Origin of the sequence: Pseudokineococcus basanitobsidens (genome assembly GCF_037482545.1) — a bacterium.
In the GTDB taxonomy this organism is placed as follows: domain Bacteria; phylum Actinomycetota; class Actinomycetes; order Actinomycetales; family Quadrisphaeraceae; genus Pseudokineococcus; species Pseudokineococcus basanitobsidens.
Genome location: NZ_JBBIAA010000001.1, coordinates 57672 through 115342, shown reverse-complemented (window position 1 = coordinate 115342; position 57671 = coordinate 57672). Strand labels below are relative to the sequence as shown.

At 74.9% G+C, this 57671-nt stretch carries 49 protein-coding genes (2 of these 49 cut by a window edge); 22 read left to right on the top strand and 27 right to left on the bottom strand.

The window, feature by feature from the left end; translation table 11 throughout:
- The 7 genes from WDZ17_RS00425 to WDZ17_RS00395 all read right to left on the bottom strand — a co-directional run.
- Positions 1 to 335 carry the 5' portion of an Lrp/AsnC family transcriptional regulator gene (locus WDZ17_RS00425; RefSeq protein ID WP_339573149.1) on the bottom strand. 718 nt of this gene lie to the left of the window's left edge, so the window shows 335 of its 1053 coding nt (coding positions 1–335); it begins with the start codon at positions 333 to 335; its stop codon lies beyond the left edge, outside the window.
- 1 nt (position 336) lies between these two features.
- Positions 337 to 1197 (bottom strand): alpha/beta fold hydrolase, encoded by an 861-nt coding sequence (locus tag WDZ17_RS00420; protein WP_422631761.1) that lies wholly within the window; start codon positions 1195 to 1197, stop codon positions 337 to 339.
- A 115-nt stretch (positions 1198 to 1312) separates the two neighbouring features.
- Positions 1313 to 2551 carry a M24 family metallopeptidase gene (locus tag WDZ17_RS00415; protein ID WP_339573147.1) on the bottom strand — a complete coding sequence of 413 codons (1239 nt, stop codon included), beginning with the start codon at positions 2549 to 2551 and terminating at the stop codon, positions 1313 to 1315.
- Complete coding sequence (locus tag WDZ17_RS00410; RefSeq protein ID WP_339573146.1) at positions 2548 to 3510, bottom strand: ABC transporter permease; 963 nt, start codon at positions 3508 to 3510, stop codon at positions 2548 to 2550. The genes WDZ17_RS00415 and WDZ17_RS00410 overlap by 4 nt, the downstream gene beginning before the upstream one ends.
- The gene (locus tag WDZ17_RS00405; RefSeq protein WP_339573145.1) at positions 3510 to 4472 is read right to left on the bottom strand and encodes an ABC transporter permease; all 963 of its coding nucleotides are present in this window, start codon (positions 4470 to 4472) and stop codon (positions 3510 to 3512) included. The genes WDZ17_RS00410 and WDZ17_RS00405 overlap by 1 nt, the downstream gene beginning before the upstream one ends.
- Positions 4473 to 4482: 10 nt before the next feature.
- Positions 4483 to 6096, bottom strand: coding sequence for an ABC transporter substrate-binding protein (locus WDZ17_RS00400; protein ID WP_339573144.1), 1614 nt, complete (start codon positions 6094 to 6096; stop codon positions 4483 to 4485).
- Positions 6096 to 7304, bottom strand: coding sequence for a dipeptidase (locus WDZ17_RS00395; RefSeq protein ID WP_339573143.1), 1209 nt, complete (start codon positions 7302 to 7304; stop codon positions 6096 to 6098). The genes WDZ17_RS00400 and WDZ17_RS00395 overlap by 1 nt, the downstream gene beginning before the upstream one ends.
- A gap of 241 nt (positions 7305 to 7545) precedes the next feature.
- Here WDZ17_RS00395 and WDZ17_RS00390 point away from each other — a divergent pair, with 241 nt between their 5' ends.
- The 3 genes from WDZ17_RS00390 to WDZ17_RS00380 are packed head-to-tail and all read left to right on the top strand — an operon-like array spanning position 7546 to position 11518.
- Positions 7546 to 8580, top strand: a complete 1035-nt coding sequence (locus WDZ17_RS00390) for an ABC transporter ATP-binding protein (RefSeq protein ID WP_339573142.1) — start codon at positions 7546 to 7548, stop codon at positions 8578 to 8580.
- Complete coding sequence (locus tag WDZ17_RS00385) at positions 8567 to 9637, top strand: ABC transporter ATP-binding protein (RefSeq protein WP_339573141.1); 1071 nt, start codon at positions 8567 to 8569, stop codon at positions 9635 to 9637. The genes WDZ17_RS00390 and WDZ17_RS00385 overlap by 14 nt, the downstream gene beginning before the upstream one ends.
- Before the next feature lie 57 nt (positions 9638 to 9694).
- Positions 9695 to 11518, top strand: a complete 1824-nt coding sequence (locus tag WDZ17_RS00380) for a glycoside hydrolase family 15 protein (protein ID WP_422631760.1) — start codon at positions 9695 to 9697, stop codon at positions 11516 to 11518.
- 37 nt (positions 11519 to 11555) lie between these two features.
- Here the strand turns inward: WDZ17_RS00380 and WDZ17_RS00375 are convergent, their stop codons facing one another.
- Positions 11556 to 12905, bottom strand: coding sequence for a class I SAM-dependent methyltransferase (locus WDZ17_RS00375; RefSeq protein WP_339573139.1), 1350 nt, complete (start codon positions 12903 to 12905; stop codon positions 11556 to 11558).
- 169 nt (positions 12906 to 13074) lie between these two features.
- Between WDZ17_RS00375 and WDZ17_RS00370 the strand changes: the two genes are divergently transcribed.
- The 3 genes from WDZ17_RS00370 (at position 13075) to WDZ17_RS00360 (ending at position 16922) form a co-directional block, all read left to right on the top strand.
- Positions 13075 to 14844 (top strand): dihydroxyacetone kinase family protein, encoded by a 1770-nt coding sequence (locus WDZ17_RS00370; protein WP_339573138.1) that lies wholly within the window; start codon positions 13075 to 13077, stop codon positions 14842 to 14844.
- Positions 14841 to 15695, top strand: coding sequence for a triose-phosphate isomerase (locus tag WDZ17_RS00365; protein ID WP_339573137.1), 855 nt, complete (start codon positions 14841 to 14843; stop codon positions 15693 to 15695). The genes WDZ17_RS00370 and WDZ17_RS00365 overlap by 4 nt, the downstream gene beginning before the upstream one ends.
- A gap of 306 nt (positions 15696 to 16001) precedes the next feature.
- Positions 16002 to 16922, top strand: a complete 921-nt coding sequence (locus WDZ17_RS00360; protein WP_422631766.1) for a sugar phosphate isomerase/epimerase family protein — start codon at positions 16002 to 16004, stop codon at positions 16920 to 16922.
- A gap of 22 nt (positions 16923 to 16944) precedes the next feature.
- Here WDZ17_RS00360 and WDZ17_RS00355 read toward each other — a convergent pair whose 3' ends face one another.
- On the bottom strand, positions 16945 to 18624 hold the full coding sequence (locus WDZ17_RS00355) for an APC family permease (RefSeq protein WP_339573135.1): 1680 nt from the start codon (positions 18622 to 18624) through the stop codon (positions 16945 to 16947).
- A 120-nt stretch (positions 18625 to 18744) separates the two neighbouring features.
- Here WDZ17_RS00355 and WDZ17_RS00350 point away from each other — a divergent pair, with 120 nt between their 5' ends.
- The 3 genes from WDZ17_RS00350 to WDZ17_RS00340 all read left to right on the top strand — a co-directional run bounded on the left by WDZ17_RS00350 (position 18745) and on the right by WDZ17_RS00340 (position 26132).
- Positions 18745 to 20748: a discoidin domain-containing protein gene (locus WDZ17_RS00350; RefSeq protein WP_339573134.1), complete on the top strand. Its 2004-nt coding sequence runs from the start codon at positions 18745 to 18747 to the stop codon at positions 20746 to 20748.
- Positions 20749 to 20869: 121 nt separating this feature from the next.
- Complete coding sequence (locus WDZ17_RS00345) at positions 20870 to 24787, top strand: glycoside hydrolase family 2 TIM barrel-domain containing protein (protein WP_339573133.1); 3918 nt, start codon at positions 20870 to 20872, stop codon at positions 24785 to 24787.
- A gap of 121 nt (positions 24788 to 24908) precedes the next feature.
- Entirely contained in the window at positions 24909 to 26132 is a 1224-nt protein-coding gene (locus WDZ17_RS00340; RefSeq protein WP_339573132.1) for a hypothetical protein, read from the top strand.
- 39 nt (positions 26133 to 26171) lie between these two features.
- Here WDZ17_RS00340 and WDZ17_RS00335 read toward each other — a convergent pair whose 3' ends face one another.
- The 9 genes from WDZ17_RS00335 to WDZ17_RS00295 all read right to left on the bottom strand — a co-directional run bounded on the left by WDZ17_RS00335 (position 26172) and on the right by WDZ17_RS00295 (position 35139).
- Positions 26172 to 26924 (bottom strand): GntR family transcriptional regulator, encoded by a 753-nt coding sequence (locus WDZ17_RS00335; protein WP_339573131.1) that lies wholly within the window; start codon positions 26922 to 26924, stop codon positions 26172 to 26174.
- A 53-nt stretch (positions 26925 to 26977) separates the two neighbouring features.
- The gene (locus WDZ17_RS00330; RefSeq protein ID WP_339573130.1) at positions 26978 to 27766 is read right to left on the bottom strand and encodes a DeoR/GlpR family DNA-binding transcription regulator; all 789 of its coding nucleotides are present in this window, start codon (positions 27764 to 27766) and stop codon (positions 26978 to 26980) included.
- Entirely contained in the window at positions 27763 to 28839 is a 1077-nt protein-coding gene (locus WDZ17_RS00325) for an N-acetylglucosamine kinase (RefSeq protein ID WP_339573129.1), read from the bottom strand. The genes WDZ17_RS00330 and WDZ17_RS00325 overlap by 4 nt, the downstream gene beginning before the upstream one ends.
- Complete coding sequence (nagA, locus tag WDZ17_RS00320; RefSeq protein WP_339573128.1) at positions 28836 to 30056, bottom strand: N-acetylglucosamine-6-phosphate deacetylase; 1221 nt, start codon at positions 30054 to 30056, stop codon at positions 28836 to 28838. The genes WDZ17_RS00325 and nagA overlap by 4 nt, the downstream gene beginning before the upstream one ends.
- Positions 30053 to 30808 (bottom strand): glucosamine-6-phosphate deaminase, encoded by a 756-nt coding sequence (locus WDZ17_RS00315; protein WP_339573127.1) that lies wholly within the window; start codon positions 30806 to 30808, stop codon positions 30053 to 30055. Before WDZ17_RS00315 ends, nagA begins: the two co-directional genes overlap by 4 nt.
- Before the next feature lie 41 nt (positions 30809 to 30849).
- Entirely contained in the window at positions 30850 to 31764 is a 915-nt protein-coding gene (locus WDZ17_RS00310) for a carbohydrate ABC transporter permease (RefSeq protein ID WP_339573126.1), read from the bottom strand.
- Positions 31761 to 32774, bottom strand: coding sequence for a carbohydrate ABC transporter permease (locus WDZ17_RS00305; RefSeq protein ID WP_339573125.1), 1014 nt, complete (start codon positions 32772 to 32774; stop codon positions 31761 to 31763). The genes WDZ17_RS00310 and WDZ17_RS00305 overlap by 4 nt, the downstream gene beginning before the upstream one ends.
- Complete coding sequence (gene ngcE, locus WDZ17_RS00300; RefSeq protein WP_339573124.1) at positions 32774 to 34216, bottom strand: N-acetylglucosamine/diacetylchitobiose ABC transporter substrate-binding protein; 1443 nt, start codon at positions 34214 to 34216, stop codon at positions 32774 to 32776. Before ngcE ends, WDZ17_RS00305 begins: the two co-directional genes overlap by 1 nt.
- 161 nt (positions 34217 to 34377) lie before the next feature.
- The gene (locus WDZ17_RS00295; RefSeq protein WP_422631765.1) at positions 34378 to 35139 is read right to left on the bottom strand and encodes a sugar isomerase domain-containing protein; all 762 of its coding nucleotides are present in this window, start codon (positions 35137 to 35139) and stop codon (positions 34378 to 34380) included.
- Positions 35140 to 35354: 215 nt separating this feature from the next.
- Between WDZ17_RS00295 and WDZ17_RS00290 the strand changes: the two genes are divergently transcribed.
- Entirely contained in the window at positions 35355 to 35825 is a 471-nt protein-coding gene (locus WDZ17_RS00290) for a hypothetical protein (protein WP_339573122.1), read from the top strand.
- Positions 35826 to 35857: 32 nt separating this feature from the next.
- On the top strand, positions 35858 to 36979 hold the full coding sequence (locus WDZ17_RS00285) for a Gfo/Idh/MocA family protein (protein ID WP_339573121.1): 1122 nt from the start codon (positions 35858 to 35860) through the stop codon (positions 36977 to 36979).
- Positions 36980 to 37009: 30 nt separating this feature from the next.
- Here WDZ17_RS00285 and WDZ17_RS00280 read toward each other — a convergent pair whose 3' ends face one another.
- On the bottom strand, positions 37010 to 37930 hold the full coding sequence (locus WDZ17_RS00280; RefSeq protein ID WP_339573120.1) for a hypothetical protein: 921 nt from the start codon (positions 37928 to 37930) through the stop codon (positions 37010 to 37012).
- A 508-nt stretch (positions 37931 to 38438) separates the two neighbouring features.
- Positions 38439 to 39236 (bottom strand): helix-turn-helix transcriptional regulator, encoded by a 798-nt coding sequence (locus WDZ17_RS00275; protein WP_339573119.1) that lies wholly within the window; start codon positions 39234 to 39236, stop codon positions 38439 to 38441.
- 193 nt (positions 39237 to 39429) lie between these two features.
- Between WDZ17_RS00275 and WDZ17_RS00270 the strand changes: the two genes are divergently transcribed.
- From WDZ17_RS00270 to WDZ17_RS00255, 4 genes are all read left to right on the top strand, one after another.
- Entirely contained in the window at positions 39430 to 39651 is a 222-nt protein-coding gene (locus WDZ17_RS00270; protein WP_339573118.1) for a hypothetical protein, read from the top strand.
- A gap of 271 nt (positions 39652 to 39922) precedes the next feature.
- Entirely contained in the window at positions 39923 to 40915 is a 993-nt protein-coding gene (locus tag WDZ17_RS00265; protein ID WP_339573117.1) for a hypothetical protein, read from the top strand.
- A gap of 74 nt (positions 40916 to 40989) precedes the next feature.
- On the top strand, positions 40990 to 41247 hold the full coding sequence (locus WDZ17_RS00260; protein ID WP_339573116.1) for a type II toxin-antitoxin system Phd/YefM family antitoxin: 258 nt from the start codon (positions 40990 to 40992) through the stop codon (positions 41245 to 41247).
- Positions 41244 to 41672 (top strand): type II toxin-antitoxin system VapC family toxin, encoded by a 429-nt coding sequence (locus tag WDZ17_RS00255; RefSeq protein ID WP_339573115.1) that lies wholly within the window; start codon positions 41244 to 41246, stop codon positions 41670 to 41672. Before WDZ17_RS00260 ends, WDZ17_RS00255 begins: the two co-directional genes overlap by 4 nt.
- Before the next feature lie 13 nt (positions 41673 to 41685).
- Here the strand turns inward: WDZ17_RS00255 and WDZ17_RS00250 are convergent, their stop codons facing one another.
- Positions 41686 to 43107, bottom strand: coding sequence for a sodium:solute symporter family protein (locus WDZ17_RS00250; RefSeq protein WP_339573114.1), 1422 nt, complete (start codon positions 43105 to 43107; stop codon positions 41686 to 41688).
- Between the two features lie 139 nt (positions 43108 to 43246).
- Between WDZ17_RS00250 and WDZ17_RS00245 the strand changes: the two genes are divergently transcribed.
- The gene (locus WDZ17_RS00245; RefSeq protein WP_339573113.1) at positions 43247 to 44494 is read left to right on the top strand and encodes a metal-dependent hydrolase family protein; all 1248 of its coding nucleotides are present in this window, start codon (positions 43247 to 43249) and stop codon (positions 44492 to 44494) included.
- Positions 44495 to 44558: 64 nt separating this feature from the next.
- Here WDZ17_RS00245 and WDZ17_RS00240 read toward each other — a convergent pair whose 3' ends face one another.
- From WDZ17_RS00240 to WDZ17_RS00215, 6 genes are all read right to left on the bottom strand, one after another.
- Positions 44559 to 46181 carry an alpha-L-arabinofuranosidase family protein gene (locus tag WDZ17_RS00240; RefSeq protein ID WP_339573112.1) on the bottom strand — a complete coding sequence of 541 codons (1623 nt, stop codon included), beginning with the start codon at positions 46179 to 46181 and terminating at the stop codon, positions 44559 to 44561.
- 51 nt (positions 46182 to 46232) lie between these two features.
- The gene (locus WDZ17_RS00235) at positions 46233 to 47132 is read right to left on the bottom strand and encodes a carbohydrate ABC transporter permease (protein WP_339573111.1); all 900 of its coding nucleotides are present in this window, start codon (positions 47130 to 47132) and stop codon (positions 46233 to 46235) included.
- Positions 47129 to 48097: a carbohydrate ABC transporter permease gene (locus WDZ17_RS00230; protein WP_339573110.1), complete on the bottom strand. Its 969-nt coding sequence runs from the start codon at positions 48095 to 48097 to the stop codon at positions 47129 to 47131. The genes WDZ17_RS00235 and WDZ17_RS00230 overlap by 4 nt, the downstream gene beginning before the upstream one ends.
- Positions 48098 to 48179: 82 nt before the next feature.
- Positions 48180 to 49529, bottom strand: coding sequence for an extracellular solute-binding protein (locus WDZ17_RS00225; protein WP_339573109.1), 1350 nt, complete (start codon positions 49527 to 49529; stop codon positions 48180 to 48182).
- Complete coding sequence (locus WDZ17_RS00220; RefSeq protein WP_339573108.1) at positions 49526 to 51091, bottom strand: sulfatase family protein; 1566 nt, start codon at positions 51089 to 51091, stop codon at positions 49526 to 49528. Before WDZ17_RS00220 ends, WDZ17_RS00225 begins: the two co-directional genes overlap by 4 nt.
- 4 nt (positions 51092 to 51095) lie before the next feature.
- Positions 51096 to 52361, bottom strand: a complete 1266-nt coding sequence (locus tag WDZ17_RS00215) for an ROK family transcriptional regulator (RefSeq protein WP_339573107.1) — start codon at positions 52359 to 52361, stop codon at positions 51096 to 51098.
- 169 nt (positions 52362 to 52530) lie between these two features.
- Between WDZ17_RS00215 and WDZ17_RS00210 the strand changes: the two genes are divergently transcribed.
- From WDZ17_RS00210 to WDZ17_RS00185, 6 genes are all read left to right on the top strand, one after another.
- Positions 52531 to 54042, top strand: a complete 1512-nt coding sequence (locus WDZ17_RS00210) for an ABC transporter substrate-binding protein (protein ID WP_339573106.1) — start codon at positions 52531 to 52533, stop codon at positions 54040 to 54042.
- Positions 54043 to 54146: 104 nt separating this feature from the next.
- Positions 54147 to 54314 (top strand): hypothetical protein, encoded by a 168-nt coding sequence (locus tag WDZ17_RS00205; RefSeq protein ID WP_339573105.1) that lies wholly within the window; start codon positions 54147 to 54149, stop codon positions 54312 to 54314.
- Positions 54315 to 54325: 11 nt separating this feature from the next.
- Positions 54326 to 55000, top strand: a complete 675-nt coding sequence (locus WDZ17_RS00200) for a carbohydrate ABC transporter permease (RefSeq protein ID WP_339573104.1) — start codon at positions 54326 to 54328, stop codon at positions 54998 to 55000.
- Between the two features lie 152 nt (positions 55001 to 55152).
- Complete coding sequence (locus tag WDZ17_RS00195) at positions 55153 to 55917, top strand: carbohydrate ABC transporter permease (protein ID WP_339573103.1); 765 nt, start codon at positions 55153 to 55155, stop codon at positions 55915 to 55917.
- On the top strand, positions 55914 to 57386 hold the full coding sequence (locus tag WDZ17_RS00190; protein WP_339573102.1) for a sulfatase-like hydrolase/transferase: 1473 nt from the start codon (positions 55914 to 55916) through the stop codon (positions 57384 to 57386). Before WDZ17_RS00195 ends, WDZ17_RS00190 begins: the two co-directional genes overlap by 4 nt.
- Positions 57387 to 57587: 201 nt before the next feature.
- Positions 57588 to 57671, top strand: the beginning of a protein-coding gene (locus tag WDZ17_RS00185; RefSeq protein WP_339573101.1) for a hypothetical protein. 258 nt of this gene lie beyond the right edge of the window; 84 of the gene's 342 nt are visible here — the first part of the coding sequence; it begins with the start codon at positions 57588 to 57590; its stop codon lies beyond the right edge, outside the window.

Below are 57671 nucleotides of genomic sequence, written 5' to 3'. Positions count from 1 at the left end.
CCCGTCACGAGCGCGAGGAAGCGGACCTCGGGCATCGCGGCGAGCTCCTCCATGGCGCGCCGCTGCATGCCCGGGCGGCAGGTGATCCGCAGGAGGAAGGACTCGCTGGGTCCGTCCGCGCCCACCTCGGGCATGACCGCGACCCGGATGACGTCGTCGGCGAACAGCCGCTCCGCCCGCCGGGCCACCGTCGGCACCGAGGTGCCGCACCGCTCGGCGACGGCGGTCCAGCTCGCGCGCCCGTCGAGCTGGAGGGCGCTGACGATGCGCCGGTCGAGGTCGTCGAGGGCACGGACCTCCGCCCCCGCCGCCGCACCGGCCCCCCCGACCGCCATGTCAGGCGCGACCTGAGGGCGCGACGGCGCCGACGACCTCGTCGAGGAAGCCGCGGACGGTCGCCGTCCACTCCTCCGCCTGCTCCACCTGGGGGCTGTGCCCGGACTCCTCGAAGACCACGAGCCGAGCATGCGGGACGAGACGGGCGATCGTCTCGCTGCAGGCCACCGGGGTGATCCAGTCGTCCCGGCCGACGGTGACGAGCACGGGGCACGTGATCGACGGCAACCGGTCCTTGAGGTCGTACCGCGGCATGTTCTCCGTGAAGGCCCAGTTGTGCGTCTCGTAGCGGTAGTACGTGCTCTCGACCTTCTCCTCGACCTTCGCCGGGTCGTAGACGTGGTCGTACAGCGGCAGGATCTCCCGCCAGCAGTCCTTGAGGTCGGCGTCGTCCCGCGTCCGGCCGTCCATGATCCGGCCGAACTTCTCCAGGTCGAGCTGCACCCGGTCGGTCGCCAGGGCGTTCGCCCGCGCGAGGTCCTCGTTCGCGTGGTCGGGCGAGGTGTCGCGCAGCACCAGCGCGAGCACGCGCTCGGGGTACCGGGTCGCGTACTCCATCGCCATGAAGCCGCCGTAGGAGCCGCCGGCGAGGACGACCTGCTCGGCGCCGACCCACGCGCGCAGGCCCTCGACGTCCGCGGCCCACTGCTCGTGGGTGAACGGCCCCTTGCCCTCGCTGACCCCGGACCCGCGCGCGTCGTAGACGAGCACGCGGTAGGTGTCGGCGAGGCGGCCGAAGCTGGCGCGCGGCTCGGCTCGCGAGCCCAGGCCGGGAGCACCGTGGCAGGCGATGACGACGGGCGCCCCCTCGGGCCCCAGGACCTCGACCTCGAGCTCGTTGTCGTTGATGCTCACGCGCACAGCGGTTCTCCTCGTCTCGGCGGCGGTCTCTCGTCGGTGGTGCGGCGGTCGTGTCGTCCGTCGTGCCGCCGCTCGGGCGGGCCGCCCACGCCGTCCCGGGTGGTGGCGGTGGGGCTCAGCGGCCGACGACGACGTCGCCGAGCGCCCGGGGGTAGGTGGTCAGCGGGACCGCGCCGTCGGCCGTCACGAGCATCGTGTCGCTGATGCGGTAGCCCGCGTGGCCGGGCACGTACACGCCCGGCTCGTTGGAGACGACGAAGCCCTCCTCCAGGACGGTGGGGTCCCCGTCCTCCAGCCACGGCGGCTCGTGCATGCCGACGCCGATCCCGTGGCCCTGGCGGTGCAGCAGGTGCCGGCCCAGCCCCGCGTCACGGATGACGGCCAGGCACGCGGCGTTGACGTCGCAGCACCGGGCGCCGGGGCGCAGCGCGGCCGCGCCGGCGCCCTGGGCGCGCCGCACCGCCTCGTAGAGCCGGCGCTGCCGGTCGTCGGGCTCCCCGAGGACGAAGGTGCGCTCGCCCTCGACGTACCGCCCGCCGACGCAGGCGCCGAGCGAGAGCAGGAAGGTCTCGCCCCGCCGCAGCCGCCGCCCGGAGGGCCGCGCGTGCGGGTGCGCGCTGCCGGGCCCGGAGTACACGAGACCGCCGGCGAGGAAGCCGGCCTCCACGACGTCGTCGTGCTCCGCGCGCATGGTGGCGCTGCCGACCGCGGTCACGTGCTCCGCCAGCTCGGCCTCGCTGGGGAGCTCGCCGCCCGCCTCGACGGCCTCCTCCACGAGCCGGCGGCCCGCCGCGAGCATGAGGTCGGTGATGCGCGCCGCCTCGGCGTGCAGCGCCACCTCCTCCGGCACCTTCCGGTACCGGGACCGCCGCACCTCCTGGGTGCTCGACAGCGTGACGCCGGGCAGGGCCGCCCGCAGCGCCTGCGAGAGCGCCACCAGCCGCTCCGACGACGTCGACGGGGCGTGCCCGACGGGGGCGCCGCGCCCCGTGGCGCGCCGGGCGCCGACGTCCGCGGACAGCACCTCGGCCAGCGCGGAGAACGGGGGCACGACGCCGGGGAACTCGGGGTAGGTGACGACCTCGGCGAGCGCCGCCTGGCTCAGCGCGTGGTCGCGCTCGAGCAGCGGGACGAGGAGCACGCAGCGCCCGTCGGCGCCCAGCCACACCGCGACCGGGCGCTCGCCCGGGTGGTGGAAGAAGCCCGTGAGGTAGGCCACGTCGTCCGGGTCGTCGGTGACCACCCCGGCGAGCCCGGCGTCCGCCACCCGCTGCGCGGCGCGGGCCTGCAGGCGCCGCAGCACCTGCGGACCCAGGCGCTGGCCGAAGCGGGCCCCTGCGGCCACGGCGCTCACCGGCGGGCTCCTGACCGCGGGTCGCGGGCGTCGTTGAAGGCGATGGACGCGAGCGTCGCGGCCAGCACCAGCGCGAGGATCGCCAGCGACGGGAAGAGCGTCAGCCACCACGCGCTCGACATGGCGCCCGCCTGCTGCGCCTCGAAGAGGATCCGGCCCCACGACCACGTCGAGGGGTCGCCGAGCCCGAGGAAGGCCAGCCCGGCCGCGGACAGCACCGCCCGCGAGGCGGTGAGCACGACCGAGACGACGACGACGGGGGTCACGGCCGGCAGCAGGTGCCGCGTGATGATCCACGTCGCCGACGGCGTGAGGAGCCGCGCGGCGTCCATGTAGGGCAGCTGGACGACGGTCAGCGCCAGCGAGCGCACGACCCGCGTGACCTCCGGCCACGAGAAGGCGGCGATGACGAGGACGATCGTCGTCGTGCTCGGCCCGACGAGGGCCGCGACGAGGATCATCAGCGGCAGCACCGGCAGCGACAGGACGAGGTCGACGACGAGGCCGACGACGGCGTCCGCGCGCCGCCACCACGCGCCGACGACGGCGACGAGGGTCCCGAGGACGATCGCGAGCACCGACGCGCCCGCCGCGACGAGCAGGCTGGAGCGCGTGCCCCAGACGACCTCGCCGAAGACGTCCCGCCCGAGGCTGTCCGTGCCGAACCAGGCCTGCCCCGAGGGCGCGGCGAGGACGGAGGGACCCGTCCCGGCCGGGTAGGGCGCCAGCGCGGGCGCCAGCACGGCGACGACGACGAGCAGGGCGAGGACGCCGAGCGAGAGCACCCCGAGCGGCTGCCGCCGGAAGGCCCGCCAGGTGTCCCGGGCCGAGCTCGCGCGGTCCTCGACCTGCTCGACGGCCTCGACGTCCCCGGCTCCCCCGGAGTCGGAGGGGTCGGGCCCCGCCGGCGGACGACCCGGGGCGACGCCCGGCGCCGGCCGGCTCGTGGGCGCGGCCATCAGGTCCGCACCCGCGGGTCGAGCAGCCCGTACACGAGGTCCGTGAGCAGGTTCGCGACGACGACGGTGACGGCCAGGAGCACGAAGGCGCCCTGCAGCACCGGGAAGTCGAGCTGCGTCACCGCCTCGTAGATCCCGCGGCCGACGCCCGGGTAGGCGTAGACGGTCTCGGTGAGCACGGCGCCTCCGACGAGGAAGCCCAGCTGGAGCCCGACGAGCGTCGTCGTCGGGAGCAGGGCGTTGCGGAGCGCGTGCTTCCACAGCACGCGCCGGTACGGGATGCCGCCCGCGCGGGCGAGGGCGCAGTAGTCCTCGCCGAGCGCCTCGATGAGCGTCGAGCGCAGCGTGATGATGTAGGCGCCCAGCTGCACCAGGGCCAGCGACAGCGCCGGGAGCACGAGGTGGCGTACCACGCTGAGGTACCACCGGCCCCCGTAGACGTCGCGGTCGTACGCACCGCCGATGGGGAACCAGCCGAGCTGCAGCCCGAGGACGTAGAGCAGCAGCACCCCCACGCTCGGGACGAACAGCGACTGCCCCGTGACGCCGAGCCCCTGGACGAGGCGGTCGAGCCCGCTGCCGGCCCGCGCCGCCGCCAGGACCCCGAGGGGGATGCCCACCCCGACGGTGACGACGAGCGCGGTGCCGGTGAGCAGGAGGGTCCAGGGCAGCCGCTCCAGGAGCACCGAGGAGACGGGCTGCCCCTGGGTGAAGGACGTGCCCAGGTCGCCCTGGACGAGGGCCAGGAGGTACCGGCCGTACTGGACGAGCAGCGGGTCGGACAGGCCGTACCGCTCCAGGACGGCCGCCCGCGTCTCGTCCGTCATGGTCGGGCTGGCCACGGCGAGCGCCGGGTCGCCCGGGAGCAGGCGCAGCAGGAGGAAGGTCGCCGTGACGGCGAACCACACGGTCACGACGCCCCGGCCGAGCCGGCGGAGGGCGAAGGCGGCGAGAGCGGGCACCGGGGCCTCCTCAGCCGCCGGTCGTCGCGTTCGCCAGCGACACGGGGTTGACGACCGACAGCAGCTCGCTCGGCTGGACCTCGAAGCCCGACCACTCGTCGCTGTGCGCGAGGTAGAGGTTCTGGGTGTACAGGATGTTGTCGTACACCTGGTCCTTCACGATGCCGGCGGCCTCGCGCATGATCGGCACCTGGTCGGCCACGTCGAGCTGGCGCCCCGCCTCGTCGATGAGCCCGTTGAGCTGCGGGTCGTCGACGTAGGTGTAGTTGATGACCCCGCCCGGCTGGTAGGAGAGCCGGAAGTTCGTCACCGGGTCGTCCATGATCGCGAAGTTGCCGAGGTAGACCTCGTAGTCACCCGCGTCCGTCGCCGCCAGGTAGGCGTTGCGCTCGCGGCCGTCGAGCTCCAGGGTGATGCCGGCCTCGGCGGCCTGCTCGGCCATCAGCTGCGCCGACTGCGCCATCACCGGGTCGGTGAGGTTGTAGAGCAGCGAGAAGGTCGTGTCCTGCACGCCGGCGTCGGCGAGCAGCTGCCGCGCCTGCTCGGGGTCGTACGCGTACTCCTCCTGGCCGTCCTCGGCGAACTGCGAGAGCACGGGGATCAGGGGGTTGCTGCCGGCGGAGACGGCCTGCCCCTGGAGGACGACCTCGCGGATCGTGTCGTAGTCGACGGCGGCCGCCAGCGCCCGGCGCACCTGGACGTCGGCGAGCCGCTCCTCCTGCATGTTGTAGACGAGGTGGGCGTAGCCGAGCCCGGGCACCTCGGTGACCTCGATCCCGTCGGTCCCCTGCAGCCGCTCTACCTGCGAGGGCGGCAGCGCGTTGGCGACGAGGTCGACCTCGCCGCTCTGCAGCGCCAGCAGCTCGGTGTTGACGTCGGGGTAGACGCGGAAGACGACCTCGGACGCGTTCGGCGTCCCGTCGTCGGCGAGGGGGTAGTCCTCGACCCGTTCCATCGTGTAGCTCTGGCCGCGCTGGACCTCGCTGAGCGCGTAGGGACCCGCGCTGACCCAGGCGCCGTCGGCCTGCGGCGCGTCGTTCGCGAAGTCGGCGAGGCTGCCCTCCGGCTCGAAGACGTGCCGCGGCACGACGACGGCCCAGAACCCGACCTCGGGGACGACGACGGCGTCCGGCTCCGACAGGTGCAGCTCCACGCGCGTGTCGCTCGTCGCCTCCACCGACTCGACGGCCCCCATCTGCCCCAGCAGCGTGCCGGCGGGCTGGTCGTCGAGCACGCTCTGCAGCGTCCACGCCACGTCGTCGGCCGTCAGCGGCTCGCCGTCGCTCCACGACATGTCGTCGCGGATCTCGAAGTAGCCGGTGAGGTCGTCGGCGTACCCCCAGTCGGTGGCGAGGGCCGCCTCCTTCTCGCCCTGGTCGTTGATGTGCAGCAGCCGCGGGTACATGAGGTCGGTGACCCAGGAGTCCGTGCGGCTGTTGCCCACGAGCGGGTTGTAGTTGACGACGTCGGTCGTCGTCGCGACGACGAGCGAGCCGTCGCCGCCACCCGAGGCGTCGCCGCCGCCCTCCGGGCCCTCGCCCGGCGCGCTGGGCGCGCAGGCGGCGAGAGCCAGTGCGGCGGAGGCGGCCAGGGCCGTCGCCGCGGTCCGGCGCGGGGCGCCCATCAGAACCACACCTGCTCGAGGACACGCAGGGTGTTGCCGCCGACGACCTTGCGGATCTCGTCGTCGGAGTAGCCGTGCTGCACGAGCCAGCCGATGATGTTGCCGAAGGCCTCCGTCGGGTTCTCGACACCGTCGACGTACTCGACCTTCTCGTAGTCCACGTGGCCGTGCGCCTGGCTGATCGAGAGGTTCGCCGTGAAGGCGTCGTGCAGGCCGACGTGGTCGCCGTAGAGGGTGTCGGGGCCGAAGGTGACGTGGTCGATCCCGACGAGGTCGACGCAGTAGGTGAAGTGGTCCATCACCGACTCGAGGCTGTGCCGCGTGTGGTCCGGCGACAGCGTGGTGTGCGGCGCGGCCTCGATGCCGATGACGCCGCCGCGCTCGGCACAGGCGCGGATGACCTCGTCGGGCTTCATCCGGTTGGTCGGCCAGACGCTGCGGGCCCCGGCGTGCGTGATGAAGACGGGCACGCGCGAGCGCGCGATGGTGTCCAGGCAGGTCTGGTCGCCGGAGTGCGAGACGTCGATGGCGATGCCGAGCTTGTTCATCCGGTCGACGGCGCGGTCGCCGAAGTAGGTGAGCCCGCCGTCGCCGCGCTCCTTGAGACCGCTGCCGAGCGTGTTGGCCTCGGAGTAGGCGATGCCCATCTGGCGCACGCCGAAGCCGTAGAGCACGTCGAGCCGGTCGACCTCGTTCTCGATCATCGTCGAGGCCTCGAGGGCGAAGACGTGGGCGATGCGCCCCGTGGCGTGCGCCTCCTCGATGTCCGCCAGGGACTCGCCCTTGACGACGAAGTCCTGGTGGGCGAGGTCCGCCATCCGGACCCCGAGGTCGAAGAGCACGTCCTGGTACTTCCAGCCCGCGTCGCTGCTGATGCAGCAGGTGCCGTCCATGCCGTTGTCGAACACGGCCGTCAGGCCCGAGCGCGACAGGCCCTCGTAGCCGGTGGGCTCGCGGCCTGCGCGGATGTGCTCGCGCAGCTCCCCCATGTCCTCGGGGAAGACCTGGACGTGCTCGTGCAGGGAGATGACCCGCTCCGTCTCGAGCAGCCGCTGCGCCCGCTCGGCCTGCTCGGTGGAGAGGTCGAGACCGGTGTAGGCGGGGACGCGGCCGAGCTGGGCGGCGTAGCGGAACTCCCGGAAGTCGGCACCGGGCTCCAGGTAGTCGTACGCGGTGTAGCCGGTGTAGCGCTTGGCGGGCTCGAGCACGGCGGGCTCCTCGGTCGGCGGTCCCGGAGCGCTCGCCCCGGCGTGACGAGCAGTAGTCCGCCACGATCGGGCGGCTGCGTCAAGACTTGCGACAAGATCCGGCACGGCACTCGACAGGTCGTTACATCCAGGCAACACTCGACGGGCACGCCCTGGTGCAGCGGACGGCGCCGCCTCCCCCGCCGGCGCCGTCCGCCCGCCGCACCTCGCCCCAGCCCGCCGACACCCGCAGGAGCCCCTCATGGCGGTCCCCTCGACCGTGCCGCCGCCCTCCCGGGCCGCCCACGACCCGCTCCTGCGCGTGCGGGGCCTGCGCGTCGCGGCCGGCACCGGCGACGAGGCGGTCGAGCTCGTCCGCGGCGTCGACCTCGACGTCGGGCGGGGCGAGCTCGTCGCCCTGCTCGGCGAGTCCGGCTCCGGCAAGTCGGTGACGGCGCGTGCCGTCCTCGGCCTGGGCGCGCCGGGGATGCGCACGAGCGCCGACGAGATGTCCCTGGCCGGCCTCGACCTGACGGCGCTGACCGAGCGGCAGCTGCGCCCGCTGCGTGGCCGACGGATGGCCCTCGTCGTGCAGGACGCGCTGTCGGCGCTCAACCCCGTCCTGTCCGTCGGCGACCAGGTCGGCGAGCTCGTGCGCGTCCACACCGGCGCCTCGCGCCGGGCGGCCCGCGCCCGCGCCGTGGAGCTGCTCGCCATGGTCGGCATCCCGGGCGCCGCCCAGCGCGTGCGCGACTACCCGCACCAGTTCTCCGGCGGCATGCGCCAGCGGATCCTCATCGCCATGGCCGTCGCCCTGGAGCCCGAGCTGCTCGTCGCCGACGAGCCGACGACGGCGCTGGACGTCACCGTCCAGGCGCAGGTGCTCGAGCTCCTCGACGGCCTCCGGCGCGACCTCGGGATGGGGGTGCTGCTCATCACGCACGACCTCGGCGTCGTCAGCGAGGTCGCCGACCGCGTGGCCGTCATGTACGCCGGCCGCGTCGTCGAGGCCGGCTCGGCCGACGACGTGCTGGTGCGGCCCGCGCACCCCTACACGCGGGCCCTGCTGGCCTCGGTGCCCCAGGCCGCGACGACCGCGGGCGCGCTGGCGACGATCCCGGGGTCCCCGCCCGTCCCGGCGCAGACGCCCCCGGGCTGCGCGTTCTCCCCGCGCTGCACGTGGGCGCTGCCCGCGTGCTCGGCGGAGGTCCCGGCGCCGCGCCGGCACGACGGCGCCGCCGGGCCGCGCACCAGCGCCTGCATCCGCTCCCAGGAGGTCCTCGATGAGCACCGCTGAGACCGGCACCACCGGGACCGGCACCACCGGGACCGGCACCCCGGCGTCCCGGGGCGACGTCGGGGGCGAGGTCGTCCTCGACGCCCGGGGCCTCGCGCGCCGCTACCCGGCCGGCCGCTCCGGCCTGCGCCGGCGCACCGTCTCCGCCGTCGACGGGGTGGACCTGCGGCTGCGCGCCGGCGAGGTGCTCGGCGTCGTCGGCGAGTCCGGCTGCGGCAAGTCGACGCTCGCCCGGATGCTCGTCGGGCTCGAGCGTCCCGACGCCGGCACCCTGTCCTACCGCGGCACCGACGTGACGCGGATGGGCCGCGCCGAGCACGGCGTCATGCGCCGGGGCGTGCAGATGGTGTTCCAGGACCCCTACGCCTCGCTGGACCCGCGGATGACGGTCGAGCAGGTCGTCACCGAGCCGCTGGCGGCGGCCCGGACCGGGTCGCGCGCGACCCGCCGGCAGCGCGCCGGCGAGCTGCTCGAGCTCGTCGGCCTGTCGGCGGGGATGCTCGGGCGCTACCCGCACCAGTTCTCCGGCGGGCAGCGGCAGCGCATCGGCATCGCCCGCGGGCTCGCCCTCGAGCCCTCGGTGCTCGTCTGCGACGAGCCGGTCTCCGCGCTGGACGTCTCGGTGCAGGCCCAGGTGGTCAACCTCCTGGGGCGTCTGCGCGACGAGCTCGGTCTCGCCGTCGTCTTCATCGCCCACGACCTGTCGGTCGTGCGCCACGTCGCCGACAGGGTCGCCGTCATGTACCTCGGGCGGCTCGCCGAGGTGGGGGACGCCGAGCCCGTCTTCGAGCGCCCGGCGCACCCCTACACGCGGGCCCTGCTGTCCGCCTCCCCGTCGGTGGACCGCACGCAGCGCGGCCGGCTCGGCCGCCGGGAGGTCCTGCGCGGCGAGCCTCCCTCTCCCGCCGACCCGCCGAGCGGCTGCCGCTTCCGCACCCGCTGCCCTCTCGCCGTCGAGGAGTGCTCCACCGACGTGCCGCTCCTGCGCCGGGCCAGGGGCGACGCCGACGAGCGGCTCGCTGCCTGCCACCGCGCCGAGGTGCTCCTGGGCGGCTGATCGACCCGTCGAGCGGTGCGCCCGGACCGGCGGGCCGCGTGCCCGGGACGGACCGGCATGGGTGATGCTTCGCCCGTGGCGGAGACCTACCTGCCCATCGAGGAGCACGGCGTGATCGGCGACCTGCGCACGGTCGCCCTCGTCGGCGTCGACGGGACCATCGACTGGTACTGCCCGAGCCGCTTCGACGCGCCGTCGTTGTTCGCGTCGCTGCTGGACGCCGGGCGCGGGGGGTCCTTCCGCCTGTCGGCGCGCACGAGCCTGCGGCCCAAGCAGCTGTACCTGCCGGACACGAACATCCTGCTGACGCGCTACCTCACGCGGGACTCGGTCGGCGAGGTCGTCGACTTCATGGTCCCCGAGACGAGCGACGTCGCCGCGGCGCGCGACCTGCTCGTGCGGCAGGCGTCGTCGGTGCGCGGCCGGACCGGCTTCGAGCTGGTCTGCCGGCCGGCGTTCGACTACGGACGGGTCCCCCACGAGGTGCGCGTCGTCGAGGGCGTGGGCGCGGTCATCACCTCCTCGGCGGGCGAGTGCGTCCTCCGCACGACGGTGCCCCTGCGGGTGACCGCGGACGGGCGCGGGGTCGAGTCCCTCTTCGACGTCGACGAGGGCGAGCAGGTCGACGTCGTCCTCGAGTGGTGGGGCGTCGAGCGCGCGCTCCTCAACGGCGAGGTGGACGACCTCTTCGCACGGACGAGCGACTTCTGGCAGCAGTGGGTCGCCGGGTCGCGCTACCGGGGCCGCTGGCGCGAGATGGTGCAGCGCTCCGCGCTGACGCTGAAGCTCCTCGTCTACCACCCCACCGGTGCGCTCGTCGCCGCGCCGACGACCTCGCTGCCCGAGCAGCTGGGCGGTGGGCGCAACTGGGACTACCGGTACGCGTGGCTGCGCGACGCCGCGTTCACCGTCTACGGGCTCATGCGCCTGGGCTTCCTCGACGAGGCCGCCGCCTTCATGGACTGGATCCAGAAGCGGTGCGAGGAGGCCTCCGTCGACCGCGACGTCATGATCATGTACGGGGTCGACGGCAGCGCCGACCTGCCCGAGACGGTGCTCGAGCACTTCGAGGGCTACAAGGGCTCCCGCCCCGTCCGCGTCGGGACCTCCGCGGTCGGGCAGCGCCAGATCGACGTGTACGGCGAGGTGATGGACTCCGTCTACCTCTACAACCGCCAGGTGCCGATCAGCTACGACCTGTGGACGACGCTCGGCAAGCGGCTGGACTGGCTGGCCGACCACTGGCAGGAGCCCGACGAGGGCGTGTGGGAGGTCCGCGGGCCGCAGCAGCGCTTCACCTACTCGGCGCTCATGACGTGGGTCGCCTACGACCGCGCCCTGCGCGTGGCGCGCGACCGTGGCCTGCCGGCCCCGACGGAGCGCTGGCGCAAGATCGCCAACAAGGCGCACCGCTTCGTGCAGGAGGAGTGCTGGGACGCCGAGCTCGGGGCGTACGCCATGCACCCGGGCAGCCGGCTGCTCGACGCGTCCCTGCTCGTCATGCCGCTCGTGAAGTTCGCGGGCCCGACCGACCCGCGCTTCCTGTCGACGCTGGACAAGATCGGCGACGAGCTCGTCGCGGACTCGCTCGTCTCGCGCTACGCCATCACCGGCCACGACGGCATCGCCGACGAGGAGGGCACCTTCAACCTCTGCTCGTTCTGGTACGTCGAGGCCCTCACCCGCGCCGGGCGGCTCAAGGAGGCGCGGATCGTCTTCGAGAAGATGCTCACCTACTCCAACCACCTCGGGCTCTACGCCGAGGAGATCGGCCCCTCCGGCGAGGCGCTCGGCAACTTCCCGCAGGCCTTCACCCACCTCGCGCTCATCTCGGCGGCGGTCAACCTCGACGCGGCGCTGGACCGGAGCAGCGGGCGCTGACCCCCGCGCGGGGCGTCGGCGGCCCCTCCCACAGGCCTCACGACGGCCCCGGGAGCCCGCCGTCGTCCGCGCCGAGCCACCGCTCGCGCACCGGGGGGACGCCGCTGCGCCCGTCAGGACCGAGCCGCACGGCGAGGACCTGGTCGACGTCGATCCGGGCGGTCTCGAAGGCGACGGCCGAGCCCGTCATGTAGAGCCGCCACACGCGGGCTCGGCGCTCGCCGACGAGCGCTACCGCCTCGTCCCATCGGTCGGCCAGCCGGGCGACCCAGGCGCGCAGCGTCCGGGCGTAGTGCTCGCGCAGCGACTGCACGTCCCGCACCTCGAAGCCGGCGTCCTCCAGCACGGAGACCATGTGCCCGACCCGGACGAGCTCGCCGTCGGGGAAGACGTAGGCGTCGATGAAGCTGCGCCCCCGGCCGGCCGCCGTCGGGCCCTGGTGGGTGCTGATGGCGTGGTTGAGCAGCCGACCGCCGGGAGCCAGCAGCGAGAACAGGTTCGCGGCGTAGCCGGGCAGCCGCTCGCGCCCGACGTGCTCGGCCATCCCGATGCTGCTCACGGCGTCGTACGGGCCGTCGTCGACGTCGCGGTAGTCCTGCACCCGGATCTCGACGAGGTGCTCCAGCCCCTCCTGCGCGACGCGACGACGGGCGAGGTCGGCCTGCTCCCGCGAGATCGTCACGCCGACGGCCCGGACGCCGTGCTCGCGCGCCGCGTGCAGCACCATCGAGCCCCAGCCGCAGCCGACGTCGAGCAGGCGCATCCCCGGCCGCAGGCCGAGCTTGCGGGCCACGAGCTCGTGCTTGGAGCGCTGGGCCTCCGCGAGACCGTCGCCGGGATCAGTCGACACGCCCCCCTCCCCCGGACCAGCCGCGGACCAGCCCTCGACCCAGTACGCGCAGGAGTACGTCATCGCCTCGCCCAGGAGCAGGCGGTAGAAGTCGTTGCCGACGTCGTAGTGGTGGCTGATGGCCGCGGCGTCGGTGCGACGCGAGTGCCGGCGCCCGCCCGTGCCGGCCTCCTCGGGTGGCGGGGACGGCGGCAGGCCCACGACGCCGAGGCGCAGCGCCTCCTCGAGAAGGCGCTGCCGGCCGACGCGCCGCGCGCCGCCGCCGTCCTGGGCCGCGAGGAACCGTCGGAGCGCGGCCTCGAGGTCGCCGTCGACGTCGATCTCGCCCGCGACGTACGCCCGGGCGAGACCGAGCTCGCCCGGCGCCCACAGGAGCCGGCGCAGCGCGCGACGGTCCCGGACGGCGAGCGTCGGCGCCCCGTCCGGTCCGGCCTCGGAGCCGTCGGGCATGCGCACCCGCAGCGGCAGGCTGACACCCAGGGCCCCCTCGACCAGCGACTGCACGCGACCGGCGCTGCTGCGCGACCTCGAGGGCACGGCTTCCTCCTCCGTGGACGGCGACTCCCGCGCGGCAGGCTAGGGACGCTGGTCGTCGACGACCAGACCCGCGGACCGACGGGTCCGACCCGGCCGCCGTCCACCGTCCGCCGTCCCGCGGCGTCGATACGTTGCGTGCTCGAGACGCCGACGACCGACGGAGGCCCGGGTGACCCTGCTCCTCAACGACCCCCACCGCTTCGGCGACGAGGCCGTCGACGGCCTCGTCGCGGCGCACCCCGGGCACCTGCGGCGCTGCCGCGGCGGCGTCGTCCGCGCCGCTCCCGGAGCCCCCGGCTCCGTGGCCGTCGTCGTGGGGGGCGGGAGCGGGCACTACCCGGCCTTCGCGGGGTGGGTCGGCGAGGGGTTCGCGGCCGGCGCCGCGTGCGGAGGGGTGTTCGCCTCGCCCTCCGCGTCGCAGGTCCGCGCCGTCGCGCTGGCCGCGCACACCGGCGGCGGCGTCCTGCTCGGCTACGGGCGCTACGCGGGCGACGTCCTCCACTTCGGCCTCGCCGCCGAGATGCTGCGCAGCGAGGGCGTGGACGTGCGCGAGGTCGCCGTCGGCGACGACGTCGCCTCCGCCCCGCCGCAGGAGGCGCACCGACGGCGCGGCATCGCCGGCGACCTCGTGGTCCTCAAGGTCGCCGGGGCCGCCGCCGCGGCGGGCCTGCCGCTGGACGACGTCGAGGCGCTCGCGCGCCGGGCGGACGCGCGCACGCGGACCCTCGGCGTCGCCCTCTCCGGCTGCACGCTGCCGGGCGCACCGGCGCCGCTGTTCGAGGTGCCGAGGGGTCGCATGGGCATCGGGCTGGGCATCCACGGCGAGCCCGGGCTCGAGGAGCGGGACCTCGTCACCGCGGACGGGGTCGCGGACCTGCTCGTCGACGGCGTGCTCGCCGAGGAGCCGTCGCGCGGGGTCGGGCCTGCCGGGTACCGCGGGCGGGTCGCCGTCGTGCTCAACGGCCTCGGCGGCGCGGCCCGCGAGGAGCTGCTCGTGCTGTACCGGCGGGTCGACGAGCGCCTGCGCGGGAGCGGGCTGACGACGGTCCGCCCCGAGGTCGGCGAGCACGTGACGAGCCTGGACATGGTCGGCGCCTCGCTGACCGTCTCCTTCCTCGACGACGAGCTCGAGGAGCACTGGCGCGCGGCCTGCGACGCGCCGGCGTATCGGCGCCCCGCGGAGCCGGCCGACCGGGAGGCGTTGCCGCCCGTGCCGGACGAGGAGGAGGACCGCGTGCTCCCACCCGCCGCGGACGGGTCACGGGCGGCGGCCGGGCGCGTCTTCGAGGGGGTCGCGGCGGCCCGTGACGTCGTCCTCGCCGCGGCGGACCGCCTCGGCGAGGTCGACGCCGTCGCCGGGGACGGCGACCACGGCATCGGCATGTCCCGGGGCCTGCGCGCCGCGGCGGACGCCGCCGCGGAGGCCGCAGGAGCGGGCGCAGGGGCCGGCACGACGCTGGTGCGCTCCGGGGAGGCCTGGGCCGAGGGCGCGGGCGGCACCTCCGGGGCGCTGTGGGGCGCGGCCCTGACCGCGGCGGGGTCCGCGCTGGGCGACGACGCGGCCCCCGGCAGCACCGAGGTCGTGCGCGCCGTGCGCGCCGGCGTCGACGCCGTGCTTCGCCTGGGGGGCGCCCGCCCGGGGGACAAGACGATGGTCGACGCGCTCGTGCCGTTCGTGGAGACGCTCGAGGCGGGTGCGGGCGGGGGCGACGGCACCGACGACGCGCTCGACCGGTGGCGCTCCGCCGCCCGGGCCGCCGCGGACGCCGCGGCCGCCACCGCCGGGACCTCGGCCTCGCTGGGACGGGCGCGCACCCACGGCGACCGCAGCGTCGGCACCCCGGACGCCGGAGCGCTGTCCTTCGGCCTCGTCGTCCGGGCGGTCACCGGTGACCTCGCCCCCGCGGCCGCGGCCGCGGCCGCCGGGGCACCGTCGTGACGCCTGCGGACGCCGCGGGAGCCGCCCGGGCCCGACCGGTCCCGCTCCCCCCGCGGGGGACGCCGTGGGTCGGGACGAGCTGGAAGATGACGAAGACCCGGGCGCAGGGGCTCGCGTGGGCCCGGGGCCTGACCGACGGGCTCGCGGCACGGGGCCGCGGCCCCGGCGACGTGGCCGGACCTGCTGCGCCGCAGGTGTTCTGCGTGCCCCCGGCGACGGCGCTGGCCGAGGTGTCGGCGCTGCTGGCCGGGCGGGCGCCGCACGTGCTCGTCGGGGCGCAGGACGCGCACTGGGAGGACGCCGGGGCGTGGACCGGCGAGCTGTCCGTGCCCCAGGTGGCCGACGCGGGCGCCCGGCTCGTCGAGGTCGGGCACTCCGAGCGGCGGGAGCACTTCGGCGACACCGACGCGCGCGTGGCGCTCAAGGTCCGCGCCGTCCTGCGCCACGGTCTCGTGCCGCTGCTGTGCGTCGGGGAGCCCGCCGCCGTGCGCTCGGGTGGCGGCCACGTCGAGCACGTGCTCGACCAGGTGCGGCGCTGCGTGGGCACGCTGCCCGACGAGGAGGCGGCGCGGGTCGTCGTCGCCTACGAGCCGGTGTGGGCCATCGGCTCCTCCGGTCGTCCCGCGCGGCCGGCGGAGGTGGCCGAGGTGGTCGAGCCGCTCGTCGCCGACGCCGGAGGCCGGGTCGCCGCCGTCCTCTTCGGCGGGTCCGTCGACGCCGCCGGGGCGCCGGACCTGCTCTCCGTCCCCGGGGTCGACGGGCTCTTCGTCGGCCGCGCCGCCTGGGACGTCACCGGCTTCCTCGGGCTGCTCGACCTGGTCGGCGCCGCCGGGGACGCACCGCCGGGGTAGGACGCTCGCCCGGGCGGGGCCGCGGCGCGAGACCGATCGCACGGCACCGCCTCGTCGGGACGGCAGGGAGCGGTGGCCGGGTCGTCGGCGGCGCGACGACGGCGGTACACCTCACCGGCGCCCCGTACGGGGCGTCCGGGTGCCGCCTCGGGGGAGACTGGCGGCGGACGACGGGGGGACGGCGACGGCGGCCGGAAGACCGTCGACGCAGGCAGGGCACGTACGGGAACGAGACCTGGAGGCACCGTGGCCAGAGCACAGGCAGGACGATCGAGCGACCCGGCCGGCTGGCCGATCGCCGCGGCGATGCTCCAGTTCCCGGGCACGCTGCCCGACGGAACCACCGTGCAGGAGCAGCCCGCCGAGGGCTGGGCCCGCTCCCTCGAGGAGGTGGCCGACGCCGGCTTCGACTGCGTCGACCCGACCGACACCTGGCTGCGGGTGGCGGACCTCTCCCCCGACCGGCAGCAGGAGCTGCGCGACGTCCTCGCCGACGTCGGCCTGCGGGTGCCGGCGCTGTCGACGTCGCGTCGCAGCCCGGTCGACCCCGACCACGGCGAGGAGAACATGGCCTACCTCCACCGCGCCGTCGACGCGGCCGCCGGTCTCGGCGCGGAGGTCGTCTGCATCGGCTTCTTCCGTGCTCTGCTGCCCGAGCAGCAGGCGGCGCAGTGGTTCTGGACGGCGCAGGGCCCGCTCGACCCCGCCCCCGACGAGGACCCTGACACCTACCGGCTCGCCGTAGATCGGGTGCGCGAGCTCGGTCGGCACGCCGCCGAGAACGGCCTGCAGCTGTCGCTGGAGATGTACGAGGACACCTACCTCGGCACGGCCGACGGCGCCGTCCGCATGGTGACCGACGTGGACCTGCCCGAGGTGGGCCTCAACCCCGACCTCGGCAACCTCCAGCGGCTGCACCGGCCGGTGGAGCGCTGGACCGAGATGGCGGCCAAGGTCCTTCCGCACACCAACTTCTGGCACACGAAGAACTACCTGCGGACCGAGGACGCGACGACCGGTGCCATCAGCACGGCCCCGTCCCCGCTGGAGACCGGCGTCATGAGCTACCGGGAGATGCTGGCCACCGCCGTCGAGCACGGCTTCCGCGGGCCCATGACGTGCGAGCACTACGGCGGGGACGGGCTGTCCGTCAGCGCCCGCAACCGCGACTACCTGCGGGGGCTGCTGGGCACCCGACGGGTCCGGCGACTGCTCGCCGACGGGTGACGCGGCCGGACCGGCACGCCCCTCAGGCCGGCGCCGCCCCGAGCTCGGACTCCTCCGTGGCGGCCTCTGCCTCCGCCTCGGCGACGAGCGCCCGCACCCGCTCGGGGTCGAGCCGCACGGCGAGGGCGACCACGTACACGAGCACGGAGAGCACGACGACGACGGGGATCGCCGTGGCGAAGTGCAGGACGCCGAGGCCGCCGTCGTAGTCCCCCAGCAGCGAGATGACCGTCAGCCCGCCCAGCCAGGGCAGGAGCCAGCTCGCACCGGCGCGCCAGTCCAGCGGCGGGGCCTCCCGGCGGACGAGCTGGAGGACGACCAGCAGGGCGAGCCCGAGGAGGACGGCGACCATGAGCTTCCACACCGTCGACCAGCCCGACCAGTAGACGACGAGGTTCGAGCTGACGAAGGCGAGCACGGGGATGACGTGCCCTCCGGGGACCCGGAAGGTGCGCTCACGCCCGGGCAGCTGGCGACGCATCGCGGCCAGCACCAGCGGCCCGGAGCCGAAGGACAGGACGGTCGCCGAGGTGATGAACCCGACGAGCTGCTGCCAGCTCGGGAAGGGCAGGAAGATGACGAGCCCGACGACGAAGGTCACCACGAGGCTCACGACGGGCACGCCCCGGCTGCTGGTGCGCGCCAGCGCGTGCGGCGCGTTGCCGTTGCGCCCGAGCGCGTAGGAGATGCGCGCCGTGACGGTCGTGTAGATCAGCCCGGTGTCGGCCGGGGAGACGATCGCGTCGGCGTAGAGCAGGACGGCGAGCCAGGCGAGGCCGAGCAGGGAGGCGACGGCGGCCAGCGGGCCGAAGTCGTCGGCGAAGGTCAGGCCCGACCAGCCGCCCGAGCGCGTCAGGATGCCCGGGTCCAGCGCCCCGATGAAGGCCACCTGCAGCAGCACGTAGATGACGCCCGTGACGAGCACCGACCCGATGACGGCGATCGGCACGTTGCGCCGCGGGTTGTCCGTCTCCCCCGCCAGCTCGATGCCCTGCCGGAAGCCGAGGTAGGAGAAGACGATGCCGGAGGTCGCGATCGCGGTGAAGACCCCGTGCCACCCCTGCGGCCGGAAGCCGGCGCTCGTGAAGTTCGAGGCGTGGAAGGCCGTCACGAGGAAGGCGACGACGACGAGCGTGATGATCCCGAGCTTCCACCACACGAGGACGTTGTTGACCCGGGCGAACCACCGGACGCCGACGTAGTTGAGCGCCACGAAGGCGGCCATGGCGACGACGGCGGTGCCGTAGCCGAGACCGGTGAGCGTGTGGACGATCTCGCCGTCCACGGTGTGCTGGCGCGTGAAGGGCGCGTACTGCGTCGCGTACTGCAGGGCGCCCTCGACCTCGATCGGCGCGACGGTCGCGGCCGCGAGCCAGGTGATCCAGCCCGTCGTGTAGCTCGCGAAGGACCCGAAGGACAGGTGCGGGAAGCGCACGATGCCGCCGGACAGCGGGAACATCGTGCCGAGCTCGGCGAAGACGAGGGCGATCAGCAGGATCATCACCGCGCCGAGGAACCAGGAGATGATCGCGGCCGGCCCGGCCTCCCGGGAGGCGTTGAGCGCTCCGAAGAGCCAGCCCGACCCGATGATCGAGCCGACGCTCGCGAAGAGCAGGCCGATCGTGCCGATCTGGCGGCGCAACGGCGGGGCCCCGCCGCCCTCGCCCTGCGGCTGTGACGGACGCTTCTCGACGGCGGTCATGGCCACCCCCTGCCCGGACGCGCCACGGCGGCGCGTGCTGCACGGCAGGTGTACGCCTGGTCGTTGCTCGTGGGAACGGCCTGCGCTGAGAATCGACGGCGAGTCGTCTGGGTCCACGCCGTGAGCTCCGTCGCCCGCGCCCGCGGGCAGGATGGGGCGAGCACGACGAACCGCCCCCACGTCATCGGAGACCTCATGGGACACCGCCGTCTCGTCGCCGCGCTCGCGGCCGCCACCGCCACCGCCCTGCTCGCGGGACCGGCCACCGCGGCGGCACCACCCGTCGGCCGCGACCTCGGGGCACCGGTCGCCCGCGTCTGGACGACGACGCCGGACCGCGCCCAGCTGCTCGAGGAGGGCGAACCGGTCGCCTTCGCGCCGGGCGGCAGCGACGAGCTGACGATCACGGTGGACCCCAGCCGCACCTACCAGGAGGTCGACGGCTTCGGCGGCTCGATCACCCACTCCTCGGCGTCCTTGCTGGCCGGGCTCCCGGACGCCGGGCGCGAGGCGGCGATGCGGCGGCTCTTCGACCCGGACGAGGGCGTCGGGCTGTCCGTGCTGCGCCAGCCGATGGGCTCCTCGGACTTCGTCGACGGCCCGCACTTCACCTACGACGACGTCCCAGCCGGCGAGAGCGACTACGCCCTCGAGCACTTCAGCATCGAGCGCGACCGCGCCGCGGTCCTGCCGCTGCTGCGCGAGGCCCTCGCGCTGCAGCCGGACATGACGGTGGTCGCGACGCCGTGGAGCCCGCCGGCGTGGATGAAGACGTCCGGCTCGCTCGTCGGGGGGCAGCTGCGCGACGACCAGCGCGTCTACGACACCTACGCGCAGTACTTCGTGCGCTTCGTCGAGGCGTACGCCGCCGAGGGCGTCGACGTCGACTACGTCACCGTCCAGAACGAGCCGCAGAACCGTCGTCCCGACGCCTACCCGGGCGCCGACGTGCCCGTCGCCGACGAGGCGCGCCTCGTCGAGGCCGTCGGCCGTGCCTTCGCGGGCGCCGGCCTCGGCACGAAGATCCTTGGCTACGACCACAACTGGGCCACCCACCCCGACGACGTCGCGACGACGCCGGAGGGCGAGGACCCCGAGACCGACTACCCGTACGAGCTGCTCGCCTCCGACGCCGCCCCGTGGCTGGCCGGCACCGCCTTCCACTGCTACTACGGCGACCCGGGCGCGCAGACCGCGCTGCACGACGCCTTCCCCGACGAGGGCATCTGGTTCACCGAGTGCTCCGGCTCGCACGGGGCAGACGACACCCCGGCGCAGTACTTCCGCGGCACGCTGACCTGGCACGCCCGCACCATCACGGTCGGGGTGATGCGGAGCTGGGCCCGGTCGGCCGTGACCTGGAACGTCGCGCTCGACCCGCAGGGGGACCCGCACGACGGCGGCTGCAGCACGTGCACCGGCATGCTCACGGTCGACGGCGACGAGGTCACGACGAACGCGGAGTACTACACGATCGGCCACCTGGCGAAGTTCGTCCGGCCCGGGGCGGTGCGCGTCGCCAGCACGTCCTTCGGCACCACGGGCTGGAACGGCGAGGTCACCGACGTCGCCTTCCGCAACCCCGACGGCTCCACGGCGCTCGTCGTGCACAACGAGAGCGACGAGCCGCGGACCGTCGCGGTCGCCGTCGCCGGGCGCTCCTTCGAGCACACGCTGCCCGGCGGTGCTCTCGCCACCTTCACCTGGCCGGGCCCGGCCGGCCGCGGGCTCGCCGACCGCAGCACCCTGCTGCCGCTGGGCGACGCGACCGCGACGGCCGGCGGGCAGGACGCCCCCGCGGTCGTCGACGACGACGCCACGACCCGGTGGAGCAGCGGCGCGGCGCAGACCCCGGGCCAGCAGCTCGTCGTCGACCTCGGGCAGCGCACGCTGCTGTCGCGCGTCGTCGCCGACACCGGCACCTCGCGCGGCGACTTCCCCCGCGGCTGGCGGCTCGAGACCAGCCGGGACGGGCGCCGCTGGCACGAGGCCGCGCGCGGCACCGGCACCGGCCAGCTGACGGAGATGGACGCCGGCCCCACCGCGGCCCGCTACCTGCGGATCACCCAGACCGGCTCGGCCGGCAGCTGGTGGAGCGTGGCGGACCTGCGCGTGTACCGCTGACGACGCCGGGTGGTCGCCCCCGCGGGGCGACCACCCGCCGCAGCGGCTTCACATCGGGGCCCGAGGCACCTACGGTGCCGATCAGTGTCAAAGCGGACACCCCGTCGAGCCCCGGAGAAGCATGCGCCGCCTGCCCGCCGCCCTCGCCACCGCGCTCGTGGCCGCCCTCCTGCCCGCGGGCGCGACGGCCTCCGCCTCCGTCGCCGACCCGACCCCGTGGTCCGGGACCCCGGAGGTCTTCGAGCAGGGACGGCTGCCCGTCACGGCCCGGACCGTGCCCCTGACGAGCGCCGCGTCGGCGCTGCGCGAGCCGGACCTGCGCGCCGCGGAGTCCCGCTCCCGGTGGCTGCGCAGCCTCGACGGCACGTGGGACTTCGCCTGGTCGCCGAGCGAGGCGGAGGCGCCCGACGGCTTCGAGCAGCCGGGGTACGACGACCGGGGCTGGGACCAGGTGCAGGTGCCGCACAACTGGCAGCTCGACGGCTACGGCGAGCCGGGCACCGGCGACATCGTCTACCTCAACCAGGAGCACCCCTGGCAGGGCTACGGGCGGATCAGCCCGCCGGCCACGCCCACGGAGGGCGCCTCGGTCGCCTCCTACCGCCGCGACGTCGTCCTGCCGGGCCGCTGGACGGGTCGACGGTCCGTCCTCGCCTTCCAGGGCGTGAAGTCCGCCTTCACCGTCTGGGTGAACGGCGAGCGCGTCGGCTACAGCGAGGACTCCTACGCCCCCGCGGAGTTCGACGTCACCGACGCGCTGCACCGCGGCCGCAACACGATCGCCGTCCGGGTGCACCGCTGGTCCGACGGCTCGTGGCTGGAGAACCAGGACCAGATCGACCTGTCCGGCATCTTCCGCAGCGTCGAGCTGTACTCGACCCCGGCCGTGCACCTCCAGGACCAGACGGTGCGGACCGACCTCGACGACGAGCTCGACGACGCCGTGCTGCGGGTCTCCGCCGAGGTCGGCGCCCCCGGCACCCCGGACACGCCGGCCCCGGCGAGCACCCGGCTGCGCTCGACCCTCTACGACGCCGGCGACCGCGCCGTGGGCACGCAGGAGACCGACGTCGACCTCACCGACGGCTCGGGCACGGCGGACGTGGCGATGCCCGTCGACGACCCGGCGCTGTGGACCGCGGAGACGCCCACCCTCTACACGCTCGTGCACGAGCTGCTGGACGCCCGCGGGCGCGTCGTCGAGACGACCGCCTCGCGGGTCGGCTTCCGCGAGTTCGGCCTGGTGGACGGCCTGATGACGCTCAACGGGCAGAAGCTCGACGTCAAGGGCGTCAACCGCGGTGAGATGGACCCCGACACCGGGCAGGCGTTGACGGTGGAGCAGACGCGCCGGGACCTGCTGCTCATGCGGCAGCACGGCATCACCGCGGTGCGCACGTCGCACTACCCGGCGAGCCCGGCGCTGTACGACCTCGCCGACGAGATCGGCATGTACGTCATGGACGAGGCGGACCTGGAGAGCCACGACCAGCGGCCGTTCCCGGGCGACTCCCCCGACTGGTACGACGCCGTCCTCGACCGGGTCCGCAGCGTCTACGAGCGGGACAAGAACCACGCCAGCGTCCTCTGGTGGTCCATGGGCAACGAGGTGGGCTCCGGACCGGTCTTCCGCGACGCGGCGGCCTGGCTGAAGGAGCAGGACCCGGGCCGGCTGGTGCACTTCCAGCAGGACAACTCCCTGGCGGACGTCGACGGCTACTTCTACCCGCCCCTGTCCCAGCTGCAGCAGCGCATCGACCGCGGCGGCGACAAGCCGTGGATCATGAGCGAGTACGAGCACTCGATGGGCAACAGCACGGGCAACATCGCCGAGTACTGGGAGCTCGTCGACTCCGACCCCGAGCTCCAGGGCGGCTTCATCTGGGACTGGGCCGACCAGGCCGTCCGGCTGCCGGTCGACGGCGGCGTCGACGCCCTGCCGGTCGCCCCGGGGACGCCGGAGGACGAGACGTTCTTCTCCTACGGCGGCGACTGGGGCGACTACGCCACCGACGGCTGGTTCGAGGTCAACGGCCTCGTGCTGCCCGACCGCACGGTGCAGCCCGAGCTGCTCGACGTCGCCGACGTCTACGCACCGGTCGAGGTCGTCGAGGAGGACCTGGACGCCGCCGAGGGGCCCCGGGTGCGGGTCCGCAACGAGCACGTCGCCACCGACCTGTCGCAGCTGAAAGCCACGTGGACGCTGCGGGCCGACGACGAGGTCGTCGGCACCGGTGACCTCGACGTGTCGCTGCCGCCGGGGCAGGAGGGCTGGGTCGACCTCCCCGTCGAGCCGCCGGCCGACCCGGCCCCGGGCGCCGAGTACTGGCTGACGCTCGCCTTCTCCCTCCCCGAGGCGCGGCCGTGGGCGCCGGCGGGTCACGTCGAGGCCTCGCACCAGATGGCGATGCCGTGGGGAGCGCCGGCGATGCCCGACCTGCTCGCGGCCGACCGTCCCGCCCTCGACGTCGAGGACGGGGCCGTGCAGGTCGAGGTGCGTGGCGACGGCTTCTCCGTGGCCGTCGACAAGGCCACCGGGACGATGACCTCCTTCACCCGGGACGGACGCGAGCTGCTGGAGCAGGGGCCGGTGCCGAACTTCTGGCGGGCCCCGACCCAGAACGACGTCGAGCGCGGCTTCGTCGACCGCACCGCGCCCTGGCGGGACGCGGGCGCCGACCGCGAGGTCACGTCGGTGGACGTGCGGGACGCCGGGGACGGCGCCGTCCAGGTGCAGGTCGAGGGCGTGCTGCCGACCCCGAGCCGCCCGCAGTTCCGCCTCGGCTACCTCGTGCTCGGCAGCGGCGACGTCGTCGTCCGCAGCACCTCCGCGGCCGAGCCCGCGCTGTCGGAGGTCCCGGCCGTCGGCACCGAGCTGACGCTGCCGCCCGAGCTGGACCAGCTGGAGTGGTACGGCCGCGGGGCGCACGAGACCTGGGTCGACCGCCACGACGGCGCCCGGATGGGCCGGTGGGGCGGCGACGTCGCGGACCAGCTCTTCCCGCAGGTGGTGCCGCAGGCCACGGGCAACCACACGGGCGTGCGGTGGGCCAGCCTCACGGACTCCGGCGGGGCCGGGCTCATGGTCGCGGGCGAGGACCTGCAGGTGGCGGCGCTGCACGAGAGCGAGGCGGCGGTCGAGGTCGCCGCGCACCCCTTCGAGGTCGAGGCCGACGACGTCGTGCACCTCACCGTCGACGGCGCGCAGCAGGGGCTGGGCAACAGCTGGACGGACCCGGCGCTGCCGCAGTACTCGGTGAGCGCGGACGAGCCGCACTCGGTCTCGTACGTGCTGCGCCCGGTCGGTCCCGGGGACGACCGCACGGCGCTGGCGAAGCGGTCGGTGGACCTGGACCTCCTCGCCGACCTGCGCGTGGACGGCGAGACCGTCCCCGGCTTCCACCCGGACGTCACCGCGTACACGCTGACGTCCTCCTCCGCGGTGGGCACCGGTGCCCCCGTGGTGGAGGCCGTGCCCGCGGCCCCCGGCGTCGAGGTCACCGTCGAGCAGGCCGAGGGCCGCCCGGGCGTCGCCGTGGTGACCGCCCGCAGCGTCGACGGGCTGCTGCGGAGCACGTACGAGATCCGCTTCGAGGTCGTCGACGAGCTGCCGCTGAGCGACGTCCCCTGGGAGTCGGCGGTCGTGGGCTACGGCACGCCCGGTCGCGACGTGACGATCGAGGGCCTGCCGATCCAGCTGCTCACCGACGAGGGCGTCACGACGTTCGAGAAGGGCCTGGGCGTCCACGCCGACGCCCGGGTCGAGTACGACCTCGCGCCGTGGGACTTCGACACCTTCACGGCGGTGGTCGGCGTCGAGCAGCACGCCGCCCGCGACGGCCGGCGCTTCGTCTTCGCGGTGGAGCTGGACGGCGAGGAGGTCTGGACGTCACCGGTGATGACGAGGAGCACCCCCGCCGTGCCGGTGGAGGTCGACCTGGGCGACGCCACCGACCTGGCGCTCGTCATGCGGACGGCCGGCGACGGCAACGGCCACGGGCACGGCGCCTGGGGGGACCCGACGCTGTCGGACGGCTGACCGCGACCTCCTCGCCGACCGGCCGCGGCCGCGGACCGGCGGAGGACACGCGCGGGCGGGCGGCACGACCGTCCGACGTCACCCGCTCAGGTGAACGGCTCCCCCTGCCGATGCCCTCGCCATGACCGCCCCCGCCGAGCTCTCCGGACCGCCGCGCCGAGCCGGCGCCGGGGAGCGGGGACCGGGCTCCGGGGCGTGCACCTTCGTCCCCCTCCTCGTGGCCGAGCCGTCGCCGCCACTCGGCTGGCCCGCACCCGACGCCGTCGTGCTGCCCCGCACCGTCCTCGCCGCCGTCACCGCGGCCCCCGGCGACCCGGCGGGCCCGCTGGGTCCGCCCGCCGCCGGCGCCGACGACGTGCCCACGCCCCGGCGCCCCGTCGAGGACGTGCCGCCCCCGCCGCGCGTCCCCGCGCAGCCGTCGTCGGACGGCCAGGCGCCGCCGAGGGGAGGGCGCGAGCAGCGGCGCGACCCCGAGCTGCGCCGCGCGTTCGGGGCGCTGCTGCGCGACCTCACGGGCTCGGAGGTGCTGACGCAGCAGGCCGTCGGGCTGCTGCGGGCGGTCGTCGACCGCTCGTCGCAGCGCGAGGACGCCGCGCCCGACGAGGACGCCGTCGCGGCGGCGGCGCTGCTGGACGACCTCGGGCACGAGCTCGCGGCGGCGCAGGCCCGCCTGGCCGAGGCCGAGCGGGCGCACACGGAGGAGCAGCTCGAGCGCGCGCTCGCCGAGGCCGCGCGCGGCGAGGCGGAGCGGCGGCTGCGCGACCTCCAGCGGCGGGTGCGGCGCAGCGGGGTCGACGTCGACGTGTGGTCGACCGCGCCGTCCGACCGCCCGGAGGACCGGGCCGAGGACGTGCCGGCGTCGATGGCCGAGCTGCTCGCCCGCCTGCGGCTGCCGCAGCTGGAGCGCGTCGTCTTCACCGGCGACGCCGGGCCCGCGCTGGAGCTCGACGCCGTCGTCCACACCGGCCTGCACCTGCAGCGCACCTGGGAGGGCCTGCTCGCGCTGCGCGACTACGCCGCCGCGAAGGCCGACGGTCGGTGGGACGCCGACGTCCACGGCTACCTGGAGCGCACGCCCGAGGGGATGTGCACCTTCCCGGCGAGCCGGCACGCCCGCGGCGAGAGCACCACCGTGCAGAACGACCCCCGGCTGCGGGCCCCGAGGCTGCTCCCGGTGCCGGACGCGGTGGACCCCTCCGGCCGCGCCTTCATGGGCGCGCACCTGCGGCTGCTCACCTACGGGCAGACGAGCCCCCGCCTGCACTACCTCGACGACACCCGTCGGACGGGGTGCGTCTACGTCGGCTACGTCGGCCGGCACCTGCCGAACACGCAGACCAGCTGAGCCCGCGGCTCCCGCGGCGCACCGCCCGCCGGCGACGCGTCAGGGCTCCGGGGTCGCCCCGTGCTCGGGGGCGGACGGGCGGGTGATGTCGACGAGGATCCGGTACCGGTCGCCCCGGTACACCGAGCGGACGAGCTCGACGACGCGGCCGGTGCTCACGCGGGTGGTCCGCTCGAAGAGGAACGCGGGGACGCCGGGGGCGACGTCGAGGTCCCGGGCGCGCGCGGCGTCCACGACGACGGGCTCGATGGTCTGCACCCCGCGGGAGACCTCGAGGCCGTAGCGCGTGGCGAGCAGCTCGTAGAAGGACCGGCCGGCCAGCTCCTCCCCGGTGAGCCCGGGGACCAGGTCGGCCGGCACGTGGAGGTCCTCGACCGCCATGGGGACGTCGTCGGCCAGCCGCAGCCGGACGACGTGCAGCACGGGAGCCCCCACCGGGACGTCGAGCGCCGCGGCCACGTCGGCCGCCGCGGACCCGGTGCTCGCCGCGAGGGTCCGCGCGCCGGGACGCAGGCCGCGGGCGCGCATGTCCTCGGAGAAGGAGCTGGCGTGCAGGCGCTGGTGGACGCGCGGCGGGGCGACGAAGGTGCCGGCGCCCTGGCGACGGACGAGCCGCCCCTCGGTGACGAGGTGGTCGACGGCCTTGCGCAGCGTCATCCGCGCGACCCCGAGCTCCGCCGCCAGGTCGCGCTCGGTCGGCAGCGCCGAGCCGTAGGGCAGGTGCGCCAGCCGCTCCGCGAGCTCCTCGCGCACGCGCAGGTACTTGGCCTGCGGCGCCGGCGTCGTGGTCACGGCTCATGGGTACACCACGTCCACCGGTTCCCCGCCCGGCGGGCGGGCCGCCCTCACGTCGCGACGACGACCCGGACGCCCGCCTCGACGAGGGCGGCGGCGAGCGCGGGGGCGGGGGCGACGTCGGTGACGAGGACGTCGACCCGCCCCAGCTCCAGCAGCCGCTGCGGACCGGCGGCGCCGTGCTTGGAAGCGTCGGCGACGACGACGACGCGGCGGGCGGCGTCCGCCAGCGCCCGCCCGACCTCCGCCTCGCCGGCGTCGGCGGTCGTCGTGCCGAAGCGGGCGTCGACGCCGTCGACGCCGAGGACGGCGACGTCGAGGACGACCTCGGCGAGGGAGGCCCGCGCGGCCGGGCCGCTCAGCTCGAAGGACCTCGGCCGCACCGTCCCGCCGGACAGCTCGACGCCCACGTGCGGGCGCGCGGCCAGCTCGTAGGCGACGTCCAGGGCGTTCGTGACGAGCGTGAAGCCGCGGCCGCCGTCCGCGGGCACGAGGTGGTCGGCGCGGGCGAGGGCGCGGGCGACCTCCCCCGTCGTCGTCCCCCCGTTGAGCCCGACGACGTCGCCGGCGTGCACGAGCGCCGCTGTCGCCCGGGCGACGGCGGCCTTGGCCTCGGGGTGCAGGGCGCCCTTGTCGGCGAGCGGACGCTCGTACCAGCCGCCGACCAGCGCGGACGCCCCGCCGTGGGTGCGGACGACGAGCTTCTGGCCGGCGAGGGCGTCGAGGTCGCGCCGTGCCGTCGCCGGCGACGTGCCGACCTCGGCGCACACCTCGGTGACGCTGACGTGGCCGGCCCGCACGACCATGTCGAGCACCTGCGCCAGCCGCTGCTGCCTCACGGCACCGCCGCTCCCGGCACGGGGGCCGCCGCGGCGCGCTCCACCGCGGCACGACGGGCACCCACGGTGCGGTGCAGGCGTTCGACGACGTCCGCCGGCACCGCGTCGGCGGCTCCCCCGAGGGCGGCGAGGGCGGCCACCGCGGCGCCCACGGCGCCGTCCCGCGCCGGCCGGACGTCGGCTCCCGCCAGCGCGTCCGCCAGCGCCGGCGTCCGCGGGCGGCCGGGGGCGAGCAGCCCGCGGTGCATCGTGCTGCCGCCGAGGACGAGGGGTGCGTCCGGCGCCCCCTCCCGGGCCGCGGCGACGAGCCGGGCGAGGTCGTCCTGCGCCGAGCGGACGAGGCGCCCGGCGACGGCGTCGCCCCCGTCCGCCGCGGCGAACGCCAGCGGCGCGTGCCGGGCCAGGGCGACGGGGCGCTCGGAGTAGCAGACGTCCACGAGCTGCTCGAGCCCGCGCAGGCGCCCGGCCTCCCCCACCGACCCCCGCTCCAGGCCCAGCGCCGCGAGCAGTGCCGGCGTCAGCGACGTCGCCGGCCCGGTGCCCTCGAGCTCGGCGACGACGGCGCGCACGACCGCGTGCCCCACGGCGAAGCCGGAGCCGCCGTCCCCGAGCAGCCAGCCGCACCCGCCGACGGCCAGGGTCATCCGCCCGCCGCGCACCTGCGCCGCGATCGAGCCGGTCCCGGCGACGACGGCCGCCCCCGTGGGCTCGGCGGAGCCGGAGAAGTACATGGCGAGGATGTCCGGGCCGGTGCGCAGCCGCGCCGGGTCGCCCGTGTACCCGACCGCGCGGGCCACCTCCGGCAGCGGCAGCATCCGGCTCACCCCGGCCATGGCCAGCAGGACGGAGCCCAGCTCGTCGGCGCCGCGGCCGGCGTCGGCGAGCGCGGCGGCGCTCGTGCCGGCCACGGCGGCGAGCGCGGCCTCCGGTCCCGCGGAGGTGGGGTTGCCCGCGGCGCCCGCCGCGTAGCCGAGGCACTCCCCGTCCGCGGTGCAGACGACGGCGCGCGTGCTCGTGCCCCCGGCGTCGAGCCCCAGGTGCAGCCGGCCGGTCCGGGCGGGCCGGTCGCTCACGGCGTGCCCGTCCTCCGGGCGGGGGCGCGGGAGGGCCGCACGGAGCGCACGGCGAGGTCGTCGTCGAGCAGGACGAGGTCGGCGACGGCGCCGGGCACGAGGGCCCCGAGCCGACCCTGCTGCCCGAGGACCCGCGCCGGCACGGCCGTGGCGGCGTCGACGAGCGCCGGCAGCGGCAACCCCGCGGCGACCCCCGTGCGCAGGGCCCGGTCCTGCGTCAGCGTCGAGCCGGCGAGCGTGCCGGCCCCCTCGAGCACGGCGCGCCCACCGGCGACGACGACGTCGAGCCCACCCAGCCGGTAGCGCCCCTCCTCCCCCGCCGCTGCGGCCATGGCGTCGGTGACGAGCGCGACCCGCCCCGGTGCGGCGGCCAGGAGCAGGGCCGCGACCGCGGGGTGCACGTGCTCGCCGTCGAGGATCAGCTCGGCGACGACGCGCTCGTCGGCGCACGCCGCGGCGACCGGCCCCGGCGCGCGGTGGTGCAGCCCCGGCATGGCGTTGAAGGCGTGCGTCAGCAGCCGCGCGCCGGCGTCGAAGGCGTCGCGGGCGTCCTCGAAGGTCGCCTCCGTGTGCCCGACGGCGACGACGACGCCGGCCGCCACGAAGGTGCGGGCGGCCTCCGCGGCCCCCGGGCGTCGCGGGTCCAGGGTGACCTGCCGCAGCGTCCCCCGGGCGGCGTCGAGCAGCTGCCGGACCGCGGCCGGGGTGGGGTCGACGAGCGCGTCGGCGCTGTGCGCCCCCTTGCGCTCGAGCGCGAGGAACGGCCCCTCGAGGTGGCTGCCGAGCACGTGCGGGTGCTCCGCGCAGAGGTCGGCGACCCCGGCGAGCCGCCGGGCCAGCGCGTCGACGTCGTCGGCCACGAAGCTCACGACCGAGCGTGTGGTGCCGTGCTCGCGGTGGGCGGCGGTGGCGTCGAGCACGGCCTCGGGGCCGTCCTCGTGCGCGTGACCACCGCCGCCGTGGCCGTGCAGGTCGACGAACCCCGCGGTCAGCAGGGCGCCGTCCGCGTCCAGCACCTCGGCGCCGGCGGCGTGCTCGCGCCACCCGTCGGCGGTCCCGCGCGCGACCACCTGGCCGGCTCGGGCCGCGACCCACGCGCCGTCGTGGACGCCGGCCGCGTCGACCAGGCGGGCGGAGTGCACGACGAGGTCCTCCACCGGCGGGCCGACGACCGACCCCGCCACCGCACCCGCCGCCGGGTCCTCCGCCCGGCTCATCCGGCCCCCACGGCCCGGGCGGGCGAGCGCGTGAGCAGCGAGGCGGCCGCCGGGTCCAGCAGCACGAGCACGTCCTCGAAGGTCCGCAGGGCCGACGCGGGGCAGTCCGGCGCCACCTCGCCCTCGAGCGCCGCCCGGACGGCCTCGGCCTTGCCCTCGCCGCGGGCGATCAGGACGTGCCGGCGCGCACGGGCGATGGTCGCGATCCCCTGGGTGATCGCGCGCCGCGGCACGTCGTCCGCGCTCGCGAAGAAGCGCGCGTTGTCCGCCACCGTCCGCGGCGTCAGCTCGACGACGCGGGTCCGCGAGGAGAAGGGCGATCCCGGCTCGTTGAAGCCGATGTGACCGGTCGCGCCGATGCCGAGGACCTGCACGTCGACGCCGCCCGCGGCCACGAGCGCCTGCTCGTAGGCGTCGCACGCGGCGTCGAGGTCGTCCGCGCGCCCGTCCGGCACGTGCACCCGCGCCGGGTCGACCCCCAGCGGCGCCCGGACCTCCCGGTCGACGACGTCCGCGTAGCTGGCGCGGTCGCCGGCCGGCAGGCCCACGTACTCGTCGAGCGCGAAGACCTCGACCCCGTCCCACCCGGGCAGGTCCCGCGCCGCGAGGCTCTCGTAGACCTGCAGCGGGGAGGACCCGGTGGCGACCCCGAGGACGCGCAGCCGCCCGGCGAGCAGCTCGCCCGCGACGACGTCCGCCCCGCGGCGCCCGATCTCCCGGGCGTCCGCGAGCACCTCGACCTGCAGCCTCACCGCACGCCGCTCCCCTCCGTCTCGACCGGCCTGCCGGCCGGTCACTTGATGCTGCCCGCGACCACGGAGCCCTGCAGCCGACGCTGGAAGACCAGGTAGACCACGAGCACCGGGACGATGGTCGTCACCGCGCCGGCGAACAGCGCCCCGAAGTCCACGGAGTACCCGGCCTGCGAGGCGAACGAGGCCATGCCCTGCGTGAGCACGTAGTCGTCCTGGTCGGTGTTGAGCACCACCGGCAGCAGGAACTGGTTCCACAGGCCGACGAAGTTGAGGATGGCGACCGCCGACAGGCCCGGTCGCGCCATCGGCAGCATGACCTGGAAGAAGGTCCGCCACTCGCTGGCGCCGTCGATGGACGCCGCCTCGGAGATCTCCTTCGGGAGCTCCTCGAAGAAGCTCGTGAGGAAGAACACGGTGAACGGGTAGGCGTAGGCGGTGTAGGCCGCGACGAGCCCGGGCAGCGTGTTCAGCAGGCCGGCCTGCTGGAGGATGAAGAACAGCGGCACGACGGCGAGGAAGATGGGGAAGGTCAGACCGGCGACGATGAGCGTGCGCACGACGCCGCGGCCCGGGAAGGGGAAGCGCGCCAGCACGTAGGCCGACATCGCCCCCAGCGCCATCGTCAGCACGAGCGAGCCCGCCACCACGACGACGGAGTTCACGAAGTAGCTGCCGATCCCCGCCAGCGTCCAGGCGTTGACGTAGTTCTCGAAGCGCAGCTCGGTCGGCAGGGCGAACGGCGAGGCGAAGATCTCCTGCGTCGTCTTGAACGACGACATCACGGTCCACAGCAGGGGCGCGATGACGACGACCGCCCACACGGCGAGGACCACCTGCGAGCTCGCGCCGACGGCCCGGTCGCCGCCGCGGCCGTCCCTGCGGCGGCGCTGCACCTGCCCCCGGTCGCCGCCCCGGGTCTGCCCCCGCGTGCCCGGGGTGCTGACGGCGGTCATGCGCGCGCCCCGCCGCGCACGCCGAGCAGGCGGAAGACGCCGAAGACGATCCCGACGAAGGCGAGGGTGACCAGGGCCAGCACGACGCCCATGGCGCAGGCGATGCCGAACTGGCCCTGCGAGAACGCGGTCGTGTAGATGTCCTGGGTCACCACGAGCGTCGAGCTCTGCGGGCCGCCGGTCGGGTTGAGCGCCTGCATGTAGACGAAGGCGTCCAGGGCGAGGATCCCCATGTAGACGTACGCGGTGCGCACGCTGCCGGCGATGCCGGGCAGCGCCACGCTGAGCGCGGTGCGCACCCGGCCCGCGCCGTCGAGGCGGGCGGCCTCGAACAGCTCGGTGTCGATGCTCTGGATCGCCGCCACGAACAGCACCATGTAGAAGCCGATGAAGGCCCACACGATGACGGCGATCGAGGCGCCCATCGCGGTGCTCGGGTTCCCGAGCCAGGCGAAGTCGGTGAACCGGTCGGCCCCCACGCCGGTGAGCACGCCGTTCAGCAGGCCGTTCGCCGGGTTGTAGATCTGGCTCCAGATGATGCCGATGACGATCGCCGGCACCACGTAGGGGAAGAAGGACACCACGCGGTAGAAGGCCGAGCCCCGGAGCCCGCGCACCCCGCCGGCGCTGGGCCCGCCGAAGGTGAGGAGCACGGCCAGGGCGAAGCTGAGGACCATCGTCAGCGCGGGCACCACGACGAGCAGCAGGACGCTGTTGCCGAGCGCGGTGAGGAACTGGGCGTCCCCCGCGAGCCGCGCGTAGTTGGCCAGGCCCACGAAGGGCTGCTCGGGGCTGAAGCCCGTCCACGCCGTCACGGAGTAGTACGCCGCCTGCGTGAAGGGGTACAGCACCATCAGCAGGTAGAAGGCGAACGGGATGCCGAGGAAGACGACGACGAGGCTGATCCGGTCCAGCCCGACCCGGCGACGGCGGACCGCCGGGGCGGGACCGGAGGCCCGCGGGGCGCCGTCGGCCGAGGCCGCAGCCGTCGCCGGGCCGGGCTGCGCCATCAGCTGACCTCGACCTTGGTGACGGCGTCGTCCTCCCGGATCCGGTCGAGGAGGGCCTGCATCCCCGAGGCCAGGTCCGCGGCGGTGGACTGCCCCGACAGGAAGCTGTTCCACAGCACGTTGATGTCGGTCGTCATGCCGTAGGTCTGGTAGAAGTTGTAGTTGAACGTGTTGTCCCCCGCCGCGTCGAGCATCGCGACCTGGGAGGCGAGGGCCGAGGAGCCGAACGCGTCGTCGGGGATCGTGTCCGCGACGATGGTCGCCGCGAGCGTCAGCCGGGTGAACTCCGTGGCCGCCTCGGGCGACAGCATCGTGCGGAGGAACTCCTTGCCGCCGGCGACGTTGGCGCCCTGGCTGGGGACGACGAACATCTCGTTCGGCGTGTTGTTCAGCGCCTCGTAGGGCAGCGCCGGGTCTGGCGTCGTGGGGGCGGGGGCGCCCGTCATCTGGAAGTCGTCGGCCGTGGCGTCCGCCATCTCGTTCTCGATCCACGAGCCCGACGGGTACAGCAGGGCCTCCTGCGCCTGGCTCCACTGGGCCTGGGCCTGGGTGAACTGCGTCCCGGCACCTCCCGGGCGCATGTAGCCGCGGGAGACCACCTGCTCCAGGGCCGCGAGCACGTCGGTGACCGCCGGCTGGCTCCACGCGTCCGGCTCGAGGTTGGCCATCTTCAGCCGGATCTCGTCCCCACCGCTCTTGATCGCGGAGTCCAGCACCATCGTGTGGTAGTAGGACGCGGCCTCCTTGCCCCAGGTGAACAGGTACTTCCCCTGCTCCTGGGCGGCGGCGCCGAGCTCCAGGGCCTCGTCCCACGTGGTCGGCGGGGCCCAGCCGTTCGCGTCGAACAGGGACTTGGAGTACCAGAGCGCGTACACCGTGAGGACGTAGTAGAGCGTCGGCATCCGGTCGCCGTACATGTTGACGCCGAGCACGTTCGGGAAGAGCGTGTCGCGGATCGTGTCGCCGGCGAGGTTGGGGGCGTCGACGACGTCGCTCAGGTCCTCCAGCTGGTCCACGATCGAGGAGAGCCCGATCGCCTGTGCGCCGGCGTTGTGCAGCAGGTCGGGCGGGTTGCCGCCGACGAAGCGCGGCTGCATCTGCTGGGCGATCTCCGTGGTGCCGGTGATGTCGACGGTCACGCCGTCGTGGTTCTGCTCGAGGAGGTCGGCGTCGTAGTCGGCGTAGTCGGTGCCGAAGCCGCCGTCGAAGATGACGACGTCGACGCTCGAGTCCGCCGCCAGGCCGAAGGGGTTGTCGGAGCTGACGTCACCGGTGGCGGCCCCGCCGCCGCCGGACTCGTCCGGACCGCTGCCGCCGGCGGCGCAGGAGGCGAGGGTCAGGCCGAAGGGCGTGACGACGGCGCCGGCGGTCACGGCCTTGAGGAACGCGCGGCGCTGGAGCGGGCTGCTGGCCCCGGGGGTGGCGGTGGGCTTCGGGCTCACGGTGGGTCCTCTCACGACGGTGTGGTGCACGGGCGGTGCTGAGGGTGGCGCGGTCGGCGCTGCTGCGGGGCCCGGCGCGCCGGATCGGTGGACGGGACCGGCGGCCGGGTGGGTGGCCGGGGGTGGGTGACCCGGGGGTGACGGTGGCGGGTGGACGTGGGTCAGGCGCCTCGGCGGATGCGCTCGCCGTAGCGGGCCTCGAGCGCGTGGTTGTGGTCGTCGCCGCCGGGGACGTTGGCGGAGACGTAGAGCGGCGCCTCCTGCCCGCGCTCGGCGAGCAGCGCCGCGGTGCCGACGGTCAGCAGCTGGGCGATGTAGGCGCAGGTGAGGGAGGAGACGGCGCCGACGGCGACGTCGCCCACCGAGGTGAGCGTCGCGTCGCCGTAGGGCGCGAGGTTGTCCACGACGACGTCGGCGACCTCCGACAGCCGCTTGCCGCTCGGGTGCTTCGGCTGCACCCGAGCCGTGTGCTCGAGGCTCGTCACGGCGACGACCGGGTGGCCGTGCTCCTTCGCGAGCAGGGCGACGCCGACGACCGAGCCGTTGACGCCGCTGTTCGACGCGATGACGAAGACGTCGCCCTCGCGGCTGGGGATCGTCGCGAAGAGGTCCTCCGCGATGGCGGGGTCGCGCTCCAGCGGCGGGCGGCCGTACAGCTCGTCGAGCGCGTGGTCGCCGAGGAGCACCGCGTCCCGCAGCGCGACGCGGTTGGTGGGGATCAACCCTCCCGCGCGGCCGGCGACCTCCATCGCGAAGGCCTCCGAGTGCCCCGTGCCGAAGGCGTGGACGACGCCGCCCGCGGCCACGCCGTCCGCGACGAGGCGGATCGCCGCGTCGAGCCCGCCGTCGGCCGCCATGGCCGAGAGCCGCCGCAGGCGGCTGACGACCTCGTGCTCGTACTCGGGCACGAAGCCGTGCGGCACGGCGGTGGTGCCGGGGGTCGGGGGCACGGCGCTCCTCTCGTCGTGCGGCTCGGTGAGCGAGCCGCGCACGTCACTTGAGCGGCGATGACGTCTTCCGCTCAGCGAGGGACGCTAGACCAGATGTCTGCTCCGGGGAAGGGGATGACGGCTGACTCGTGGCCGCCACGGCGGGCGCCTACGGTGGTCACGTCCGGGACGACGACGAAGGGGTCGTGATGAGGGGACGAGGAGGACGCCCAGCGGCGGTCGCGGCGCTCCCGGTGCTGCTGCTCGTGGCCGCGTGCTCACCGCCCTCGGCGACGGACCTCTTCCCAGTCCTCGCGGAGCCGCAGGACGCCGAGGACACCCTGCCGACCCTCGAGGGCGAGCTCGTGCCGCGGGAGGTCGTCGCCGACTCCGCGCGCCACCTCGCCAGCACGGCCCAGGGTGACTTCTGGGTGGCCGTCGGCGACCTCGGCGCGGTCTGCCTCGTCGCCGCCGTGGAGGAGGCCACCGCCGTGGCGTCGGCGTGCGGGGCGCCGACCGGGCCCGGGGACCGTCCCATCGTGGCGAGCGTGCAGGCCGGGGACGCCTCGGCGACGGGCCTGCTGGTCCCCGAGGGCGACGACCTCTCCCACGCCCCGCCGGGCGAGGAGTGGGTGATGGTCGCCGACAACCTCGCCGTCCCCGCGGACGAGGACGTCTGAGCCCTGGCGGCGGCAGCGGGAGGCTGGGACCCATGACCCCTCCCGAGACACCCCCGGCGACCCCTCCGGTGACACCCGTCGGTCGCCCCACCACCTTTGCGGTCGTCGGCAGCGGCTGGCGCTCGAGGTTCTCCCTGCGCCTGGCGCGGATGGCCCCCGAGCGGCTGCGCGCGACCGGGGTCGTCACCCGGACCGCCGAGCGGGGTGCTGAGGTCACCCGCGAGTGGGGCGTGGCCACGCACCGCACGACCGGCGACCTGCTGCGTCACGACCGGCCGGACGTCGTCGTCGCGTCGGTGCCGTGGCCGCAGATGCCGGGCGCCGTGCGCGAGCTGGTCGACGCCGGCGTGCCGGTCCTCGCCGAGACGCCGCCCGCGCCCGACCTCGACGGCCTGCGCTCCCTGTGGGCCGACGTCGGCGCCGGCGGACGGGTCCAGGTCGCCGAGCAGTACCCGCTGATGCCGGGGCACGCCGCTCGCCTGTCGCTGCTGCGCGAGGGCGTCGTCGGCGAGGTGACGTCCGCGCAGGTGTGCTCGACGCACCTGTACCACGCGGTGGCACTCGCCCGGGCGTTCCTCGACGTGGGGACGGCGGACGTGGTGGTCAGCGCCCGCTCCTTCACCGCACCCCTCGTGGACCCGCTCTCCCCCGCGGGCTGGGACCCCTCGGCGACGCCGCAGCCGCAGACCACGACGCTCGCCACGCTCGACTTCGGCGGCCGGCACGCGCTGTACGACTTCACCGACAACCAGTGGTGGAACCCGCTGCGCGCCCGCCGGGTCGTCGTCCGCGGCTCGGCCGGCGAGGTCGTCGACGACGCGGTCACGCGGCTGGCGGACCCGCTCAGCCCCGTGACCTCGCACCTGTCGTACCGCCGGCGGGGCACCGACCTGGACCTCGAGGGCGTCGACCTCGACACCGTCGCCTTCGACGGACGCGTCGTCTACCGCAACGCCTGGGCGGGGACCCGGATGTCCGACGACGACCTCGCCGTCGCGCAGGTGCTCGCCGACGCGGGCGCGTGGGCGCGCGACGAGGGCCCTCCGCCGTACCCGCTGGCGCAGGCGTGCCAGGACCACGCGATCGGCCTGGCGATCGGCGAGTCCGCGCGCACGGGGACGGACGTGCGGGTCGCCGGGGAGCCCTGGGCCTGAGGGCTCCCCGGCGCGGGTCGGGCCGGACGGTCAGCGGGCGCCGGGCACCGCCCGCCACGGCAGGCAGCCGGGACGCACCCGCTCGACGTCCTCCCAGGTGGCCCAGCCCAGCCGCGACGCGGCCGCGCGCACGACGGGCCCCGGACGGTGCGGGAGGTGCTTCGCGAGGGTCTCGGGCCGCGTCGTGTACGCCGTGTGCAGGTGGCCGTAGAGGCGTGACGTGGGGTCGTCGCGGAAGACCTCGGGAGTCAGGAGCAGCACGCAGGTGCGGTCCGGGCGGCGGTCGCGCAGGGCCGGCTCGGCGAGGTTCGGGTGCCGGTCGAGCGTCACGTCGACGACGCGGGCGAGCTGGTTGCGGACGACGTCGAAGGCGCCGTGCGCCGCGACGTCGGAGAGCACCTTCGCCGCCACGACGACGGCGACGCCCGTGCTGGGGCTGACGACGACGGCGTCGGCCGTGGTCGTGCCCTCGAGCCTCGTCGTCTCGCGGCCGCGCTGGTACTGCGCCCAGCTGAGGACGTGCCGCCGCAGCTCGACCCGCAGGTGCTGCTGGTAGCTCGCCGGCGACGGCAGGTGCGCCTCGAGGTAGAGCTCGGGCGCGGTGCCGAGGGCGTCGGACCACGAGGCGAAGCCGGCGAACGGCGGGACAGGCCCGTAGGCGCGGGTCAGCAGGGCGACGAGGTCGGCGACCGGGTCGGGGCCCTCCAGCAGGCCCAGGAGAGCGGTGGTGGTCCAGAAGCGCTCGTCGCGCTCGATCGGCAGCTCGGGACGCGGGCCCCGCTGACGAGGGACGCGACGCAGCGCCTCGGCCTCCTCGAACGCGGCCAGCTGCTGCCGGTAGTGGTCGAGCCGGGCGGCGGGGTCTCCCCCACCGGTGACGGTGGCGAGGCGCGCGAGCACCTGCGCCTCGCTGAACGGCAGGTACGTCGGGTGCATCACGGAGGTCTCCATGCCGCGGCTCATCGGGCGCTCCCCGCCCGGGCTGACCCCCGTCCCCCTCCCGCCGCGGCGGACGGGTGGTCACCGCGGCCGAGCGGGCGGTCGTGGCGGGCCGGAGGTCGGTGCGCCGCAGTGCCGGAGCCGGCCGTCACCCACCGGGGAGACCTTCCGCGAGGAGGCTGTCCCACACCCGCCGACGGTCGACGTCCATGCGTGGAAGGACGTGAGGCGGCGACGCCGACATCGACGTCATCGACGCGCTCGACGACGACACCGAGACGCCCCCCGGCCGTCGTGGTCGCGGGCAGCAGCCGTCACCCCGGCGCGTCCCGGCCCGGGGGTGTCGACCTGCGCAGCGCCGAGGGGGGCGGGCACCGGGCTGCAGCGACCTCGCCGCACCCCACGAGCGGGCCCGACCCGGTCGACGTCCGCCCGCGGGCCGGCCGGGACCTCCACCCACCGCTACGTCCTCGTCGACGACGGGAGGCACGAGCCCTTCACCGCGGCGGTCCCCTGAGGCTCACCAGCTCGGCTGCCGCAGCGCACGTCCGCGCGCGACGGCGTCCAGGCGGCAGGACGCGCCCAGCTTGGCGTGCAGGTGCTCGACGTGCTTGTCCACGGTGCGCCCGGTGATGCCCAGCCGGCGGCCCACCTGGGTGCTGGTCAGCCCCGTGGCGACCAGCTCCAGCACCTGCCACTCCCGGGGCGTCAGGTCGTCGTGCGGCGCGGGCAGCACCTCGCCCCGGGCCACGAGGACCTTCGGCTCCGGACCGACCTGGACGGCCGTGTACGGCGTCCCGTCGGCGAGGCCGGTGCGCACCGCCGCCGCCACGTGCGGCCGCAGCAGCAGCAGGAGGTCGCGGTCCCGGTCCGCGAACGGCCGGCCCGCCCGGACCACGCTCATCGCGTGGTGGCAGCCGTCGCGCGCACCCAGGACCGTCGACATCTGGTCGTCGGCGCCGAACCCGCGGTGCGAGGCGGTGTACACGGGGGACGAGCGCCACTCACGACGGGGCACGAGGTCGGAGATCCGGACCGCCCCCCGTTCCTCCACGGTGCTGAAGTGCCGGATGAGCGGGTGCTGGACCTGCACGGCGGCGAAGGCGGCGACCCGGTCCAGCGCGAGGACACCTGCGGGCCAGGCGAGGTCGACCTCCACCAGCGTCAGCAGGCTGATCTGGTGGTGCACGACCGCGTCGGCGCGGCACAGGTGTGCCAGCGCCGGGAGCAGGTGGTCCGCCACGTCCGTCATGGACCGGCAGGCAGCAGCGGTGGCGGCGACGTCCAGGGCGTCGCGGAGGTCGGCGCTGGTCAGCATCACGGGTCCCCGCTCGCCCGCTGCGGATGGTGGCGGGAGGTTACCGCCCGTGCACCGCCGGTGTCTCCGTCCTGCGGAGCCCGTCGGCGCCGTCGTCCTCTCGCTCGCCGGCTCTGCGCACAGCCGCGGATGTCGCCCCCGGAGCCGCGACCCCTGCCGTCCGCCGCCCGCTCTCGACGCGACGGAGCTCGTCATGGACCCCGCGGCCACGCGCCGCCGCACGCGGTCCGCCGGAGCCACGGCCTCCCTGCTCCCCCGCCCTGGTCGGCGGCCCGTCCCCCGGCGCGGCGCGGAACACCCCTGCCGAGCGGCGGGGGACGAGCGAGCAGCGCACGGCTGGTACGCCGCCGTCGAGGCGGCGGACCTCGGCGTCCTGCGCGAGCTCGGCGCCTTCCTCCTCGACGACCGGCGGTGAGACCCGGGCAGCCGACTGCGAGCACGGCCTCGCACCGTGGGCCGTCACCGGCCTCCGCCCGGCAGCCCGAGGTCGCCGGCGGGTTCGCGCCGCTGGAGGACCCGACGCGTGGGCCGCGGTCGTGAGGCGCGGAGGAGCCCGGGCCGTGCGCGCTGCAGCACGTGGGCTGCCCCCGGGCCTGTGGACGAGCGCAGCGGCGCCGGGGCGTCCGCTCCTAGCGTCGCCGGGTCGCCGCCCGTCCGGACGGTGCGCCCCGCCCCTGGAGGACCGCGTGGACCACCTCGACGCCTTCGCGCCGCCGACCGCCCGTCCGACCTCCCCGCCGGCCGCCACGACGCCGCAGGTCGTCCCGGTCCCCGGGCAGGGGCAGGGGCAGGGGCAGGGGCAGGGGCAGGGGCAGGGGCAGGGGCAGGGGCAGGGGCAGGGGCAGGGGCAGGGGCACCGTGCGGCGCCGTCCCGCGGTCGGTGCCACCGCGGCCGGGTGCCGGCCGTCGCGTCGTTCGGGTCGGGGCTCGCCGCGGTCGCGGCCGCGGCGCTCGCGAGCCTCCTGCTGCACCACCTCCTGCCGCTCGCCCTGGTCGCCGTGCTCGGCACCTCCGCCGTCGCGGCGGGCGTCGTCGCCCTCGTCCGGTCGCGCGCCCGCGCCGCCGACGTCGTGCTCCTCGGCGCCGGCGGCGTCGTCAGCGCGGCCGTGGCGGGGGCCGTCGCGACCGCGTCGGTCGTGCTGCCGCTCGGCCCGCCGGAGCTCGGGGAGGCCGTCGCCACCACGACGCAGGAGCAGGAGCCCGCCGAGAGGCTGCCTGCCGACCTGCTCGCCGCCTTCCGTGCGAGCGCCCGACCCCTCGGCGCCACCGCCGTGCTGGAGGGCGATGACGTCGCGGTCGTGGCGGTGCGGACGGATCCCGCCGACGTCGCGGCGCGGCTCGAGGGCATGGACTGGCTGCGCGAGGACGTCGAGGACCTCCCCGACCTCGTCCTCGTGGAGCTCGAGGCCCCCTACGACGGCGGCGGCTGGGTGCCGGTCGTCGACGACGGCGACGTCGCCGTCGTCTCGGCCGCGGGGAGGAGCTACTCGAGCTGGTACCCCGAGCGGTCGAGCTCCTACGACGTCGCCACCTACCTCGAGTCGGGCCCCGAGGGACGACGGCGCGCGCTCGTCGTCGTCGCCGTCCCGATGCCGCACGACGAGGCGGAGGACGGCGTCGTCGTCGTGACGTCGCCGTCCTGGACCGACGTGGCCACCTGGGAGGCACCGCGACGGTGACCGCCACGCCCCCGGCGACGGCGTCGGTCGCTCACCCCACGTCGCGGTGTGGCAGGACGGCTACGCTCGCGCACATGACCACCGTCGCCTCCCGCGACCTGCGCAACCACACGGCCGAGGTGCTGCGCCAGGTCGCCGGCGGCACCTCGGTCACCGTCACGGTCAACGGGCGCCCCGTCGCCGAGATCAGCCCGGTCCGCACCGGGCGCGCGCAGCTCTTCTCCCGGGCCGACGTCGTGGACCTCCTCGGCTCCCGGCAGGCGGACGCCGGTCTCACCGAGGACCTGTCGCGCCTGGCCGGGGAGACCACCGACGACCTGGACGCGCGGTGAGCGGTCACGCGGCGTCGAGCGGACCGGTCAGCCGGCGCGCCGTCCTCGACACGAGCGTCTTCGTCGCCCGGGAGAGCGGCCGTCCGCTCGACACGTCGGCGCTCCCGGAGGAGACGGCGGTGAGCGTCATCACCGTGGCCGAGCTGCACGCCGGCGTCCTCGCCGCGCGGGACACGGCGACCCGCGCCCGCCGGATGTCGACGCTGGACGTCGCCTCCCTCGTCGAGCCGTTGCCGGTGACGGCGGAGGCCGCCCGTCGCTGGGCGCAGCTGCGCGTCGTCCTGGCCGAGCAGGGCCGGCGGGCGAAGGTGAACGACCTGTGGATCGCCGCCGTGGCCGCGGCGAACGACATGGACGTCGTCACCCAGGACGACGACTTCGACGCCATCGCCGGGGCGGGAGGCCCGGCGGTCGTGAGGGTCTGAGGCGACCGAGGAGTCAGCCGGCGCCGGACGTCTGGCCTCGTCGGTCGGGCTCCTGCGTCGTCCTCCCGGTCAGCAGGCTCACGACGACGAGCGCGACGACGGACACGGGCAGCGAGACGATGACGGCGTTGACCTGGTCCGAGAGCCCGGCGGTCTCCCACCCGACCGTCGTCACGGTCGCGAGGACCATGGACGACAGCGCCCCCGCCGTCGTCGCCCGCGGCCAGAAGAGCACCGCGAACACGGCCGGCGCGATCGCGACGCCGTACACGGTGTACGCGTACACCTGCAGGGCCAGGACCGAGGGGAAGAACTGCCCGAGGACGTACGCGAGCACCGCGATCCCGAGCACCGACAGGCGGTGGACGCCGAGGCGTCGACGGTCGGACGGCTCGGTGCGGGCGAAGCGCGCGTAGAGGTCGTAGACGACGTTGCCCGCGCTGGAGAGCAGGAACGACGAGCCCGTCGTCACGATGAAGGCGAAGGCACCGGCGAGGATGAGGCCGCCGACGAGCGCCGGCGTGTAGCCCTCCGCGGCGAGCGAGAGCACCGCGGTGTCCGGCTCGATGCCCGGCAGCAGGAAGGACGACGCCGACGCGAGCAGCGTCACGGGCACCGTCACGAGGAAGCTCCCGAAGAAGAAGCCGGCCGTCGAGCTCCGCGCCGTGCCGGCGTCCCGCGCCGCGGCGAGCCGCTGGTACATGTTCTGGTCGGCGAGGATCAGCAGGAACAGCGGCAGGAAGTAGCCCAGCAGCTGCAGCGGGGAGAGCCCGCCGGTGAGCGTGAGCATCGGCGCGGCGAGCTGGTCGGCGTAGCTGCCGAGGCCGCCGACGTCCTGGACGAAGACGTAGCCCAGCGCGACGACGAGCGTCACGACGATGACGAGGGCCGACAGCGCGTCCGTCCACGCCACCGACAGCAGCCCGCCGCCGACGGCGAGGAAGGCGATGAGCAGCCCGGTGATGATCGTGCCCTGCCCCGTGCTGAGCGGCGTGATGAGACTGAGGATGTACCCGCCGCCGGTGAACTGGTACGCGACGATCCCGACGTACGCGAGCAGCGTGATCGCGGCGGCGACCATCCGCGTCGACGTCCCGAAGCGGGCCTCGAGCAGCTCCGGCACCGTGCGCTTCGCCGCCTCCCGGATCTTCCCGGCGATGAGGAAGAGCACGAGGATCCCCACCGGCGTCCCCGCGAAGAAGAAGATCGAGGCGAACGGCCCGTAGGTGTAGGCGAAGTTGGCGCCGCCGATGATCGTGCCCGAGCCGACCCACGTGGCCAGCAGCGTGCCGACGAGGACGGGCCGCGGCAGCCGGCGCCCCGCGAACATGTAGTCGTCCGACCCCGCGACCTGGCTGCGGCGGCTGAACCACGCGCCGATGCCGACCATGACGACGAGGTAGACCACGAGCACGGTGACGTGGACGGCGTTCACGGGACCTCCGGGCGGGTGGCGGGGTCGGCGGCGGGCAGGTGCGCGGCGCCGGGGACGCGCCATGCTGGCACCGCCCGGCCGCCGCCGGGGCGGCGCGAGCCGTGAGGTGGCGGCACGCACGAGGAGAGGACGCCCAGCCGTGGCCGACGACACCCGCACCCCCACCCTGCTCGTCACCGGCGGACGCGTGCTCGACACCGGCGCCGGCGCCTACACCGGCGCGACGCGCGTCCTGGTCGAGGACGGGCGCGTCACCGCCGTCGGCGGCGACGAGGTCGTCGCGCCGCCGGGGGCGGAGGAGCTCGACGCGGGCGGACGCACGGTCATGCCGGGCCTCGTCGACGCGCACGTGCACGTGACGGCGGCGACGGCGGACCTGTCCTCCCAGGCGGAGTGGTCGCCGGCCTACGTCACGGCCCACGCGGGCCGGATCATGGCGGGGATGCTGCAGCGCGGCTTCACGAGCGTGCGGGACGTCGGCGGCGCCGACCACGGCCTGGCCGCCGCCGTCGCGGAGGGGCTGCTGCCCGGCCCGCGCCTGTTCTTCGGCGGGAAGGCGCTGAGCCAGACCGGCGGCCACGGCGACGGGCGTGCGCCCGGCCGCTCGGCGGCGCTGGACACCTCGTGCAGCTCGGGCCTGGCCCGCGTCGTCGACGGCGCCGACGCGTTCCGCCTGGCTGCGCGCGAGCAGCTGCGGACGGGAGCGCACCACATCAAGCTCATGCTCTCCGGGGGCGTCGCGTCACCGACGGACCGGATCGACTCGACGCAGAGCAGCGACGACGAGATCCGCGCCGTCGTCGAGGAGGCGACCGCGCAGAACCGGTACGTCACCGGGCACGCCTACACGGCCCGCTCGGTGAAGCGGGCGCTGCGCCTCGGCGTGCGGGGCATCGAGCACGGCAACCTGGTCGACGACGAGTGCCTCGACCTCTTCCTCGAGCACGGGGCCTTCCTCGTCCCGACGCTCGTGACCTACCAGCACCTCGCGAGCGAGGGCGCCGCGCACGGCCTGCCGCCGGGGAGCGTCGCCAAGGTCGCCACCGTCCTCGAGGCCGGGCTCGACGCGCTGGACCGCGCGACCCGCGCCGGCGTCGACGTCGTCCTCGGCACGGACCTGCTCGGCGGCATGCACGTGCACCAGAGCGAGGAGATCGCCATCCGCGCGCAGGTGCAGAGCGCGGCGCAGGTGCTCGCCTCCGCGACGACGACGGCCGCCCGGCTGCTGCAGCGCGAGGGCGAGATCGGCGTCCTCGCCCCCGGCGCGCTCGGCGACCTGCTCGTGGTCGACGGCGACCCGCTCGCCGACGTCACCGTGCTCGCGCGGCCGGGCGAGAGCCTCCGCACCGTGGTCCAGGGCGGGCGGGTGGTGCACCGGGCCGTATGAGCCCGTCCGTGTGAGCCCGGGCGCAGCAGCCCGGCCGAGCGGGTCCGGTGCGTGGCTCAGGCCCTCACCCGCGCAGCCCACCCCCCAGGTCGACGTCGAGCAGCGTCACCGAGTGCGCGGGGAAGGTGTGGGTCCCGTCCCGCAGCGGCACCTCGACCGGGTCCGCGGTGCGCACGGCGTCGGGCCGGTCGAGGGTGTTGACGGCGAACAGGTCGTCGCCGCCGGCCCCGAGGACGTGCGCCACGGCGGTCGCGGGCAGGCCGCCGCCCTGGAGCTCGAGCCGCGCGGTGACGTGCTCGTCGGCGCTGCGGTTGACGACAGCCAGGTGCAGCACCCGGCCGTCGGCGTCGGTCGTCGCCGAGACGTCCAGCGTCCCCACCGTCGCCGGGCGGGTCCGGAAAACGCCGCCGACCCGGTCGTCGCCGAGGCGCAACCGGGCGGTCCGCGACGGCCCGGAGACCTCGGCGCGCAGCGGGTGGCGGCCGGCGCGGTTCTGGTACAGGTCCCACACCCAGTAGGTCGCGGTGCGCACCAGGCCCTCCGGCCGGACGGCGATCAGCCCGTTGGCGTTGACGAGGTTCACGGTGTTGGCCATCGCGACAGGCACGGGCAGCTGCGAGGCGCGGTGAACCGCGTGGAAGACGCCGGCGTGGAAGAGCGCGTCCGCGAGGGTCCGCGGGCTGTAGCGGTTGACCTTCCACCCCCTGCGGCCAGTTGCCGAGATGTCCCGGGGGGCGACGCCGCCGTCGTCGCCCGGCTGCGGCTCCGGCCAGCCCGCGGGCTCGAGGTGGCGGATGTTCCACTCGTCCATGGCGATCCCGAGGGGCCGCTCGCGCCCGGCCTGTGCCCGGCGGATCGTCTCCGACTGGTCCCAGATCGCGTCCTCGACGAACTGCGGCTGCGCGACGACGGCGTCGAACTCCTCGCGCGTGGCCCCGGTCAGGTGCGTGCTCGCGCCGTACAGGTGCAGCGAGACGAGGTCGACGTCGCCGCCGAGACCCTCGACCACCTGGCGCGTCCACTCGCGGTCCTCGTGCCCGACGGCGACGAACTTGGCCGCCGGGTCCACCGCACGCATGAAGCGGACGTGCTCGAGGGCGTCGGCGACGTACTCCTCGACGGACCGGTGGCCCATCTGCCAGTCGCCGTACACCTCGTTGCCGACGCCCCACCACGGGACGTCGTACGGCGCGGGGTGGCCGTCCGCCGCCCGGCGACGCGTCATGGCCGTGTCCCCGGCCCAGCGGACGTACTCGACCCAGCGGACGGCGTCGTCGACGCTGCGCGCGGAGTGGGCCAGGTAGGGCGTCGTCCCGACGGCCTCGCACCAGGCGAGGAACTCCGGCGTCCCGAAGCGGTTGGACTCCTCTGAGCCCCACGCGAGCTCCAGGCGCCGCGGCCGCTCGTCGCGGGGGCCGGTGCCGTCCTGCCACCACGCGGCCGAGGTGTAGTTGCCGCCGGGCCAGCGCACGACGGGCAGGCGCAGCTCTCGGCACGCCTCGATGACGTCCGCGCGGCAGCCGGCGAGGGGGCCGTCGCCGCCGACGGCCAGCGGCGAGCCCTCGTCGAAGACCCCGCCCTCGATGTTGCCGAAGAACGCCTGCTCGAGGAAGTGGCCGTACACGTCGTCGCTGACGGGCCGGGCGTCGGGCGTGCGGGCGAGACGGATCAGGGCGTGCTCGGGCACGGGTCCTCCGGGGGTCGCAGGGTGGGGTGGTCGGTCACGGGGAGGGGCGGCTCAGCCCTTGACACCGCCCTGCGCCACTCCCTCGATGATGAAGCGCTGGGCGACCACGTACAGCGCCAGCACGGGCACCGAGGCGACGACGGCGCCCGCCATGAGCAGGTCGTAGCGCAGGACGTTGTCGCTCTGGAGCTGGGCCAGGCCGGCCGGGAGCGTCTGCATGTCCGAGGTGAAGAGCACGAAGACGGGCCAGAGGAAGTCGTTCCAGCTGGTGAGGAAGGACAGGACGGCGAGCGTGGCGACGGCCGGCCCGGCGAGCGGCAGCACGATGCGCACGAAGACCTGCCACGAGCCGCAGCCGTCGATCCGCGCCTGCTCCTCGATCGAGGGGTGGATGCCGAGGAAGAACTGGCGCAGGAAGAAGACGCCGAAGCCTCCCGCCGCGCCGGGGACGACGAGCGAGGCGTAGCTGTTGAGCCACCCCAGCTCGTTGACGACGAGGAAGTTGGGGATGAGCAGGATGACGGCGGGCACGAACATCGTGGCGAGGACGAGCGCGAACAGCGGGCGCTTGCCGCGGAACTCCATGCGCGCGAAGGCGTACGCCGCCGTGGTGGCGAGCACGACGACGAGTGCGCTGTGCATCAGCGCGACGAGCGTGCTGTTGACGAACCAGCGCAGGACGGGCACGTCGGTGAGCACCGCGCGGTAGGCGTCCAGGGTCGGCTCCAGCGGGAGCGCCGTGAAGTCCAGGCTGTTCGCCTCGGCGGCCGACTTGAACGACGTGGAGACCATGACGAGCAGCGGCAGGGCGAACACGAGCGACAGCACGAGGAGCGCCGTCCACAGCAGCACGCGGTCGGGACGCACCCGGCGACGGCGAGCGGCGGGCGCGTCGGCCCGGCGGGCGCCGACCGGGCCGCCGGGGGTGGGGGTGGAAGTGGTCGTGGTCATCGCTCGCTCCCGCCGACGCGGCTGAAGACGGCCAGCACGACGGCGCTGACCACCATGAGCAGCAGCGCGAGCACCATGCTCATCGCGGACGCGCTGCCGATGTCGAAGCCCTGGATGCCGGTCTGGGCGATGAAGCCGATGGCCGTCCGCGTCGCCGTCCCCGGCTGCTCCTGGGTCACGAGCGCCGCCTGCCCGTACATGTTGGCCGAGGCGATGATGGTGATCGTGACGACGAACTGCAGCACCCGGCGCATGGACGGGAGCGTCACCGCGCCGAAGCGCCGCCACGCACCGGCGCCGTCGACCTTCGCCGCCTCGTGCAGCTCGGTCGGCACGTCCTGCAGCGCGGCGAGGAAGATCACCGCGTTGAAGCCGAGCGTCCACCAGACGGTGACCCCGACGAGCGAGACCCAGCCGGCCGGCAACGACGACGTCCACAGCGTGTCGCCGGGCAGACCGACCGCGGCGAGGAGCTGGTTGACGGGGCCCAGCTGGGCGTCGAGGAGGTAGCGCCACAGCAGTCCGACGACGGCGACGCCGAGCACGTAGGGCGCGAAGTAGACGGCGCGGAAGAAGGTCCGGCCGCGGAACTTCTGGTTGAGCAGCATCGCCACGGCGAACGGGACGACGACGAGCAGCGGCACGGACGCCACGGTGAAGATCGCCGTGGCCCGCATGCCGCCCCAGAACTCGACGGAGAGGACCTCGCTGCCGTCGAAGAGCCGGGCGTAGTTCTCCAGGCCGACGAGCGGGCGGCCCGGCAGGCCGAGGCTCCAGCGGTGCAGGCTCGCCCACGCACCGACGCCGATCGGCACGAGCACGAAGGTCGTGAAGACCACGAAGAACGGGAGGAGGAACAGGTACGGGGTGGCGCGCGATCCGTGGCGGCGGACGGGGCTCGCGGCGACGCCCCTGCTGCTCGCCTCGACGCTCGGGGGCGGTGCCCCGACGGACGTCGTCGTCACGGGGGCCTCCTTCGGTGTCGTTGGGGGGCGACGGTCGGCCGCCCGAGAGGGTGGGTCGTTCGAGGGCGTGGTGCTCGACGGCTCAGATGCCGTAGAGCCGGTTGAGGTCGTCCAGCTGGGCCTGCGCCGTGCGCTGGGCGAAGTCGGCCGCTGCCGCGGGCTCGGCCTGGCCGAGCACGACCTGGGCGACGGCGCGCTGGTAGCTGTTGGCGGCGACGTCGCGCGAGCTGGGCACGAGCGGCAGGTAGGAGAAGGTGTCGAGCACGTCGTCAGAGGCCAGCACTGCCTGCCGCGACCCCTGGAACGCCGCGGAGGCCCGTGCCGTCGCCGCCGCGGGGGTGTTGCCGGCCTCGGCCCACAGCGTCGCGTTGCGCGACATCCAGGTGACGAAGGTCAGGGCCGCGTGCGCCGTCCGCTCGTCCGCCTGCGACTGGTCGGTGAGCACGAAGTGGTGGGAGTTGGCGAAGGTGGCGGGCCGCTGCCCGACCGTCATCAGCGGCGCCAGGCCCCAGTCGAGGTCGGGGGCGGTGTCCTGCAGGTCGGGGACGGCCGCCGGCAGGTCGGCCAGCAGGGCCGCCGAGCCGTTCTTGAAGGGGGCTCGCGCGTCGACGGCCCCTTGGGGGCTCACGCCGTCCGTCACGAGGCCCCGCATCCACGCGAGGGCCTCGACCCCGGCGTCCGAGCCGAAGGTCGCGCGCCGACCGTCGGCGTCGAAGAGCGAGCCTCCGAACTGGGTCAGGAGGGAGACGAAGAGCTGCCAGCTTCCCGGCGTCACCCAGAGCGGGCTCTCCACACCGGAGTCCTGCAGCGCCGCCATGTCCTCGGCGAAGCGGGTCCCGTCGACGGGACCCTCGAGACCGGCGGCGGCGAACGCCGACCGGCTCCAGTACTGGCCCATGCTGAAGACGTCGAGCGGCAGCCCCCAGCGCTGCCCGCGGTAGACGGCCTGCGCGAAGGCGCCCGGGACGTAGTCGTCGGCGGTGAGGCCCACCGCCGCCACGGCGTCGTCGAGGGGCACGATGGTGCCGCGCAGGGCGTAGGTGGGCAGCTGGTCCAGGTGCATGATCGCGACCTGCGGGCCCTCCTGGGCCGCCACCGCCGGCAGGACCTTGGCGTACATGTCGTCGGCGAGCAGCGAGGTGGTGCGCACCCGGACCGACGGGTGGGAGTCCGTGAACTGCTGCACCAGGCGGGCCATCGTCGGCCCGTCGCCGCCCGTGAAGGGGTTCCAGAAGTCGAGGTCCACGGGCGGGCCGTCGTACTCGCCCGTGGTCGCCAGCGCCGGGTCGCGGACGCCGGCGGAGTCGATCGAGGCGCCGCAGGAGGTCAGAGCGGCCGTGCCGGCGGCGGCCCCGGCGAGGCCGAGGAAGCCGCGCCGGGACAAGCTGCCCGGGGGGCGGCGGAGAGCGCTGGGGACGTCCAGGGGGTTCATGCACTCACCTCGGCGGTCTCGGGACTCCCGGGGATCGCAGGGGTGGTCGACCGCGGCCCCGGGTGCTGGGTGCCGCCCTCGAAGGCGCTGAGCGAGGTGTCGAAGTCCTTGGCGCCCACGGGGTACATCGACGTCATCCAGTGGAAGAAGTTGTCGCCGCGCGCCCGCAGCTGCTCGTAGAGCCGGCGCAGGAGGTCGTCGCGGACGCGGGCCATCTCCGGGTGCCGGTACCGGTTCTGCAGCTCGTCCGGGTCCGCCTCGAGGTCGTAGAGCTCGTTGACCGACTCGGGGTTGACGACGAGCTTGTAGCGGTCGGTGACGAGCATCCGCTGCGGGTACGGGAAGTGGTGCCCGTGGAACTCCGCGACGAGGTCCTCGCGCCACGGCGGGTCCAGCTGTGCGCCGTCCTCCCCCTCGACGAGCGGTCGCAGGGAGCGGCCGTCGACGGCCCGGGAGGGGTCCAGCCCGGCGACGTCGAGCACGGTCGCCGTGAGGTCCGTCAGCGAGGCGAACCGGCTGCTGCGCAGTCCTTCCGGGGCGCCGGGCACCCGCACGACGCCGGGGATGCAGTAGATGTCCTCGTACATCGCCGGGCCCTTGTCGTGCAGGCGGTGCGCCCCGGTGAACTCGCCGTGGTCGGCGGAGAAGGCGACGACGGCGTCGTCGAGGACGCCGAGCTCGCGGGCGGCGTCGAGCACGCGCCCGATCTCGTGGTCGACGAGCGTCACGTAGCCGCGGTACGCGGCGACGAGCTGGCGGGAGACGTCGTCGCCGAGCGTGTCGAAGGTCCAGTGCGCCGAGTAGGCCGCCTGCACGGGCGGCTTGCCGGCGAAGGTCTCCGCCGTCGAGGCCGGCAGGACGACGTCGTCGGGGTCGTGCAGGTCGTAGTACTCGGCCGGGAGGATGTACGGCAGGTGCGGGCCGAAGAAGTGGGTGGCGAGGTAGAACGGCCGGCCGCTCTCGTGGCGGTCCGCGGCGTAGGTCCGCAGCAGGCCGATGGCGCGCTCGGAGAGGAATCGCTCGAAGGTCGCCTCGGCCGGCTGCTGCAGCCGCGCCGCCAGCAGGTTGCCCGGGGCGCCGTTCGGGAAGGTCCCGCGGACCTCGTCGGTGATGGCGTACGGCGGGAGGCCATGATCGGCCAGCCAGGCCGTGTACTCGGGGTGGTCGACGGGGTTGTGCCAGCCCTCGAGGTCGGGACCGTCGAAGCCGTAGTCGGCGGCCCGGCGCCGGCTGCCCGTGTGCCACTTGCCGACGAGGCCGAGGTGGTAGCCGGCCTCCCGCAGGTCCTCGGCGAAGGTGTACTGGTCCTCGGCGAGGTCGACGGGGTATCCGATGCTTCGCTCGTGGTTGGCGATCAGCTGGTGCCGGAAGGGCGCCGCGCCCGTCAGCAGGCTCGCCCGCGCCGGCGTGCAGATGGCGGTCGGCGTGTAGAAGCGGTCGAAGGTCGTGCCCTGCGCCGCGAGCGCGTCGAGGGTGGGCGTCTGCGCGCCCGGGCCGCCGTAGGCGCCGAGCGTGTCCTTGCGGTGCTGGTCGGTGAGGAAGAGGAGGACGTCGCGGCGCACGGGGTCAGCTCCCTGGTCGGCGGGTGTCGGCGGTCTCACGGGCGCCCAGAGCGAAGCCGGGCTCCTCCCGAGGGGACTCCGTGGAGGGGGCTCCGCGGGAGAGGGGGTCGCTGGAACCAGCCGTCGGGCGGTCGAGCGTCTTGGGACGCGACGTCGCGAGAAGGCTGATGGCGGGGTCGTGCAGCAGCAGCGCCACGGCGCCCACCTCCACCGCCGCCAGCGACGGGGCGCGAAGGTGGCGCGCCAGCTCTTTGCGGACGGGGTCGAGCAGGTGCTCGCCCAGCTCGAGGAGCTCGCCGCCGATGACGACCCGGGGGACGTCGAGGACGGTCACCGCCCCGGCGAGCGCCAGGCCGATGCGGGCGCCCGCGTCCGCCACGACGCGGGCGGCGCGGACGTCCCCGCGGTCCGACGCGTCGAGCAGGGCGGGCAGGTGCGGCTGGCCCGCCGCCGCCAGCAGGCGCGGGAGGCTGGTGAAGGACTCCAGGCAGCCTCGGCCACCGCAGCGGCACGGCGGGCCGTGCGGGTCGAGGCAGACGTGGCCGATCTCGCCGGCCGAGTCGGTCGTCCCTGCCCGCATGCGTCCGTCGAGCACCACCGCCCCGCCGACGCCGGTCGAGAACCGGACGTAGAGCACGTCGTCCGTGCCCCGCGCCGCTCCCCAGACGACCTCGGCGAGGCCCGCGAGGCGTGCGTTGTTGCCGAGCCGGACGGGGACGGCGAAGCGGTGCTCGAGCGCCTCCCGACTACCCGTGACGACGCGCGGCACCGAAACCGCCGTGCCGGTGAGGCCGACCCCGAGGCCGCGCAGCTCCCGGGCCGCACAGCCCGTCCCTCCGGCGCGAAGGAGCTCGTCGACGAGGGCGGCCGCGTGCCGCAGCCGCTCGTCCCAGCTCGTCGCGGACGGGCAGGCTCGCGAGGTCGACGCCACGACGTCGTGGGCCGCGTCGACCACGACCGCGCTCGTCCGGGTGTACCGGAGGTCGACGCCGGCGAAGAGCCCTGCCCGCGGGTTGAGGGCCAGCATCTGGGGGCGGCGGCCCACGCGCTGCGGACCGTCGCCGTCCGCGGCCTGGGAGCGCCGCAGGGGGACGACGCTGCCCCGTGCCACGAGCTCGGCCGTGATACCCGAGACGGTGGAGCGCGAGAGGCCCAGAGCGAGTCCCAGATCGGCCCTGCTGGCGCGCCCGGACCGGCGCAGGTGCCCGAGGACCTGCTCCTCGTGGACGGTGCGGGGAGAGGCCCGCGGACGTTGCGGACGGTCGGCCACGGGACACGAGTAGTGGGCTCCCTCGCAAAGCGTCAAGGTCTGGACGACATTCTGTCCAGGTCACCACGGAACTCGTCACATCAGGGCCTGCCGTGCTTCCCGTGGGCGCCGTCCGCGTGTACCCACGGGTCCAGATCGCCCGTCACCGACGACGACCGAGGAGGCGACCGTGGGCACGTCGCAGAAGAAGGTTCCCCGCAGGGACGTCCTCCGATGGGCAGGCGCGTTCGCCGGCGCCACCGCGCTCGCGGGCTGCAGCACCGCGCCGCCGTCGGGCGCGTCTGGCGGGCCCCGGGGAGGTCCGGCCGCCAGCGGTGGCCCGGGCGGGGGCACCGGCGGCGCGGGCGACCTCACGTGGTGGGACCAGTTCGGCCCGTTGCGCGACTTACACGCGCAGGCCTTCGCCCGCTTCGAGCAGTCGACCGGGAGGTCGGTGCAGTACACGCGCTACAACCCCAATGAGCAGGGACAGGCGCTGCAGCTCGCGTTCGGCAGCGGGCAGCTCCCGGACGTCTTCTCCCTCGCCGGGGTCAACGCACCCCCGGTCGCGCTTCGCGACCAGGGGTGGTTCTCCCCTCTGGTCGACGCGAGCGCGATCTCGGACGCGCTCCCCGACGGCAGTCTCGTCGACGGGTTGCACGTCTTCGACGGGCAGACGCTCACCTTCCCGCTCTTCTCCGCCCGCCAGTACGAGTCGCTGAACTGGTACACCCGCGATCAGGCGGAGCAGGCGGGGTTGGACCCGGACGACCCCCCGCGGTCGTGGGACGACCTGCGGGCCGCCGCTCGGAGGGCCCAGCGCAGCGGGACGTCGGGTCTGCTGCTCCCGCTGGCCTTCCCCGACCGCATGCGCGCCTTCGTCCTCGAGCTGGCGCAGACGGCCGGTTTCCCCGGCTCGCGCGAGAACAGCCTCGACGGCGTCGACCTCACCACCGGGGAGTACCGCTTCCACGACGACGCCTTCGTGGACGCCATCGAGTTCCTTCTCTCCTTCCAGCAGGACGGCACGCTCTTCCCCGCGAGCACCTCCCTGGACGCCCGCGCCGGGAGGGCCCGGTGGGCGGCCGCGGGCTCCGTCTTCTTCCTCGACGGCCCGTACTGCGCAGGCGCCGTGGCGAACGACTTCCCCGACGTCCTCGACCAGCTGGCCGTCGGCCCGGTCCCCACCCCCGACGGGGCCGCACCGGTCCTCACCCGGCCGGCGTCAGGAGGCACCTTCTGGGTGTCCTCCTTCTCCGACAAGGTCGACGCGGCGTCCGAGCTGCTACAGCTCTTCGCCGGCGAGGAGTACCAGTCCGGCCTGGCGGCCGCGATGGACCAGCCGCCACTGGACCTCTCGACCGTGGAGGGCTCGGACGCCCACCCCTCCTACCAGCAGGCAGTCGCCTACTACCAGGAGCAGGTCTTCCTGGGTCCGACGCCGCAGGCGAAGAACCCGCTGGTCGGCCAGGTCGAGGCGCGGATGCGCGCGGTGGAGCCAGGCCTCGGCGCCATCGTCCAGGGCGTCTTCAGCGGGCAGGTCGGCGACGTCCGAGGCGCCTTGCGCCAGCTCAGCGACCAGATGACCACTACCCGCCAGGCTGCGATAGACGAGGTCGGCGGCGACGTCGGCGTGGGTGACTGGTCCTTCCCCCGCTGGAGCGCAGGCCAGGACTTCACCGCCGAGGACTACCGGTCATGACGGCCACGGCACCGCCTCGCACAGCGGGGGACGCGCCGACGCGGCGGACGAGTCCTCGAGGCCTGCGCCGGCTGTGGGGGGACCGGTGGCTCTACCTATTCCTCGTGCCCACGGCCGCGCTCTACGGCGTCTACACGCTGTGGCCCGTCGTCGCGAGCTGGTGGTACTCCTTCACCTCCTGGTCCGGCTTCGGCGCGCCGCGGACATTCATCGGTGTCCAGAACTACGCGGACGCACTGGCGGACCCGCTGTTCAGGACTCGGTCCTGCTGACGCTGCTGTTCATGGCTGTGACCGTTCCCCTCCGCGTCGGGCTCGGCCTCGTCCTGGCCTTGGCGTTGAACAGCCCGCGCCTGCCTCTGCGCCGCTTCTTCCGCACGGCCTTCTTCCTGCCCGTCGTCACGACGACGGCCATCGTCGGCGTGGTCATGCAGCTGGTCTTCGACCCCGCCAGCGGGCCCGTCAACCTCGCCCTGACCGAGAGCGGCCTGGTGGACTCCGGGATCGACTTCCTCGGCTCGGCGGAGACGGCGCTCTGGACGGTCATGGCCGTGCACACCTGGAAGTGGGTCGGCATCACGATGATCTACTGGCTCGCCGCGCTCCAGACGGTGCCGCGCGACCTGGTCGAGGCCGCGCGCATCGACGGCGCCTCGTCGTGGAAGGTGTACCGCTACATCCTCTTCCCTCTGCTGCTGCCCTTCCTCGTCATCATCACCCTGTTGACCATCGAGCAGAACCTGCAGATCTTCGACCTCATGCTCACCATGACCGGTGGAGGCCCCTTCTTCGCCACCGAGGTCATCGAGCTGTACATCTACCGCTGGGCCTTCGACTCCGCGACGCCGCAGCTCGGTTACGCGTCCGCGGCAGCCGTCATCCTCGGCGTCCTCCTGCTGGTCGTGGCCGCCGTCCAGCTGCTGGGCGTCCGCGCCGCACGGAAGCGGGCCGGGGCGTGAGCGCCGCGGACCTCCGTGGCGCGGGCGCGGGCAAACGATCCGTCGAGGGTCGAGCAGCCCACGGTGACCGGCGCGCCGGGCGAGCCCGCCGCCGACGTCGGCTCGGCCCGTGGCTCGCGGCCGCTGGACTTCTGGTCGTCGCCGCTGGGTGGTTGTACCCCTTCGCGTGGGTGCTGTCGGCCTCGCTCAAGGAGCAGCTGGAGGTCTTCACCGCGGGGCTCTCGCTGGTCCCCGAGGAGCTGCGCTGGGACAACTACGCGCGGGCCTGGGTGGACGCGGACTTCCGCTCCTACCTGCTCAACACGGCGATCGTGACCCTGGCGACCGTGGCCATCGTCGTCGTCCGCTGCGCGATGGCCGGCTACGTGCTGGCGCGGTACCGCTTCATCGGGCACCGCGCGGTGCTCGGAATCCTCGTCGTCACGCTCTTCGTGCCCGCGGGCTACACGATCATCCCCGTGCTCGAGGTGTCGCAGTCGCTCGGGCTGCTCAACTCGCTGTCGGGGATGGTCCTGGCGCTCGCGGGCGGCGGGCACGTGGCGGCGGTCCTGCTCTACATGGGCTACTTCCGAGGCATCCCGCGAGAGCTCGAGGAGGCGGCGCGCGTGGACGGCGCGGGCTTCTTCACGACCTTCTTCCGCGTCATGCTGCCGCTCGCCGGGCCCGTGACGGCGACCGTCGTGGTCCTCACCTTCCTGGCGGTGTGGAACGCCTTCTTCCTCCCCCTGGTGTTCACCTTCAGCCGGCCCGAGCTGCGCACCCTCAGCGTGGGGATGCAGGCCTTCGTGGGCCAGAACTCGACGGACTGGCCGGGCATGGCGGCGGCGGCCACCTTGTCGCTCCTGCCCATCGTCCTGCTCTTCCTCTTCCTCCAGCGCTACTTCTTCGACGGCATCGCAGGAGCGGTCAAGTCATGAGCCAGCAGACCACCGACCACACGACCACGACGGGCAGCAGCAGGCCCAACATCCTCGTCCTCTGCACCGACCAGCAACGCTTCGACGCCCTCGGCGCCTACGGCAACGACGAGATCAGCACGCCGAACCTCGACCGCCTCGCCGAGCAGGGCGTCCTCTTCGAGAGCTGCTATGTGCAGAACCCGGTGTGCTCGCCGTCCCGCGCCAGCCTCATGACGGGGCAGTACGTGCCGAGCCACGGGCTGCACGCGAACGGCGTCGACCTCGCGCCGACCCACGAGCTGTTCACGAAGACCCTGGCCGACGCCGGCTACGACTGCGGCCTCGTCGGCAAGCTCCACCTCGGGGCGTGCTGGGGCGGGCGGTCCGAGCCGCGGCTGGACGACGGCTTCCGCGTCTTCCGCTGGGCCCACGACCCCTACCCGGGCTCGTCCGAGAACGCCTACCACCGCTGGCTGCAGGCCACGGACCCGGAGACCTACGCGCGGGTGCGCAGCGGCGAGGGCGAGCACTCCTGGGACACGCTGCCGTCCGAGGTCCACTACAGCCACTGGGTGGCAGAGGAGACGATCGACTACCTGCGGACCTCTCGCGACGCGGACAAGCCCTTCTGCTTCGTGGCCAACTTCTTCGACCCCCACCACGGCTTCGGGGCGCCCTCGGAGTACCGCGACGCGTACGACGCGGAGGCGCTCTCGCGCCCCGTGACGCGGCCGGGCGAGCTGCGGGACAAGCCGCCGATCCAGCGCGAGGCCTCGGAGAGGTCCTACGCCGGGGCGGCCAAGGGCTTCCTGGAGTACACCGCCGACGAGATCCAGGACGTGCGCGCCGCCTACTACGGCATGGTCACCCAGGTGGACGCCGAGGTGGGGCGGATCCTCGCCACGCTCGACGAGGAGGGGCTCGCGGACGAGACCGTGGTCCTCTTCACGAGCGACCACGGCGAGATGCTCGGCGACCACCAGCTCATGCTCAAGGGCCCCTTCATGTACGAGTGCGCAGTGCGCGTACCCCTCCTCGTGCGATGGCCGGGCACGGCCGTCCCGGGACGTCGCGAGCAGCTGGTGCAATGGGTCGACCTCGCACCGACCCTGCTGCAGGCCGCTGGCCTGCCGGCCTCGCCGATCCATCAGGGCGAATCGCTCGTCCCTCTGCTGGAGGACGAGACATCTCCGTGGAGGGACTGGGCTGTCTCGCACTACCGGGACAGTGGCCAGAGCTACGACCCTCCGGTCCACGTCAGCATGTACCGGCAAGGACGCTGGAAGCTGGTGGTCCACCACGGGGACCCGGCCTCGTCGCGCCCGCGGACCGGCGAGCTCTACGACCTGCAGGACGACCCGCACGAGCTGCAGAACCTCTGGGACGTACCGGCACACGCGCCGCAGCGCACCGAGCTGCAGGAGCGGCTGCTCGACACCCTGGTGGCCACCGAGGACCGCAGCCGCGCCCGGCTGTCCGCCTGGTAGGCCCGTACGGGCGACCGAGCGCGAACGGCGACTCATCGAAAGACGGAGTCAGGTCGGCGCCGCCCAGTGCGTCGATGGTTACGACGAGACCCGGCCCGGCCGCCTGACTAAGTCAGCGGCCTCAAGGCCGACGCCGTGGCTGCCGAGGCGTGCCTCAGCACATGCGACGCCGCACGCCGCGCCCGACGAGGAGGCACCACCATGGCCGTCAGCCCCCGAGCACGCCGCGCCCTCGCGGCTGCCGCCCTGGTCCTGCTCGCGGGCGGGCTCGCCGGCCCGGCGTCG

Bases quoted from the DNA above. Each gene is read 5' to 3' on its own strand.
- WDZ17_RS00410 (WP_339573146.1), bottom strand. From the start codon at position 3,510: ATGGCCGCGCCCACGAGCCGGCCGGCGCCGGGCGTCGCCCCGGGTCGT.
- WDZ17_RS00400 (WP_339573144.1), bottom strand. From the start codon at position 6,096: ATGGGCGCCCCGCGCCGGACCGCGGCGACGGCCCTGGCCGCCTCCGCC.
- WDZ17_RS00390 (WP_339573142.1), top strand. From the start codon at position 7,546: ATGGCGGTCCCCTCGACCGTGCCGCCGCCCTCCCGGGCCGCCCACGAC.
- WDZ17_RS00385 (WP_339573141.1), top strand. From the start codon at position 8,567: ATGAGCACCGCTGAGACCGGCACCACCGGGACCGGCACCACCGGGACC.
- WDZ17_RS00380 (WP_422631760.1), top strand. From the start codon at position 9,695: ATGGGTGATGCTTCGCCCGTGGCGGAGACCTACCTGCCCATCGAGGAG.
- WDZ17_RS00360 (WP_422631766.1), top strand. From the start codon at position 16,002: ATGCTCCAGTTCCCGGGCACGCTGCCCGACGGAACCACCGTGCAGGAG.
- WDZ17_RS00355 (WP_339573135.1), bottom strand. From the start codon at position 18,624: ATGACCGCCGTCGAGAAGCGTCCGTCACAGCCGCAGGGCGAGGGCGGC.
- WDZ17_RS00345 (WP_339573133.1), top strand. From the start codon at position 20,870: ATGCGCCGCCTGCCCGCCGCCCTCGCCACCGCGCTCGTGGCCGCCCTC.
- WDZ17_RS00340 (WP_339573132.1), top strand. From the start codon at position 24,909: ATGACCGCCCCCGCCGAGCTCTCCGGACCGCCGCGCCGAGCCGGCGCC.
- nagA (WP_339573128.1), bottom strand. From the start codon at position 30,056: ATGAGCCGGGCGGAGGACCCGGCGGCGGGTGCGGTGGCGGGGTCGGTC.
- WDZ17_RS00310 (WP_339573126.1), bottom strand. From the start codon at position 31,764: ATGACCGCCGTCAGCACCCCGGGCACGCGGGGGCAGACCCGGGGCGGC.
- WDZ17_RS00305 (WP_339573125.1), bottom strand. From the start codon at position 32,774: ATGGCGCAGCCCGGCCCGGCGACGGCTGCGGCCTCGGCCGACGGCGCC.
- WDZ17_RS00290 (WP_339573122.1), top strand. From the start codon at position 35,355: ATGAGGGGACGAGGAGGACGCCCAGCGGCGGTCGCGGCGCTCCCGGTG.
- WDZ17_RS00285 (WP_339573121.1), top strand. From the start codon at position 35,858: ATGACCCCTCCCGAGACACCCCCGGCGACCCCTCCGGTGACACCCGTC.
- WDZ17_RS00280 (WP_339573120.1), bottom strand. From the start codon at position 37,930: ATGGAGACCTCCGTGATGCACCCGACGTACCTGCCGTTCAGCGAGGCG.
- WDZ17_RS00275 (WP_339573119.1), bottom strand. From the start codon at position 39,236: ATGCTGACCAGCGCCGACCTCCGCGACGCCCTGGACGTCGCCGCCACC.
- WDZ17_RS00270 (WP_339573118.1), top strand. From the start codon at position 39,430: ATGGACCCCGCGGCCACGCGCCGCCGCACGCGGTCCGCCGGAGCCACG.
- WDZ17_RS00260 (WP_339573116.1), top strand. From the start codon at position 40,990: ATGACCACCGTCGCCTCCCGCGACCTGCGCAACCACACGGCCGAGGTG.
- WDZ17_RS00235 (WP_339573111.1), bottom strand. From the start codon at position 47,132: ATGACCACGACCACTTCCACCCCCACCCCCGGCGGCCCGGTCGGCGCC.
- WDZ17_RS00225 (WP_339573109.1), bottom strand. From the start codon at position 49,529: ATGAACCCCCTGGACGTCCCCAGCGCTCTCCGCCGCCCCCCGGGCAGC.
- WDZ17_RS00200 (WP_339573104.1), top strand. From the start codon at position 54,326: ATGGCTGTGACCGTTCCCCTCCGCGTCGGGCTCGGCCTCGTCCTGGCC.
- WDZ17_RS00190 (WP_339573102.1), top strand. From the start codon at position 55,914: ATGAGCCAGCAGACCACCGACCACACGACCACGACGGGCAGCAGCAGG.